Raw genomic sequence first — 57,671 nt, 5'->3', positions numbered from 1 at the left:
CTTGCCGGTACTGTATAGGTAACGGAAGAACCCGTACCGCCGGGGCTGCACTGTTTGGTAAAAGTGCCTGATTTGGCCACATTGTAAAAAGCACAGGTGCCGTTGTTGTTGGCGAAGGTCTGACCATAGCTGTTCACCTGCGCCTGCGCCTGGTTATCCGCGTTTGCCTGGCTGCTGTACGATACATAGGTACCCGCAGCAACCGTATAGGTAACATAAGAACCCGTACCACCCGGATCGCACTGTTTCTGGAAGGTCCCCGATTTGGCAACATTATAAAAAGTACAGGAGCCGTTGTTGTTTGCATAGGTCTGGCCGTAACTGTTCACCTGTGCCTGCGCCTGGTTATCGGCATCGGCCTGGCTGCTGTTAGAGGCATAGGTGCCTGCCGCAACGATGTATGTTACAGAAGAACCCGTACCGCCCGGATCGCATTGTTTGGTAAATGTTCCCGATTTGACCACATTATAAAAGGTACAGGTACCGTTGTTGTTTGCATAGGTCTGGCCGTAACTGTTTACCTGTGCCTGCGCCTGGTTGTCGGCATCGGCCTGGCTGCTGTTAGAGGCATAAGTGCCTGCCGCAACGGTGTACGTTACAGAAGAACCCGTACCGCCCGGATCGCATTGTTTGGTAAAGGTTCCCGATTTAACCGCATTATAAAAGGTACAAGTACCGTTGTTGTTTGCATAGGTTTGGCCGTAACTGTTTACCTGTGCCTGCGCCTGGTTGTCGGCATCGGCCTGGCTGCTGTTAGAGGCATAAGTGCCTGCCGCAACGGTGTACGTTACAGAAGAACCCGTACCTCCCGGATCACATTGTTTGGTAAAAATTCCCGATTTAGCAACATTATAGAAGGTACAGGTACCATGGCTGTTTGCATAACCCTGACCATTGGCGTTGACGTCAGCCTGAGCCTGGTTGTCCGCGTCAGCCTGGCTGATCAATGAAGTATATGCACCTGCACCCACCGTATAGGTTACGGACGAGCCCGTACCACCCGTGGAACATTGTTTGGTAAAGGTTCCCGATTTAACAACATTGTAGAAAGTACAGGTACCATGGCTGTTCGCATAACCCTGACCATTGGCGTTGACGTCAGCCTGAGCCTGGTTGTCCGCGTCAGCCTGGCTGATCAATGAAGTATATGCACCTGCACCCACCGTATAGGTTACAGACGAGCCCGTACCACCCGGGGCACATTGTTTGGTGAATGTGCCCGATTTGGCAATGCTGGAGAAAGTACAGGTGCCATTGCTGTTTGCATAACTCTGACCGTTGGCATTCACGGCGGCCTGCGCCTGGTTGTCGGCGTCTGCCTGGCTGGTCTGCGAGGTATATACACCTGCATTTACCGTATACGTAACAGAAGACCCCGTACCGCCTGCAGCACACTGCCGGGTAAACGTACCTGCTTTCTGTACGCTCAGGTAAGTATGGATAACAGTTCTGACGCAAAGAGAGAGCGCATTGACATAGCCCTGCCCGTTGACCGAAATATCGGCTGCTGCCAGACTATCCGCCTGTGCCTGCGAAACCAGTGAGGTATACCTACCCGCCGGCACCTGGTAAACAACTGTTGTTGCCGTGTATCCTGTAACACAGGTCTGGCAACTGAAGGAGGCGCTTGCGCCTGCGTTGCGGTAGAGCGGCATAGCCGTTGGGCTTCCGGGGCCGGCGAGACTGTATTCGATTTTTTTTACCAGGTTGCTGTCGTTATCCCGTATATGTTCCAGGCGGTTGAATGCATCGTATTCAAAACCTGTTTTGACCTGGTTGGCATCCACCATGGCCGTAATACCTGTTAATGGCTGATGGGTATAGGTTGTAACCGGCAACCCGGGAAATGCGCTGCGTATATGGCCGAGTTCGGTCTGAAGCGCAGCGCCATCCATGTTCTGCAACTGCGCTGGCGTTACCGTCAATGCACCCGTAACCTGGGCATAGGTTGCGCCCGGCACTTTGGCAACGGGATAGGTATTCTTATAACCCCATACCACGGCATTGGGTATGCCATCCCTGCCGGTGAACTGGAGCAGGTTACCTGCGCTGTCGTAACTATCCATCACCATCTCCGTGCGCAGCGTGTTTGCGTTGAACGATTTCTGTATGGAAGACGGCGCTATGTTCCCGTTCCCCCAGTCTGCAAAATGTATCCGCTGGCGGCTGATCTCGGCATTGTTGTTATAATTCACCGCGCCAACGGGTGTGAGCATATTCCTGCTGATCATGCTGTCGTATACAGCCTGTCCTCCGAAATCTGCCGGGTACTGGAACAGGGTCTTCAGCCATTCGTTCCTGCTGTTACGGATTTCGGTGCGCGTAACCAGCGTATGCGCACTGGTATCGTAATAAAAATGTCTGGTATCGGCCAGGGGGTTCTGACCGTTCTCATCGTACAGTATTTCCGTTGTGGAATCGATATAGGTCCAGTCGCACAATACTTTGTACCTGAGAATATCGAGAGGTTTGAGAAATACCTGGTACAAGGGTGTACCGCCTTCAAACGGAGGATTGTAATTCGTAGTATCAATAACCAGGAGATCGCTGTTTGCGGGGTAAAGACCATAGCGCCCGTTGATCGAATATCCGTATACTTCTTTTGCGCCTCTTAGATCGAGTTTATACGCATGTGTTGTTCTTTTTGCAGGGATCAGGCCCGAACCGGTCTGCTTCCATAAGATCTCCTCTTTCACCTTGCCGTTGAATGCATTGCTGTAATTGGTCTTGCCCGCATTGAGAAAATCGTACCCGAACAGCACTTCACCGGGTCCGTCCTTTTCTGTCATGAACCTGGTTTCGGTAGCGCCGCCTTCAAAATGATCGCCAAGTCCCTCCACCACGCTGCTGTAGCTCACAAGGGAGCCCTGGTAATCGTTCAGCGTATTGATCGAGTTGGCGAACAGGTAAAAAGTTTCGCAGGAGGTATAGTCGCCGTCGCCGCAGGTGCTTTCCGAACGCGACTGCGAAAAATACTGCGGGAACAACCGCAGATTCATAGAAGATGCGTGCAGCGAGTCCGTGGATGCATAATAATATTTCCTGTGAACCGGTCTTTCCGATCTGTTACCTGTGAATACCGAACTTACGCGGATACCGCCCGTGGGCAGGTTCTTTGTTGCAAGCGTATACAATGGCTTATACTCCAGTACCGCGTTGGTGGTTACATTGGCGCCATTGGCGGAAAGTACCATCCGGTAAGTTCCGGGCGTAAGCAAAGGGTATACATGGCTGATGGTACCGGGTGTTACCAGCAGTGTATATACGGTTCCGTCTGCAGCATTGATGAACGATACATTTCCCTTGTTGTGAACGGGATCGAAACTGCCGTTGCCGGTATTGTCTGCACAGTTGATAAGCAGGTCCAGTTCCTGTGTCTGTTCGATGGAAAAAGTAGTGGTATCGGTAAGCGTTGCCTGCATTCCGGTTCCGGTAATGCCAGACATAAGCCTGTGCAGGGTACCCACATCCACCGCCTGCCTTATTTCATTCCCCTCATACAAAATGCTGTCGTACCCGCCTGTGGGGTAGTCGATCCTGGTAAGCATGCCCAGCTTTGCATAGGCGGCATCGGGTTCGCGGTTACCTGAGGCTGCGGGAAAACGTGAGGCGTTGGTATAACCTCCTCCCGGTATTTTATTATCGGGTTTCGGTACGAACGACTGGTTGCTCCTGCCATTATAAAATCCCCAGTGATCCTGCGAAAAAGACAAACGCGGCGCGCGTGATGCGGCATCGAGATAGCTGAACCGGTGTCTTTTATCGAGCGCAAGATCAGCGGATCTTTCTCTCAGGCTGTTGAGAAAGGGCGTATGATCGGAACCGTACCCGCTTTCGTTTGCAGGGCCGGTAGCCACCACATCATCGTATTCCATTTCAAAAGATCCTGCCGGCCGGTTTTTGACCAGGTCGGTGAGTTCGATACTGCTTACCAGCGAATCGGAGCAATCGTAACGGTTGCGGTAGCTGATCACGGCTTTTACGCGACCGGTGGCTTCTACAGATTTCAGCAACACACCCTGTGTTTGTACAGTGTTGACGCAGGTGGCGGTTGGCGGCGTGGAACAGGTGGTCACGGTTGGACAGGAATGCACGGGCTGCGGGCTCACCCAGTACATGGTCTGCGATACGCCTGTCTGGTAACTGTACGTATGCGGTTCATAACCGAAACGGATCTGCTCGCCGTTGGGGTGTTCGATCTTTACGAGGTACCAGGCGTTATTGACATACAGCTCGAAATTCTTGCCGCAGGTAGAGGTCCTTTTGGTTTTTTCGGTAGCATTGCTTCCACCGAAATAATACCGTATACCATCGGGAGTGGTCATCAAAAAATTCCATTCGGTGCCGTTAAAATCTTTGGCGATGCGTATATCCGAACGCGATATCATTACAGGATTCATGTCGGGATCAAAAACAAATGAACCCGAATAGCCATTGAAGTTGAAAGTGAACAGGTCGGGTTCGCCATCGTTTCCCTGGGCATTGTTGGCCTTGATGATCGAACTGGCGAAGTTGTAGGTTGACCAGTTCATGCCGATAGGCGCCCATGGTATGGCGCGCGGTCTCTGTTCGTCGGGAACACCTCTTACCGTACGCGAGATCACGCCGCCCATATTCAGCGCCCAGCCCATACCTGCCCGCGAAGCGATCTCATCTACTTTGATACCGGTGCTGGAATAAGACAAGGCTATTCCTGTTGCGAGCTTATTGCCTTTTACCGTGAATAAAGGAATGGATATATTTGGTGCGCCCGTGTTTTTATTCAGGCTGATCGATCCGTATTTCGCGATCGCCGCAGCATTTGGCGGCGCCGGCAGAAAATCGGTGTACCTGGATAGATCATCCACCACCTGCGCAAATAACAACTGCGCCGGGATGATCAGCAGCAATAACCAGGATGAACGGAGTACATGCCCTTTCTTCATGTGCATAGATTTATAAATAACAAACACTTTATAACTGGTACCCAACCCTGAATTTCAATGGCTGCGTTTTTGGTACCTGGTCATAACTGATAAAGTCCCATAACAACTGCAGTTTTCCCTGCTTTTTACCGATGCGGTATTTTTTTGTTATCCCGAGCAAAGCGCTTTTCTGCCAGCGCGACAGATCCTGCAGTTCGGCTATACCGGAAAAACTTTGCTGGTAATTGTATTCGAAACCGCCGCTTGCCCAGAAGCCGCCTTTGACTTTGATATCGAGAAAACTCCGCAGGGAAAACCCTTCGCTGGTAAACCTGATATGACTGAAATTCTGTCCCCAGCCCAGTTTATACCCCGCGCCTATCCCGATGGTGCTGTTGTCGTTAAGCCTGTACCCGAGACTGAGTGCGATATCGCTTGTTACCGGCAGCAGTTGGTTGGGTCGCTGCGACTGGATATCCATCCCCGCTTCGAGTCTTTTCCAGAATGATTTTGTACGCTGGTTGTTGGGCCGGAAAGAGGGCATGGACAATTCGCTGCTGCCACCGCCCAACTGGTTGATCCTGTTCTTCAGTTTATCGAGTTCGGCCTGTGCGGCGGCCAGCTGGCCCTGCAGGTACTGCTGCGGATCGGCGTTAGCGGGGATGGCTGCATTGACCATACCCTGCACCTGGGCCCGCGTCTGCAACCCTGCCAGCGCCGCAGGATCGGGTGTACCGCCCGGCAGCCTGAACAGGCTCGAGAGCGAACTGTTCTTCAGGAAGAAATCGCGGAAGGCAGGCATTTGCCTGGCATAGTCTACCAGCCGCCGCGCCAGTTTATCTGGATCGGCGAGCATGGATTTATATTCAGCCAGTTGCCGGCGATAGTAATAGATCTCTTTATCGATCGACCGCAGGTATTTTCCTGCTGCGGGGATATTGATCATTTTACACAATACCTCATACCGCTGGCCGAGCGACTGGCCGATACCGGCGGCACCTGTATAGCGCTGTTGTACGGCGGAAAGATTGTCTGTAATATCAGACCGGACACCCAGGAAGCGCAATGAGGTTTGCAGGCTGTCTATAGAAGGGATATAAGAAGAAAAATTGAATAAATTCCGTGATGCACTGTCCGCAGCCGTCTCCAGTTTCTGATAATACGAGGCGGTCGAGGAATCGGACAAGCCTGCTAACCGGCTGATTTTCCTCTCTATTCGGCGGATCTTTCTGATCGTTTTTTGGGAGCTATGATGTATCGCCTGCTCCATTCCGGCACCGGAGCGTGCAAGACGGTCAAGCGCCTTCTCAGGGAAGGTTGTCTGGATATTGGATGTATCTGCTTTGCCCTGTGCGTGTACTGCCTGTTGGTATCCAAGACAGATCATACACAAAGCCGGCAGTAGCAGGCTTTTTCTCACATCATTAACTTTGGCACAACAATAATGCTCCAAAGCGCGAACTGAAAAAGGGTGTTTTCACCGAATTTTCTATAGTGATTAGGATGACAGGGGCTGCGTAGTACTACGTAAATGTGAGTTAATGGTTAAATTGTTAAATGGCTGAATTGCTATATAACCAGCACCGCCCTAAACAGTTTACCAATACCGCCATTCAACCGTGCAACACAGAAACCTGTTGCAATTGCAGTCAGTTTGCTGTATTTTACTGCAAACTGACTGCATGAACACGGTTGCCCTCCCTTCCAAAAAACGCATCGACTCCATCGACCGGCTGCGTGGCATTATCATGGTCATCATGGCGCTTGACCATGTGCGCGATTTCTTTCATATTGATGCCATGACCGGCGATCCCACCAACCCGGAAACCACAACACCCATCCTGTTCCTTACACGATGGATCACGCATTTCTGCGCGCCGCTGTTTGTATTCCTGGCAGGCACATCTGTTTTTCTCACCGGACAAAAACGCTCCAAAAAAGATCTTTCAATTTTCCTGCTTAAACGCGGTATCTGGCTGGTCGCGCTCGAGATCGTGGTATTCAATTTCCTGTTCAGCTTCGATCCCAGCTATTCCTTTATCGGTCTGCAGGTAATCTGGGTAACCGGCTTATCCATGATGCTGATGGCCGCATTGGTTTACCTGCCGGTTCCGGTGTTGTTTGCACTGGGACTGCTGCTGGTGGCAGGACATAATTTCCTCGATCGCTTCAACGATGCACCCAATGCCACGGATCGATCGATGATCTGGGCCCTGCTGCACCAGCAATATTTTGCGCCCGGCGGCGGCAGGCTGCTAGGTGTGCTGTACCCGCTGATTCCCTGGCCCGGCATCATGCTGCTGGGGTACTGCCTGGGCAGCTGGTTCAGCAAGGACTACGACCCGGCCATGAGGAGAAAACAGCTTGTGCAAACAGGGTTGCTTACCGTAACCGCCTTCTTTATCCTGCGCTGGCTGAATGTTTACGGCGATCTTTTTCCATGGAGTGAGCAGAAAAACACGACGGCAACGATCATTTCGTTTTTCAACGTCACCAAGTACCCGCCCTCGCTGCTCTATTGCTGCATGACCATCGGACCGGGTTTGCTGCTGCTGGCATGGCTTGAAAAAACCAGGGCGCGCTGGGCCGATATCGTGGTCATATACGGAAGGGTTCCGCTTTTCTATTACATGCTGCATTTCCTGGTTATCCACCTGCTTTGCATGATCGCCTTCTTTGCCACCGGACATACCATGGCGCAGGCAACCGGCGGTCTGATGGTTTTCAGACCAAACGATTTCGGATTTTCACTGGGTGTGGTTTACCTGATATGGATAGCCGTGGTGGCAGGTCTGTACCCTGTATGCAAAAAATACAGCGAATACAAGGCAGCACATACCCAATGGTGGCTGAGTTATTTCTAAGAGAGCGGCGGTAATAGGTACGGCGGTCACCACTAAAAGCGTTTAAAAACCGCGGCTCATTCGTTTACCGGCAGGTACACATCAAATCTTGCGCCTTCACCCGGTTCGCCGGAAGCGGTGATCACACCATTGTGGTTCTGTACGATCTTTTTGCAGATGGCAAGACCTATGCCCGTGCCCGAGTATTCCATGCGGCCGTGCAAACGCTGGAACAATTCGAATATCTTGCCTGCATACTGCTGTTCGAACCCGATGCCATTGTCCTGGAAGCAAAAGCGCCAGTACCGGTTGTTGCGGGACAAGCCCGCGTGCGCACTGTCTGCACCCGTCACTTTTTCTGCAGTGATAGCAATATGCGGCGCCACATCGGGCTTACTGTACTTGAGCGAGTTGGCGATGATATTGCTTAAGAGCTGCTGAAACTGGTGGGGTATCACTTTAATCTTTGGCAGCGGCCCTGCCTCCACAACGGCTTTCTTTTCCTCGATCAGTATGGATAAATTACTCCTGGCGTCTCTCAGCAGCGATGCAATATCCGTTTCCACCAATGTTCTGTCTGATGTATTCGTCCGGGAATAATCCAGCAGGGCTTCTATCAGCAGGTGCATCCTTTTGGCCGCCGCGATCATCCGGTTAAAATAGTCTTTACCCGTATCGGACAGTTTGTCTTTCTCCAGGTCCTGTATGCGGTTGCTGAATGTCTGTATTTTACGAAGCGGCTCCTGCAGGTCATGGCTTGCCACATAACTGAAAGAAGCCAGTTCCTCGTTCTGTCTTTCCAGTTCCGCATTTTTTGTCTCGAGTATTTCATTGGCCTGGTTCAGCTGTTCCGCGCGTTCGTACACTTTTGCTTCCAGCGCCCTGGCAAATGATTTCTGTTCGTTGATATCGGTGGCAGTGCCAAACCATTTCGTCACGGTGCCCTGCGCATCCTTCTGCGCATAGCCCCTGCTGAGGAACCAGTGATAGCTGCCGTCTTTCAACTGCATCCGGTGCTCCCGCTGGTAAGGCTGTCCTGATGCGAGCGACCTGCCCCAGACAGCGAATGTCTCTGCTTTGTCGTCGGGATGAATCACCGGATCCCAGCGCCAGGAACCGTCTGCCAATTTTTCTGCGTTGGCAAAAGCCGAGGCACGCTCATTCAGGTACAGCGGCGCTCCCGCTGCATCGGTGATCCATACCAGTTGCGGCATGGCATTGGCCAGCTCATTCAGCTGCCGCTCGCTTTCCTCGGTCTTTTTCCGGTTCACCACCTGCGCAGTAATATTGCTGGCGATGCCGATGATGCCCATCACATTTCCCAGTTCATCAAACCGGGGCTCAAAACCAAATGCTATATACCTTGTTGTTTCCCGGCCATCGCAGTAACGCGTAACGGGGAACTCCTCCGAGCTGAATCGTTTACCGGTGCGGTACACTTCTTCCGCGATGCCGCCGAAGATATCCCTGAATTCGGGTAACAGTTCCCATAACGGCTTGCCCAACGACTGTTCCCTGGTCTTGTTCCAGTAACGCAGCATGGTATCGTTCACCATCTCTATCTCGAGATCCTGTCCGCGGTATACCGCAATACCCATCGGCACCTGGCTGAACAGGTTGCGTACACTTTGTTCGTTGGCGCTGCGCATCCTGCCAAGGTTGATATGCGAGCTTACCCGCGCCAGCAGTTCGCGGGCAGAGAACGGTTTTACCAGGTAATCGTCGGCGCCCATTTCCCAGCCCTCTATCTTTGATTCCTCTCCTGCCCGCGCGGTAAGCAATACAACGGGAATATGCTCTGAAAGTTTGTTTTTCTTGACCTCTTGCAGCAACCCGATACCATCGAGAACAGGCATCATGATATCGCTGATGATCAGATCGGGACTATTGTCTTTCAGTTTCAGCAGGGCATCCATACCATTGTTCGCGGTAAGCGTATCAAAACGGCCCGACAAAACAGAAACGATATGTTCCCGCATATCGGCATTGTCATCCACCACCATCACCAGCGCCCTGTTCTTTTCGGATACGGGTGCTGACGCCGCATGCTGTGTGTTATTATTCAAATCGTCCGGCAATTCCGCTTCGCTGAGATATATCTTGTCTTTTACATACGCTGCGGAGGCTTCGGTAACGATGGATGTGTCATCGGCCACCGCTTTTTTTGTCAGCGGGATTTTTACGGTGAATACGGTTCCCTGCTCCAATTCGCTCTCAACACCGATCTCGCCGTTTTGCAATTGCACCAGTTCCTTTACAAACGATAACCCGATCCCCGTTCCCTCATAACTCCTGCCGCCTGTATTCTCCACGCGGTGAAACCGGTCGAACATGTGCGGCAGTTCTGATGCCGGAATGCCTACGCCGGTATCAGCCACTTTCAGCACCGCAAAACCGCCGTCAGGTTGTATACTCACAACAATCTTTCCCTTCAGTGTGTATTTGAATGCGTTTGACAAAAGATTGAATACGATCTTCTCCCACATATCCGGATCAACATATACCGGCCCGGGAAAATCTTCTTCCTGTATTTCCAGTTGCAAACCTGCTTTCTCTGTAACCGAGCGGAAATAGGACGCCAGATTCCGCGTCAGCGCCGCGATATCCGTTGGCTTAAAAACGGTTTTCTGTTTGCCCGCTTCTATTTTACTGAAATCAAGCAGGGAGTTCACCAGCTTCAGCAAACGCAGTGCATTCCGGTGTGTTGTTTCGATATGTTGTTTTTCCCAGGGGCCAAGCTGCGACTGCGGTTTGCGCAGCAGCTCTTCCAGCGGCCCGAGTATCAGTGTAAGCGGCGTGCGGAATTCGTGACTGATATTGGAGAAGAAAACCGTTTTTGCCTTATCGATCGCGGCCAGCGCTTCGGCCCGCCTGCGTTCTTCCTCGTAAGCCATTGCATTATTCAGCTCCAGCGATACCTGGTCGCAGATCAGCCGGATAAAATGCCGGTAGGTATCGTCAAATTTCCGGAACGGGTTCAATGCCAGGGTCAGCACCGCAAACGGTGTTTTGCGGTTGCCTGCCGAAATGGGCACATGCACAAATTCTTTGGGCGCCAGCTTCCAGGGGCCTGTTGGCAATGTATGGGGGTCTCCGAAATCTTCAAAGAGAACGGTCTCGTTCTCTGTCACCGCTTTTTGCAGCGACCTGCATTTTTCGGATGGTTGCGTCAGGTCTATTTTATCGGGCATCTCAGGGTGCCGCGCATCTATCCCTGCAAAAGCAACCGGGCAGGCCATACTGCCTTCTTCGCTGATACGGCAGATGATGGAAAACGGGAAATCCCTGTTGTTGTCGGCAAGCACTGCCACTGTTGACCGTAGCACCGCATCGGTGTTTTCCCTGCGGATATCGGCGCCGAGTTTGCGCAGCGTATTCAGCGATCGCTCGTTGATGATCCGCGCTGTTTCGGCCGTATTGTAACAGAGCATACCGGCCGTGCGTCCGTCTGCACCCGGCACCGGGCTGTAGGAAAAAGTATAATAGGTTTCTTCGGGATAACCGTAACGCTCCATGATCAGCAACTGCGATTCTGCATAGATACCTTCGTTCCGTTCCATTACCCTGGCGAGCAGGGGGGATATGTCTTTCCAGATATCCTTCCAAACCACCGAGGCGGGCTGGCCAAGCGCTGCAGGATGTTTGCCTCCCGCTATGGCCTTATACGGGTCGTTGTACAGTTTGATCAGCTCCTTACCCCAGCCGATCCATATCGGCTGCTGCGAGGTGAGCATGATGCGAACACAGGTCTTTAAACTCTGGTCCCAGTTCTCTGGCGCACCCAACGGAGAATCCTTCCAGGGATAGTTACGGATACGTTCACCCATTTCTCCGCCACCGGAAAGAAAATCGAGCTCATTAGCAGCGGGTAAGGGATGCGTCATAGATTTCTGGAACAATAAACTTTTCTAAAAATAACACGCGAAATGCATACAGGCCGCAAAATGGGCTGGTATGATTTTTTAGTGCCAGTCTGATTTTTTTCTACGAATGCAGCATATGTTATCGAGCCCGCAGATCAGCACAGCGCAAAAGGCAGGTGTGCTGTCAGCGAATGCCTGTCGGAAATTTTTGTGGTTAGGCCGATCGCTTCTGCCATCAGCTGGTATACCGCTGCGCTGTTTTTTTGCCGCTGACGCAGATAACGTATGGCTGTGGCACCGGCCGATTTGGACAGTTTAACCCCATGCTGTTCTATCAGCGGGTGATGACAAAAAACTGCCTGCGTAAACGAGGAAGCATCGAGGTAACGGGCCAGGAACAGCTGCGCGATGGTGGAATCGAACAGATCCTGTCCGCGTACAATCAGATCTACATTCCAGTAAATATCATCACATACCGAAGCCAGCTGGTACGAGGGATAGCCGTCTTTTTTTCTGACGATACAGTGCTGCATTGACTCGGGCATCTTCTTTTCAATTCGTTCGCCCGCAGCTGTGTAAAATGATACAGGGGAACTGTCTGTCCTGATTCGCCAGCTGGTACCCGGTGTATCCAGCGACAAAGATCTCTGTGCACAGCAACAGGGCTGCTGCACGAGCAGGGTTCTGGAGCAATCGCAGGCAAACAGCCGGTCCGCATCGCGCAAACGCTGCAGCGCCTGGTTGTATAGCGGCATTCTTTTTTCCTGCGTATACTTTTCTTTGAAATCCGCCACTGAAACCGGCCCCTGCTGCCAGGGGATATCGAGGAAATGAAGGGTATCAAAAATATCCTGCAGGTATTCCGGTCTGGCACGCGCCTGGTCCAGGTCATCGATCCGCAATAAAACCGCCGCACCCGTTTTCTCCGCAAGGGCGCTGGTGACCGCAAACGACAATGCATTGCCGATATGTAAAAAACCGCTGGGGGTGGGCGCAATTCTTGTGAGGCTGCCTTGTTTCATAACCGGTAGTAACCTTCCGGCTAAAGTACCATTTCCTTCCACATAAAACACGTGACTGCGGTACCGGCTTTCTGTCGCCCCGGCCGGGAAATCTGTTACCATAAAAGGATGAGCGGTTAGGGAACCAAACAGAAAATGGTAACTTCGGTACCCTGATCATCATCATTTCACCTTAAATTTTTTCTATGAAAAACGCATTTTTATTGGTTCTTGCCGCCATCTGCCTGTCTACAACAGCTATGGCACAGCCGGCAAGTCCGGCCGCCACTGCCACCGGCAGGATCGGCGAGGCTAATGTAACCGTTAAGTACAGCAGCCCAAGGGTAAAAGGCAGGCAGGTCTGGGGAGCGCTGGTGCCTTACGATAAAGTATGGAGGGCGGGCGCCAACGCCGCCACTGTTATCGAAACAGACAAAGACCTGACCGTTGAAGGCAAAAAATTACCTGCCGGCAAATACAGTGTGTATGCCATTCCGGGTCAGAACGAATGGACCATCATCTTTAATTCACAAACCGGTCAGTGGGGCATTACCAGGCAGGGCGAAACCACGCTCGATCCATCAAAGGATGTGCTGCGTGTTAACGTAAAGCCTGTTAAGTCGGCCACACTGCAGGAGGAACTGAAGTATGACGTAAATGCCAGCAATATTTCTCTTTCCTGGGAAAACCTGGTGGTACCCATCTCTGTAAAATAATTTTTTTGCAGCAAATAAAAAAGCCTGTCCTCAAACGACAGGCTTTTTTATTTGCGGTAAAACCGGTTGCCTGCGTTGACGTATCTTCCGTCTTCAATCTATTATATGGAACAGGCAGGCATCGGTTCAAAAGTGCATCACCCCCATTATGGCAGGGGCGTTATCGTGGAAACGGGTTCTGAATTTTATACCATCTGGTTCAAAACACCGAATACCGCCAAGAGCATCGCGAAAGATTATACGGAACTGGAACTGCTCGAAAGAACGGAGGTTGCTGCTGAGCAGGCAGGCGCTGTATCGCTGGCCGATATTGAACAGGCGCTCGATCATGTGCTGACACAAAGACTGCACGAGTTTCAGCTGGTGCCGATGGCCACCAAATGGAACGACGGGACGCTGGTACTTCAACCCAAAGACGGTTCCCTGCAAGCAAAGGAGGTGCCGGTTGATGTATTCTTTCACAAGATCGTGATGGTACGCGACCGCCTGCGGCTGATCGAGCAAAAGATCAATGCGCACAAAGTGCTGACTGATGCCGAAAAAGTGGAGCTGCAGCAATACATCACCGCCAGTTACGGATCGCTTACCACATTCAACGTGCTGTTCAGGGAAACCAGCCACCAGTTTAAAGGAAGCGGCAGGGAGTAGGCGCCGCAACACCGATGGATACACTTGGTGTTACCGTTGTTGTTTACCCGAATAACTGGTTCAGCAGTGCGCCCAGCCGCACGCCGCCTTTGAGCAACTGGTTATCGAGGGTTTTGAGGTGATCGAAATTGTAGCGGTAGCTTAGTTTGTTGCCCGGCGCCGATTCGATCTCTTTGTACAGGCTTTCGGTGATACGGTAAGAATCCACGATCCAGTCTGCGATCGATTCTTTCTGCCATTTGGTTTTATCCGCCGCAGTTGGGTGGTTGATCACTTTAGCGTACTCGGTATACGAAAGCTGCTGGAATTCGATCAGCTGTTCATCCCACATGCTGTGCAGGTTGGTGGCTTTTCCAAACCAGTCTATTTTAATCGCATTGCCACCCTGGTCATCGGGACGTGCGGTATGCATGGGTTGCTGAAGATCTCCTGCAATATGTATGAGCATGCGCAGGTAAAATAATTTCTTGTCGGCAGGAAGGGTTTTGTTTTTAAGTTCCTTTACCAAAAAGTTCATTCTTGTGTAGGCATCGGTTGCGGTATCGGACCGGAGATAGTTGCGCATGTCTTTTTCACTGATACCCGATTTGAAATTGATGTAATGCCAGTTACCCAGGTAACGGTAGGACGGATCCGACTTAATGAAATCGGCCCAGTTGGTGGCCATGGCAAGCGATTCATCGCCCAGTATCTGCTGCACGGTTTTTTTTGCCTGCGGCGTCATATAGCCCCAGGCAATCTCTCCAACAACCCTGTGCCCGATCAAACCCCAGGCCATGGAAGACAAAGGCAATGCCAACAACAAGCCAAACACGGTAACACGACTGATCAGTTTCATATTGTTGCTTATAACGGGCGCTAAGATAGGATATGCCTTCTGTTTTCAATCGGTTGCATTCCGTATTCACCGATTAAACAAAAAGAAAGCCGGCGATCGGCCGGCTTCCGCAAATGGGGGTACTATTTATTTGGCTTTTCTGATATAGATATTGCCGTTCATGGTCTTCAGCATCATTTCGGGGCCGCCGCCGTTGATCCTGCCAAGAATCCAGTCTTCGATATTGAGTTTGTACATGCCTTTTTCCGAACTGCGGTTCACTTTTGCGGGCGCTTTATCCACGTCCACATCAAAATCGCTGTACACTTCACCGCGGTCCGATTTGGCTTTGATATTCGCTTTTACCAATGCAGGGAAAGTGATGTCCACCCGGCCGTTGAGTGTGGAAAATGCCATCGGTGATTTTCCGTCAACGCTTTTGAACACACCGGTCAGGTTGCCGTTCACGGTGTTGGCAATGGCCGTGCCCGATACATTGTTAAAAGAAATGGAGCCGTTCGTATTCGACACTTCCATCTCGCCATTGATATTGCTGATCACGATATCACCGTTGTTGGTGGCATTTATCCTGAATGTACCACCCGAGGCCGGAACCTTGATAACAAGGTCTACCGCGCGTTTCCAGGAATCGGTATTGATCGTAACACGGTTGTTTCTTTCCTGCGCGCTTACATCGAGGCCGTTATTGGCTGCGCTCAGTTTGCGCATACCGGAACCCGACTCCCTGTCCCTGCCACCGCTTATGTTCACATTGGTATTCACATTCACCTCCACGCTGTTCCCGCCCGAAGTCCTGTCTTTCTTTTTCCGGTCGCTGCCCGACTGTGCTTCGACCACAATATCTTTTCCCTCGTACCCGATCAGGGTAATGCCACCGTTTACCAGTCCCACTTCCAGTTTATAGGGTTTGCCGGGTTCGCTTAAGGGCACCGTTAATGATTCTGACTGCGCTGTCACACCCGCTCCAACAAGCAGCATGCCCATCAGCATAGGTAACATTTTCTTCGTTTTCATGATAGTTATATTTACAGGTATTAAGATTGCTTTTTGATATAGATATTCCCGTTCAGTGTTTCAAATATATAGGTCTTGCCACCGGTGCCCACCCGCACATCCGACATTTTATTCAGTTTGTAGATAACGCCGCTGGCTTTCTTTTCTTCCGTTTTGGTCACCCTGGCCGGCAATACCTGCACTTCAGGAAAATCGGTGTAAAAACTGCCGTTCATGCTTTTGAAACGGATATCGGCTGAGAGACTGGCGGGGTAAGTCACTTCCAGTCTTCCGTTCAGCGTGTAATACGATGATTCCGTTGGCGGTATTCCGAGATGATTCACGGTAACGTTTCCGTTTACCGTGCGGATATCCATCAGCGCATCTTTTGCATTCTGCACCAGTATGCCGCCATTTACATTGTGAACCCGCAACGAACCCGCAACGTCTTTGACGGTGATCTCTCCGTTATTTACCGTCGAAATATTCAGGTTCATGTTGAACGGAACCTTAACAGTAAATTCCAGATTGTATACGTATTCGATGCGTCTTCGGTCCTCCCAGTAATCCCGGTAGCGGCGCGGACGCGAATCGTAAGGTTCGGCTATATAGGCGATAACCGTATCACCATACTGGTCGAACCCAAGTTTACATTCCTGTTTTGCCTGCTCCAGCACTTCGGCGCGTTTGGCGGTAAGTTTTTCATCTATTTCCAGCAATACCTTATCGCCCGGATAGCCTTCCACTTTGATCGATCTGAAAATATTATAGATAGACAACACGCTCGAAGCCGCTGCATTCTTCAATACAAATTCTTTGCTCACATGTGTTTTGTATTCCTGTGCCGAAACCGGTTGGGGATGGGCGCAGCCGTACAGGCACCCTGCCAGCAGCAGGCGTGAAAGGATAGGTTTCATAATGTTTGGTTTAGATGAGTTCTGTAATGGTTTGTTCCAGTTTGACCCTAATCTGTCCGTTCAGGTCTTTCTGCTGTAATAATTTCCTGAAGGATTGCACCGATCGTTTTTCCTGCAGTTTCAGCATCACGTCTGCCAGCGCCGACTGCACCAGCGGCGATTCCTGCTCTACGATCGAGCGCACCAGTCCTTCTCTCACGGAGGGGTTCTTTGCGGCTATCGGCGCAAGCGCTTCCAGCGTCATCAGCCGCACGTTCACATTCGGATCGTTATTGAGGGTGGTCAGCAAGGCATCCACTACCTGTGGGTTGGCCTGTTTGATCTCACTGGTATAACTTACCCCGCGTATCCTCTCCGAAGCTGAAGGGTTTTCCAGCAGCGAGAGCATCATCATCTCTTTCATTTCGTTTACCTGTGTAGAAAGGGATGCTATCCGGTCTTTGTTGTCTTTTGTTCCTGTATGGTTGATCAGGTACCCCAGTCCAAGTCCTGCCACCACCAGCACCAGGCTGTATGCCAGGCGAAATCCCGGCTGTACGCTCCAGAACTGCCGGAACATATGACGGATATCGGCAAATGCGTTGCGGGTGGGTTCTTCCGATGCCTTATAAGTATCCAGCATGGCATAAAAACGCGGGCGCAGCGAGGCAGAGGGTTCCGGGGTTACCATCTCTCCCATCCTATCCCATACCTGCTGATCGGTTTCGAGTTCCAGCCGGCAGGCAGGGCAGGCAGCCAAATGCAGTTCAAATGCAGCGCGTTCTGTTTCGTTCATCTCGTTGTTGATCCAGCGTGCGAGGTCTTTCTTATCGTTTTCACATTTCATTCGATTCAAGTTTTAGGTAATGGTTCTTTAATTGCTGCAAGGCGCGGTGCACCCGCACTTTTACAGCCCCTTCCGATAGGTTCATAATACCCGCTATCTCCGCATATTTCAATTCCTGGTAACGGCTAAGCACCAGCACTTCTCGGCTTTCCTCGGGCAATTCGTTCAGCGCCTGGCGCAGCGATTGCAGCTCCTGTCTTTTCTGGATACCTGCATCGGCCCTATCGGTTCCGCTGATCCGTTCGGTATGCGCTTCCAGCTCCTGGGCACGGATGGTTCTTTTCTGCCCGCGTCCTTCATCGTGGATCACATTGCGTGCAACATGGTACATCCACGACCTGAATTCGCCATCGCCGCGAAACGTATGTCGGTATTTCAGCATGCGGTAAAAAACATTCTGCACCAGGTCCTCACTCAGTTCCCGCTGCCCCGTCATATGGTATAAAAAGCCGAGTAACTGCCGGTGGTGACGCTCAAAAAGCAGTCCCATCCTGTCCAGGTCGCCATTTTTTACCTTGATCATCAATGCGTTATCTGTAATCTGATCCAAGCAGCCGTTTTTTCGTGTGGTTTGTCTGAATAAGGTAACCGTGGTTGGAGGAAAAGGTTACAAAAGATAACAGAATTTATGGGGATTGCGGATTCGCGGATGGCGAATTCGCGGATATTTCCGGCAACGGACCGACCTGCCCGACTGCGGCCTTTGGTATAGTTTTTTAGTCCCTTGGGTAAACGATCCGTATGCGATACTGTATTCTTTTGTGTTTTGCGGCGCTGGGGCTTTCTATGTGCTCTCCCAGGCCACAGACAGATGAAAAGACCTGTCTTACCGGCAAACTGGTAAAACGCGGCATCTGCGGACAGCGCGTAATACAACTCAGCGGCGAAGTAACGGGTGGTATGGCTGTTGCGCAGAGCTGGACGGATTCGCTGGCACATAAATCTTACCAGAATGTATTCACCGTTTCCAACCCCTGCAGCTTTCCTTCGGAGATAAAGGAGGGCGAAGAGTTCAGTTTTACCATAACGACAAAGCCGGATACCACCTGCATTCAATGTATGGCGTATACACCGGTGCCTGAACAAAAAAACAGCATACTGGTAGGATGTCCGCAATAATTATGCATCACCACGAACTGATATGGTTGTTTGTACTGGCGATACCCATCGCCTGTATTGCCTGGACGGTAACGCATGAAGAGATTTTTGCGGCGCCGCGGAACTATTGCATCAGGCAAAGCAGGGAGCACCGCAGTGCCTTTGTCAGGAAATGTTTTTATGTGTTTACCTGTGAGTATTGTTTCAGCCATTATGTAACCGCTTTTTTCCTGGCGGCTACGGGGTATACGCTGCTGCTTCCCGGCTGGCGGGGTTATCTTATCGGCGGATTTTCGCTGGTATGGGTGGCCAATATCTATATGGGGCTCTTCGGTCTGCTGCGCCAGGCGATCAAGGCGGAAAAAACAAAGATCACACTCGACGAGAAGATCATCGAAAACAACGGGTATGATGCCAGCCCCGTAAACGGCAAAAAGAACAGCGCTGCAAAAAAAGTTTCTCCCGAGCACTGGAAGGATATCTGACCGTAAACCGCCGTTTTACTGCCGTTGCTCTTTTCTTAACACCGCTTTAATAATCGTTTGGCAGCATTTTTGGTCTTACCCGGTTCATATAATAACCGAAACCAATTACTATGCAACCAGCCATAAGCAGTCTGCAGAGACTATTACGCGAGAAACTGAACATTTACAGCGCTGTCATCACCCTTAAAACCGACTTAAAAAAAGACCTCGATCTGGCCGATTGGGAGCTGCTCTACCTGCTGAACGCCGTGGAGCAGGCATGGGATATCTCCATCCCCGCCACTGACTCTGAAAAGATTATACGCATCGAACATTTACTGGATGTGGCCAAACGGCAGAAAAGCCGCAGCGCAGCCTGAACCACCGGCAGCAAGCGCTTATCCTTTAATTAACCCTTTTGATCGATTTGGGCCGGGTTTTGCTGTAAAAAATGCTAATTTTCCTCTTTAAACACCTCCTTATTATGAAAAAAATTCTGTTTACATTGATAGCGGTGATTGGTATGGCTGCTGCTACACAGGCGCAGAGTGCACCCGGTACCGGCGCGGTTTCTTCTGTTATGAAGTTCAGCACGGAAAAACACGATTTTGGTGTGATCCCGCAAAACATCCCCGCCAGTTACACATTCTCTTTTACCAACACGGGTAAAGAACCGTTGGTGATCAAAAGCGCGGTTGGCTCATGCGGTTGCACGGTTCCTGAATATACCCAGGAAGCCATTCCCGCAGGCGGCAAAGGCTCTATCAAAGTAACCTATAATGCGGCGGCCCTTGGACCGATCAACAAAACGGTTACCGTTACCACGAATTCTGCCACCACGCCGGTGATCGTATTGTCTATCGGCGGTGAGGTAAAAACAGAAACCAAACCCGCTTCCGGCGCATCAGCAGGTTCTGCCGCACCGGTGAAGAACTAAGTATCTTTCTTCCCAAGTGTATAGGAATAACCCATCGAAACCGGTGGGTTATTTTTTGTGTACACCTGATCCCCGCATTGTTTTTGCGTTTTCCCGGTTGTACAATTATCGCTACAGATAGATCCCGTTCTTATTTGTGCCCGTAGAAAAAACTGGGCATTCTCCCCGTCAAAAAGGCTCCGCATACGGGGTATGTTTTTTTTGCCGGTAAGCCCACAGCATTTTTTCAATCAAAAAACACATGTATGCAACGTCAGAAACATCCGGAGAGGTATACCCGTGAGAGAAACGGGTTCTCCACAGATAGTCATCGAAACGATCGTCAGCGTAATGCCAGCGATTCCGGGCAATACCGCGAATCATACAGGGGAAGCAGCGGACGAAACCGGAACGAAGCGTACGGCAATACCGGCCGGTTTGGCAACGAAGGTTACGGCAGCAACCGTCGCTATTCCGACAACAGGAACGAATGGGACCGCTCAGCCCGCAACGATTACCGTGGCGGGAGCGGTTTTCGCAACGAAGAGAGCGACTACGAAGACGTAACGGAAGGATACGGCCGCATGGGCAATGGCAGTTACAATGAACCCTACGGACAGTATGGCGACAGGAGAAACGGAAGCAATGGCCGTGGTTACAACGAATGGTCAGGCGGACGCGGCGACCAGTTTGACCGCGATGATTACAACCGGGACAGGGATTACGACCGCAGGCAGGAAGACAGACACGAGAACAACAGCTACAACAATTTTGACCGGTATGCCGACCGCGGCAATTACCCTACCACAGGACGCAGCGGTGATGGATACGGTTCTACAAGCAACCGCTATTCCAACGACGGCATGCTATCAGAAGACAGGATGAACGAGGACCGGATGCGCAACGGTTCCGACAATTACCGGAGGAATACCTATGCGGCCTTCAACGATGGCAGCCCCGACTGGCAGGGCGGCAATACCCAGCGTTATTCAAAGCAAGGCTTCGGCGCCATGAGCCGGGAAAAAAGAAAGTCGATGGCTTCACAGGGTAACAGGACCTCTCATAACTGAGCATAGTATTTAACGATTGATCTTACACTTAAAAAACACAGGCATGAAAAAAGAAACAATGAGCGGGCAGACAAACACCCGCAACAATACAACGGATAACCACCCTATGCAGGAATCTTTGCTGGACAAACTGTTCAATGACCTGCTGAAAGACATGTACTGGGCGGAAAAGCACCTGCTGCAGGCGCTGCCGCTGATGCAAAAAGCGGCCACTACCAATGAGCTGCACGATGCATTCGAGGATCATTTATTGCAGACGCAGAAACATGTGATAAGGCTCGAAAGGGTGTTTAAACTTCTGGGAAAACCCGCCGAAACAAAAAAATGCGAAGCGATGGCGGGCCTGACGGAGGAAGCGAAATCGCTGATGAGGGAAACAAAGGAAGGAACCATGACAAGGGACGTGGCATTGATCGTGGCCGCACAGAAAGTGGAGCATTACGAGATCGCCACCTACGGCAGCCTGGTACAGCTGGCGCGAACCATGGACTGCGATGAAGTGGCCACCATTCTGGAAGAAACATTATGGGAGGAGGAAGATGCCGACCACCACCTGACCCATATCGCTGAAACCTATGTTAACCCGTTATCGGACCAGGAAGACGAGAGCACCGCGAAAAAAGAGGCAAGGGAACCGGCGTATGAACCGGCAGAAGAAGTGAATGCCTGAAGGGCAACAGGTAACGGCAACAAAAAAGCGCTTTGATAAGCGCTTTTTTGTTGGGTATCATTAGCCCCGGGTTCACCGGAACTTTTTTTATCGCATACAAATAAACTGCGTGTGCTGTTTTTTCACCGAACTACATTTTTGCTTTTATCGCTTTGATATGATCAAAATGCTTCTGCAATACCGGAAGGGTTTGGGATGCAAAATTTTTCAGATCCATATCGGTTACATCCTTGGCAGCATCTTCAAACAGTTTCACGGCTTTCCTGTGGTCATCCACCATCTCGTTTACATACGCTTTATCGACCTCTTTGCCCTGTTTTTTGGTTTTCATCTTATCCATGTTTTCCCGCTCGCTGTCGGGAACCAGGTTGGGCAGTGTAAGGCTTTTTGTTGAGGCAATTCTTTTCAGCTCATTGGCCGCATTGGTATGATCGGTGATCATCATACCCGCAAAATCCTTTGCATCCTGCCGGGTGCCGTATTCCTGCTCCCATTTTGCCAGCTCTATCTCTTTCATACCGGCATTTGCTGCCGCAATCGCAAAATCAGCAGTCTTCTGGTCAACAGCAACGGTGGCTGTTTTCAGCGTCGTATCCGGCTGTGTTACCATTGCCTGGCCTTCCTTATTGGAAACACTGTCTTCCGTCTTGGTTCCGTTATTACCATTACCACAGGATGCCATGAAGCTGACACCTGCCAATACAATCAAACTGGAGGTTTTCATAATTTGTCTTTTTTGGTGAGTATGGTCACAAAGACAAATGTGGTACCAGCCAAAACCATCCGGTTTGTATGGCGGGTTGCAAGCCCGAGTAGAAATATTTCCCCAATCAATTCAGGATATAGGAAGCCACGGCGCCCGGGCCCAGCCTGGCGGCAAACCTGCGTCCTTTGCATGCAACGGTGAACACCCGCTCATCCTTTGCGGTATTAAGCGCTATCAGGATGGTTTTACCAGTGACAGTCTGAAAAGCCACATTGGGCAATTCCTCCGGCATATTGGACCAGACACGCACCGACCCGGGCCTTACCCATTTGGCTGCATGCGCAATGATATAGTATGCCGGGTTTCGGGTAATGCTGTCCTTATCGATCGTAACCGCACCAAGACAGCCGGTGCAACCGCCCCGGTCTGTATGCGGCTGTTGCTGCGGATCGGCCGCGAGGTTCCACTCGATCACCGTCCTGCTCCAGTTGCGGCTGGCGCCGATGATCAGTTTATCGATATGCTCGCGGATATCCCTCGTAAAATTGCCCGGCGCACCTACCCACTGCTCGGTGAAATACAAATGCCTGTCGGGATGCGCATCATGCACTTTTGACAATGCCTCGATCCTGCCCCCGTACAAATGAAATGCCGACCCGTCGATGTATTTTCTTGCTTCCGGATCATCGAGAATGGAAATAGGGTATTCCGGTTTGTCTGCGTTGTGATCGTAAATAATGATCCGGGTACTGATCGCCGCTGCGGCAAAAGCAGGTCCCAGGTATTTTTTGACGAACAATGCCTGCTCCCCGGCCGGCATATACAGGCTGGGGTTATTACCGGGGTGCAGGGGTTCGTTCTGCACAGTGATGGCATCTATGTCGATGCCGTGTTTTTTCATCGCCTGTATGTACTTCACAAAATACCTGGCGTATACACCGTAATATTGGGGCTTCAGGCTGCCCCCTTTTGTATCGTCGTTGGTTTTCATCCAGGCCGGCGGCGACCAGGGCGAGCCCATGATCCGGATACGCGGATTTACTTTTCGTATTTCCTGTAACACCGGTATCACATCGCGCTTATCAGGACCGAGGTCAAAATGCACCAGGCCGGTATCGGTTTGTCCTGCGGGAAGATCGTCGTACGAGAATACATATTCGTTCAGATCAGAGGCGCCAATGCTAACCCGCAGGTAACTGGTACCGATATGGCTGCCATCCGTGGCAAACAGTTCCCTGATCAGCGCGGCCCGCGCCGTAGGACTCATTTTCATCATATGCATGGCGCTGCCGCCGGTGAGGGCAAATCCGAAACCCTGAACCGACTGGAATTTTTTTGCCGGGTCGATGGTGATGGTGGCGGTATCCCGGCTTTTCTGCAGGGTAACCGGCGCCTGCTTTACAAAAAAAACGGCAGCGGCGGGATCGGTCAGCCAGCTTTCCACTTTCGCGGTTTGGGCGGGTAAACGGGCCATACCGCAGCCCAGCCACAGGGCGGATGCCGCGGCAATACGCGCCGGCGGAAAACAGATGCCGCGTAACAGGTAAATAAGACGATGCAGGGATGATATCGGTTTCATGGCAGGATCGATGGTAACCAAACTAAGTTACAGTTCTGCGGCGGAAACAGGAAGATTTTGGGACGGGGTTTTTCCATTCGGCGTATTTTTGTTCATTCTGAAGCCATGTCTCTATTTATCGCATCATTGAACTCGGGGAGTAACGGAAATTGCTATTATATCGGCAACGAAGCGGATGCCGTGCTGATAGACGCGGGCCTCTCGTGCCGCGAGACGGAAAAACGCATGAAAAGACTGAACCTGGCCATGGAGAATGTCAGGGCTGTGTTTATTTCACATGAGCATGCAGACCATATCGGCGGCGTTACCAATCTGTCTAAAAAATTCGGACTGCCTGTTTATATCACCGAGCCCACACTCAGCGGCGGCAGGCTGGTTATCGACAGGCAGCAGGTAAAAACATTTACCCCGCACGAGCCGGTGACCGTTGGCGGGCTGTCGGTTACCGCATTCCCGAAATACCACGACGCCAGTGACCCCTATAGTTTTATCATCTCCCACCAGGCCGTGAACGTGGGCGTATTTACCGATCTGGGCGTTGCCTGCGACCAGTTGATCCGCTATTTCAAACAATGCCATGCCGCATTTCTGGAAGCCAATTACGACGAAGCCATGCTGGAGAATGGCGGCTATCCCTATCACCTTAAAAAAAGGATCCGCGGGGGACTGGGGCATTTATCCAACACACAGGCGCTGGATGTATTCACAAAACACCGCCCGGGTTTTATGAGCCACCTGCTGCTCTCGCACCTGTCGCGGAACAACAACGATCCGCAACTGGTACAATCACTTTTTGATGCGCATGCAGGCAATACAAAAATAGTCGTAGCATCCCGCTACCGGGAAAGCGAGGTATATCATATCACACACAGTGGCGAGATCAATCCGCCTGTACCGCTGCCCTTACTGAAAAAGAAAATGACAAAGGATACCAGATCGCAATTGTCTTTGTTTTAGCATCTGCTCAGAATAACCGCAAAGTAGTCGAATGGCTAAATGGCTGCATTGTTAAATAGCCATATAAATGCAGCCATTCAGCCGTGCATCTCTCTTACGGAGAACTAAAAGTCACTGTGTTGCGCCACTCAATTTCGGATAACGCCCGGGATATCGTCGATCCCGACATGCGTGTTTTGTTCGCTCAGGGCCGCTGGGCCTCGTGCCTGCTTAGATTTTCATTGATAAAATGGCGACTTCTCTTAGCCAATAGCACCCAAAATTGAAATCCTTTGAGCAGCGCAATAGCACAACACGTTAAAAATTAAACAACCTCTCCCCGCCTACTTTTTTCTTCGCCCCGCCGATAGCGCGGATATTATAGGTGAATGTGGCCATAAAATACTGGCTCAGCACATTCGTACGGAAAATATTCACGGTATTTCGGTTGGCGTACATGCTTACGCCTGCATTCTGATTGAGGATATCAAATACACTTAGCTTAAGCACACCTTTCTCATCTTTCAACATCGTAATATTAACCGCAGCATTCCACCTCACGATTCCTTTTGGGAGACCGGCAGGAATATTGCCGTTATAGTTATAGTTCAGGCTGCTTTCCAGTATCACATGTTTGATATGCCTGGATATCATTTCCGTATTGGCATAATGACTTACCACTTTCAATGTTTTGAATGCCTGGCTTGTGTACTCTGTAAAATTATACCCGATGCTGTAGCTGTTATTCCACTCGAATTTATCGTTGAGATTGAAATTCAGCGAAGACCACTGGTTCAGGTTAAAAGTACTCTGCCAGCCTGTTTCTCCATTATACAGCAGTTTACTCTTATTGAACCCATACCAGGCGCCTGCATTCCAGGAAACAATGAATTTCGGGTTGCTCTTGTATTGCTTGTTGATATTGTAATTGATACCAAAATTGCTGCTGCCATCCGCATTCACAGGCATATTGGTCTGTATCCCTGTCTGGTTGATATGGATACTCTGAACCACATCGTTCTTTACAAAACCTCCGTTTGCATACAACCCGATGTTCAGGTTCCGTTTGGTATCGTTAAAATAATAGTTGACCGAGAAATTATGTCGCTCCGAAGGTAAAAGATCCGGATTGCCCCTGCTGATATTATAGGGATTGGTATTATCGGCAACCGGCAGCAGGTAGGCATACGCCGGCAACGAAATATCCTCGGAGTAATTCAGGTTGAGTTGTTTGTACACCACTGTCAATGCCGGAAGAAGGTTGCGCTGGCTTTGTCTGATGGCCTGCGGCAGAGAAGCCAGTGCATTGTTCACCTCCTGTACCAGTCCACGCACCGAAGGCGTAATGGTCAGGTCTTTCGCCGCCTTGTATTCAAAACCGGCGGCCGCGAAGAAGCGGTGGTTTTCCCTGAAGAAATTGCTGCTCAGCTGCCGGTTGATCACATCGTATTTTTTATCGGTGCTGTTGGGATTGAATGTGGCAATCGCATTGACCAGCTTGCCGTATTCATACCTTCCGCCGACGCGCAGTGTCCATTTTTTACCAAGCGGATCGCTGTAGTTGAAGGCGGCAGACAGATCGGTTCTCGGTACATCTTCTCTCCGTAACTGATCAAGCAGGCTGTCATAAGCGGTGGGCCTGATATAATGCAGACTGGAATTGGTATAGTAATTATTGAACCGGTTATTGATATCCAGGTTGTGCACCAAATTAAAACGCCTGCCTTTTTTGGTGGGCGACAGTCTGGTATACATAAACCCGTGCCGGTAATAATAGGTATTCGATTTATTGGTCTGGTTGATCATACCCGTACTCAGCGGCCCCCTGAGGTTGTTATCCGCCCTGATATCGCTGAATCTGTATTCGTCCTGCAGACCGATGGTGTAATTCATGCTTACCTGTATCGTGGTCAGCGTATCCGGTTTGAATTTACCGCCGATACCGATATTATGTGCATTGGTGATCACATCGCCTGTAAGTTGTGTCCGGTTAGTGACTACCGTATCGGCATTGTATTGCCGGATCTCGGATTCCTGGCGCCTGTCTGCCACTGCATTGCCAAAGAAGTATTGTCCAAAGATCGATTGCCTGGCATTTGGTGCGTGGTTAAGGTTAAAACCGCCCCCTTTACTGGTTACAACACCCCCCGACCCCGTCATTCCGCCAAAACTGATCCCATTGATCATGATACCACTGCCACCCGATCCGTTTGACCAGATGCTGGTACTGCGGCTATTGAGGTTACTGTTGCTTCTGTCGAGACCACCTGTCTGCATCAGGTCGCTGTAGCCAAAACCGGGTTTGTTAAGGTTATTGACATAGCCAAGCACACTCAGTTGCATGGTGTCCCGGAATATGTTTGCTATCGCGCCTGCTTCATAACGATCAGCAGATCCCTTGCCGGCATATACTTTGCCAAACCATCCCTTCTTAACACCTTTCTTCAAAGTGATATTGACCACCTTGCCCACATTGTTCAGATTATCATCGCCATTACGGAGTAATTCCTCTTTATCATCCGTTACCTGCACTTTATCGATGATATTGGCCGGCAGGTTACGGGTGGCCATTTTGGGATCGCTGCCGAAAAATGTTTTCCCATCAACCAATATCCTGTTCACTGCCTTGCCGTTAACCGTGATATTTCCATCGGCATCCACCTGAACGCCCGGCAGTTTTTTCAGCAGGTCTTCCACCAGGGCATTGGGAAGCGTTTTGAATGCCGTTGCGTTGAATTCAATCGTATCGTTTTTTATACTGACGGGCGGGCGCTCGGCGATAACGATCACTTCGTCGAGTTGCTGCGTCGTTGCAGTCATTTTCACCGTGTCCATGTTCCTGTTCGGATGCTCCGCTGTAAGCAAAAATTCCTTTCGCAAAGGCTGATAGCCTGAAAAGGTAATGATCATACGCAGCGGCAGGTTCAGGGGAAGTCCGCCTACCTTAAATTCACCCTCGGGATTACTCAACCGGTAGGTAACAATAGATGTATCTTTTGCCTTAAATATGGTGACGGTTGCAAGACCCAGTGTTTTTGCCGAACCGGAGTCTTTAACAAAGCCTGTAATGGTGCCCGTTTGTGCCGCAGCGAATCCTGCTGCAAACAATAAACACAAACAGAAATAGTAATGTTTCATAAACGGTTGCCTGGTTATCTTTTATGGATGATGGCTATAAGAGTGCCGGCACGGCATAAGGTTGGAATACCGGATGAAATTATTTTCATCCGGGCATGCTACCGCCAACCCTGCCGGGAAGACCTGTTTGATAATGAATCAGCGGATTATTTTGCGGATACTTCCCTGTTGGAGAGGAAAATGCCTTTGCCGGGTACGGTTACATTGCCATAATAAAAACCCACTCCGTCCGCAACCAGGTATTTTGCGCGAAACCTGTTTTGCTGCTCCCTGCTCATTTCCTTTCCATCCACCAGAAACTGTTTTTTATCGAGTGCAAACCAGCCCGTTCGCGGATCAACGATAATGTTTTCGTTCGCCAGATCGGAAATGATGTTGCGCATGACCGCAGCAGAAGCTTCCCTGCGCGTTTCATCCCCGGCACGCAACAGGCGCAGCGCCTCGCGTTTAGACAGCGGCATATTATCACCACCTTGTTTTGACCGGGGTTTTGTTTTTGCGGTATCGGCCGGCAATTTCTCCCGTATAATCCGCACGGGTTTGGTTCCGGCATCGTATTCCGGGTTCCTGTACTGCTGTCCGTTTTTCAGTTTGAGGTTTACCTGATTAAGTCTCGCTTCTTTTGGTAACCGCAGTTCGCTCCGTCCGTGGTTCAGCTGCGCCAACACGGCAGACTTGCTATTCATCTCGATATTCACATGCCTGATGGAATCTTTGCGTCTTTCTTTCAGGTGCTCACTCTCTTTTTCGAGATACAGTCTCTTCAGTTCAAGCTGCCGCTCCTGTTTACGAAGATGAATGCTGTCGCTCTGCAGGTGTTTTTGCAGTTCGAGTGTTTGTCGTTCCCGGATCTCATGCAGTTTATGCTCCCGCACCGCACGCTGCTCCTCAACAACCATCTGTCGTTTGCTGATTTCCGCCAGGCGTCTGTCCTGCAGCACCTCCCTTTTCCTGTTCATGGCTTCTACACGGAGTTTCTCCGATTCCATTCTCCGGGCGCCCGCCTCTTCCCGTTTTTTCCTGGCTTCTTCGCGCGCATGTTCAAAGCGTTGTTCTATACTGCGGATTTCATCCATATGCTGGCCGAACTCCGATTCAGGGATCTGCTTTCCGTTCAGGTACAATTCTTTCACCGTATCATTTACTTTTTTTAAGCGGTATTCCCTGCCGTCTTTTGTTTTTGCGGTGAATTCGAGTATACGATCCTTCCCGTCATCGACCAGGGTGGTCGACATGCTTTTAAATTGATCGGGCAGGGTGTCTGACAGCGGCGACAATGGCTTCAGGCCTGTCAGCGATGCGTCAGGCGGGCGCAGCGCAGTCGTACCCGTCGCAGCCTGCTCTTCGACGACTGTTTTTTCTGTCTCATTGGGGGCGGCTGCTTTTTTCTCCCTGATAACCGTATCGGTCACCGGTATACGGGAGGTTGTATTTCGGGGGAAAGGAACCGGCGCGTGGATTTTATCTGCGATATTGGATTTTGTCTCGCCGGATGTATGGATCGGGGTATTGACAGGCGCTTTCCTTGCATTCACAAAGGAGAACAGGAGAAAGGCCGCTATCGCAAGGGTCAGGATGCTTTTTTCCATGGTGTTCAGGGTTTTGTTCTTGTTGTGAACAATGCGTTTGACCCGGTTGAGCAACTGGTTCCTGCTTCCCGGAAAAGCCATCCCGCAGCGCTGGTCGGCAAAATGGTATTCCTGGAAAGAAATCAACGCATTGATAAAATTGGTTTTGTTGTTGGTGACGGATATGGCCAACTCGTCGCAGCAGTTCTCCCGCTCCTCCCTGATCATAGAAGAAAGCCAGAGCAATGCCGGGTTGAAAAAGAAAACGGTCTCAGCAAAACTTTGCAGAAGGTTCACAAAATAGTCGCGGCGTTTGATGTGTGCGAGTTCGTGCAACAGTATCGCTTCTATCTCATCGGGTGGCAGGTGCGATAATAACCCCATGGGCAAAAGGATCACGGGTTTCAGCATGCCGATCGTCACCGGCACTTTCAGGATACCTGATTCCAGCAGGCGCACCGTACGGTCGATTGCCAGTTGTTGCATCAGTCGCTGCAGTACCTCTCTCCACTGCCCGCCGGGCGCCGTGGTCCGATACGACCGCAGCCGCTGTACGTATACCAGGTTTGCACCGAGCCGGATAAGTTTTGCCAGGAAAATAAGGAACCATACCAGCACAACCATGGCGGCATGTTCATTAAAATAGCTGACAAACCGCTGTAACGGGGTGGCTGTTACCGTACCTGTCGCTGCAGCCTGCAGCAGCGGTTCCGTTGCCCGCGACTGGTAAACACCCTGTTCCGCCCGATAGTGCCCGCCGGTACGGGGGTTTATACGGTTCAGCTCGGAAACAAAAGTCACCACCGCGGTTACCACAAAAAACAGGAACAGTCCAACCAGCATCAGGTATCTTTTCTGCGGACGTGCGCTGCGCGTAAAAAGCATCACCAGGCCGGTGGCCATCGCCAGCAGCACACCCTGCCAAACGGAATGCAGGAGCGTCCAGCAAATGGCCCGTACCAATTCGGTCGAAAAAAGATTGACTTGCATAGGTCTGGTTGTATTAACTGGTTAGGTTATTTCACATACCGCATCATCTCCTATATAGCTAACTCACTTTTTATTCAAATGTTTCAACATTTCCCGGATGGCTTCCAATTCTTTTTTTGAGGTCTTCCTATTACCCAGCAACTGCATCATCAGGCTGCTGGCAGAGCCCTTGTACATGGTTTCCACAAACCTGTCCAGCAACACCCCCTTTGTCTGCTGTTCACCCACCGCGGGTATATAGATATGCTTCATCTGCGACTCGTCGCGGGTAAGCAGTTCTTTCTCCACCATGATCTGCATCAGCTTCAAGGTGGATGTGTACTGCACCGCCCTTTTCTCCTCGTTAAGCCTGTCGTTGACAAAACGAACGGTGGAAGGACCGTATTCCCAAAGCACCTGGAGTATCTCCAGTTCCGACCGGGTGGGTTCAATAGCGCTGTTTTCCTGTTTCATGACCCCAAGGTAGGAATTTTTTCGTACGAACAAAATATTAGGTTCGTTTTTTTTGCTAAGATTTTGTGAATACCGGCCCATAAAAAACCCGCGACCTTGGGGGTCGCGGGTGCGGAAATCCGACTGTTGAACAGGTATACTTCCTTATTTCATTATTCGATATTCCTTGTTCTGTATTCCTTATTCCATATTATACCCCGCTAATTTGCCGGCGCAACCGGTCCTTTTCGGATCGCTTTTACCTGTGCGGGCCATACAGCCGGCCTGCCCGTTCTGTCGTTGCCAAGTGTGGCCCTGTCGCGGGGAAAGAACGCCGGGTCTTCCGAGGCCATGTACACCATGATGGCCGTAAGCACGGCATTGTTGCGGAGGTCATCGAACACGATCTTGTCGTACGTATCGCGGTTGGTATGCCAGGTATAGTTAAAATAAGACCAGCTCAGCGAGCTGAGTGAAAACCCCGGTGCACCCACGGCAACAAAAGAGGCAAAATCAGAACCGCCGCCGCCGGGTGAACCCGGGAAGCTCGTCCTGATCGAATCACGCAGCTGCGCAGGAACCGCCGCCAGCCAGCGTTTGATAAAATCGCCCGCATGCTGAAAGCCCTGCCCTGATATATTCACCACGCGGCCCGTGCCGTTATCCTGGTTAAACAGCGCCTGCAATTTGTTCACGATCTCGGGATGGTCTTCCACAAATGCACGCGAGCCGTTCAGTCCCTGCTCTTCGCTGGCCCAGTGGCCAACCAGTATGGTGCGTTTGGGATTAGGATATACCGCTTTGAGAATACGCATCGCCTCCATCATGGTAAGTGTGCCCGTGCCGTTATCGGTGGCGCCGGTGCCGCCGTCCCATGAATCGAAATGCGCAGACAGCATCACATACTCATCGGGTTTCTGCGTGCCTTTTATTTCGGCCAGGGTATTGAATACCGGAACGGTTCCCTGGTCTTTTGAATCCGCCCGCACCGCGATCCGGGGGTTGGCGCCTGATTCAACCAGGCGGTACAAAAGACCATAGTCTTCCAGCGCAATATCAACGGTAGGTATTTTGTGGGTATAGGCGTTAAAGATCTTGTCTACGCCAAAACCCTGCGACCAGTTATTGCCTACGATACCGATGGCGCCTGCTTTTTCAAGCACCACCTGCAGCATGCGCACACTGTATCCTGTTTTGCGTATGCGCTGCGTCCATTGCTGGCTTTGCTCGGCACGTTCTTTTTTCAGTTTATCGAACGACTCTTTCGTGGCAAATTCCTGCCAGTTATAATCCGGCCGACCGGTTGGCTGGTTCATCGATACCATGACGAATTTGCCTTTTACATTCGGCAGCCATTGCTGGAAAGCGATGGAATCCGCCAGGTCGGGAATGATCACCAACTCGCCGGTAACGGTTTTACCCCTGGTAGACGGGCTCCAGGCCAGTTGTGTGCCTTCCAGCGATTTGATACGGGGAGAGACCATATCGATATGCGTAACACCGCGCTCCCAACCCTTCCATTCGCCCCACTGCTCGTTGCGCGCAGGAACACCCCATTCTGTGTATTTCGCCACGGCCCAGTCATTGGCCTGTTTCAGCTGCGGTGTGCCCGTAAGACGCGGACCGATCTTATCCAGCAGTTCATGCGCCAGTTTTTCCAGCTGGGAATTACCCGTACCTTCTTTAACGATCCTGTCTACCACAGCATCCTGTGCGGTAAGCGATCCGGCCAGCAAAACAGCCGCGACCGGTAACAGCTTTGCCATATGCCTGATATGGTCAAAGCGGAAGTTAGTTGGTTTCATAACGCTAAATATAGCCGCGATGACCGAAATGCAAAGGGGAAAAAGGTGAAGGGCGGGTGGGTAGGGTAAGAGAATCGGCTGATGGGGCAAAACGCCCAAAAAACGGTGGGATAAGAGGATAAAGTGAATGGCTGTATGGTTACATTGCTTAATGGTTAGGCAACCTGCCAGTCAGCCATTAAACAATATAGCCATACAGCCATGTATCAATCATCGCTACTCTCCCCCTCTGGCAACACCCTTGAAGAAACCGATGGATTCGGCGATACCGGGTAAGGGATCGGTCATGTCTTTTTCGAATTCGATGCTGCAGACGCCGTTGAATTTGATCTTACGCAATGATTTGATCACTGCGGGGAAATCGATCACACCACGGCCTATCTCGATGGCTTTGCCTTCTTTTACTGCCTGGCTGACGTCCTTGATATGCAGATCAAACAACCTGTCTTTGAAATCGCGTATCGCTTTTTCAGGAGGAGAACCGGCACGCATGGCATGGCCGATATCGATGCAGAGACCAACCCTTGGGTCACGGTCTTTGATGCGGTCATACACATCTTTCGGGCCGGGATACAATTTATCTTCCGGTCCATGGTTATGGATGGCGAGCCTGATATCATAGGCTTTTACCTGGGCCTCTGCGTAATCGAGAACATCGTAACTGGGAACACCCACGATCATGTTCACCCCTACTTTACGCGCATACTGGAAGGCCTGGTCTACCGCTTCTTTCGTTCGCATATAGATTACGCCCACCGTATACACATTGATTCCCGCGCCACGCAGTTTGCCGATAACGGCATTGATCTTTTCATCGCTGCTGTTCAGCGGCAGGTGTATGTCTTTTACGGAAAGATTGGTTACGCCAATGCGTTTCATCATTGCGATCGACTGGTCTACATCAAATTTTGCAAACGTAAAACCCGCAATGCCAACCGTAATGGGGAGCGCCGCACTGGCTTCGGGTGCAACGGCTGCAGCCGATTTACCCAGTAGGGGAAGTACAGCGGAACCCGCAAGTCCCATCGCTGTTTTCTGGATGAAATTTCTTCTTGATGACATGAATCGTTGTTTAAATAAGTTAGCGATCACCGGCTTTGTTTTTCAAAACGGGCCGGCGCCATTTTGGTTTGTGAATTTTGTTCTTTTTTCCGGTTTCCGGTTATCTTCAGAGAGGAAATTTACGAAAACGATGTAGTTGGCCGGCACCGGAACCACTGTTCAACCGGCCGGTTTGCGAAGAAGGCAAAACAACTAAAAGCAGTACATTGAGACGGAAAAGAAAGACAGGGGATGATGGTTGCCTGGTATCGTGTATACAATATAGCCATCTAACCATGCAACCATAAAACATTTCTTTATATTTTAACCTTTTTCAAAACCAACCAATCAACCAGCATTGTATGTCACAAACCAATCAGATCAACTGGGGTATTATCGGGTGCGGGAACGTGACAGAACTGAAGAGCGGACCGGCATTTAACAAAGTGCCGGATTCGGCGCTGGTGGCCGTTATGCGGCGCGATGCGGAAAAAGCCGCCGACTATGCACAGCGACACGGTGTGCCCAAATGGTACAGCGATGCAGATGCACTGATCAACGACCCCGATATCAACGCGATCTATGTGGCTACCCCACCCCATCGGCACGAAGCCTACGCGGTTGCCGCCATGCAAGCCGGCAAACCGGTATATGTGGAGAAGCCCATGTCTGTGGACCTGGCATCCTGTATGCGCATGCGGGAAGCGGCAGAAAAAACAGGCACCAAACTTTGTATAGCCCATTACCGGAGGGCCTTACCGATGTTTTTGCACATCAGACAAATGATCGCAGAGAAAAAGATCGGCGAGGTAAGAACCGTTCGCATCAGTTTATTACAGCCGGATAAATCTTCGGTAATCACACAGACCGCCAACAACTGGCGCGTTGATCCCGCGGTGGCGGGGGCAGGACTGTTCTACGACCTGGCGCCGCACCAGCTTGACCTGGTACAGTATTTTTTTGGCGAACCGCTGAAAGTTTTGGGACTGAGCGCCAACCAGGCCGGTCTGTACAAAGCGGAGGATGTGGTATCCGGCATGATGCATTTACCGGGCAACATACTTTTTACAGGGCAGTGGTGTTATACCGTTGACCCGCTGCTGCAGGAAGATATTTTTGAGATCAACGGTTCAAAAGGAAGGATCCGTTTTTCTGTTTTCCATACCGAAGTGTATGTGCTTGCCGACGGAAAAGAAGAAACACTCTCCTTTCTGCCGCCCGCACATATACAGCAGCCAATGATCACCAAAGTGGTGCGTTATTTCCTGGGAGAAGGCGGCAACCCCTGCGCTGCGCAGGATGCGATCGGATCGATGCGCGTGATGGAGCGGTTTGCTTACGGGTAATCGACGGCACATTCATCAAAACCAGCAATATGCCATTGCAAAGAAGACATTTCATCCGCTCGGCGGCTACGGCTTCTGCCGCCGCCGCGTTCGGCAACCTCGTATTTGCCCGCGATGCGGCCGGCAGCACCCTGCCCAACGATGCAAACCGCTTTAAGATCAGCCTCAACGCCTATTCCTTTAACGAGCTGCTGCGCTCGGGGAAAACCGACCTGGAAAAACTGATCGCATTCTGCGCACGCGAAGGATTTGATGCAATCGATCTTACGGGGTATTATTTTCCCGGTTATCCCGAGCCGCCCGGTGATGAATACATTTATCGGTTGAAAAAACTGGCCCACCGGCAGGGCATTGCCATCAGCGGCACCGGCATCCGCAACGAATTTGCAGACCCCGATCCGGCAAAACGGGAAGCGGAGATCGTTTTTGTAAAAAAATGGATCGAAGTGGCCGCCAAACTCGGCGCGCCCGTGATCCGGATATTCACGGGCAAAACCCTTCCCGAAGGATATACCCGCACTGTCGTGGAGCAATGGATCGTGGATGCCATCAAACCCTGCGCAGCGTATGGCCGGCAGCACGGCGTAATCGTGGCGATGCAAAACCATAACGACTTTGTCAAAACCGCCGATGAAGCCATCAGCCTGCTCAACCGGGTAAACAGCGAGTGGTTTGGCCTGGTGCTCGATACCGGGAGCTTTGTTACCCATGAGCCTTATTCGGAAATCCGCAAAACAACTGCGTATGCCGTAAACTGGCAGGTGAAAGAGCAACTGAAATACCTGGGAAAAACAGAACAGATGGATCTGCAGAAACTGTTCACCATCGTTAAAGAATCAACTTACCGCGGCTACCTGCCGATTGAAACGCTGAATCCGGGAGATCCTTTTATCATCATTCCGGCATTTCTTACACAGGTAAAAGCCGCGCTTGCTTCGGTGATGCGCTCTTAACAAAATCTTAGGGAACAGGTTTTCTCCGATAACCGGCAGCTAAAAACAGTTTGTGGAAACTATGCCCCATTCTGTTGCCTGTCCGCAAAATCCTGCTGCGAGAAAGGCTTTCTCTGCAATGACTCCAGCTCCACCTGTATCGCTTCCAGCTGCATTTTTACCTGCATGGAATTGGGGTCGATTCGGCGCCCGGCAGAGAGCGTGGCCGCCAGTTCTGCCAATTTATCGAGAAGATCCTGTTTTTTGAGTTGGTATTTTTTTTCCATTTCACACGGTTCCTGCGGTCTTATGCAAAAAAACCGTTCCACACCCGGCTGAAATCTGCTGAAAAACACCTGATATCCCAGGAAAGTAGTGCTTTTTCTACAGCCCTGCCGCTAAAACCTACCGATAATTAACAAGTTGTTCCATAGGCTGTTCGGCGGGATGGTCGTTACTTTGTTCCGGCACATGCAGATGTGCTCTATCCAATCCACGAAAAACCATTGGCCTTATCCGGCCCCAATCCATGAAAACCGGTAGCGTTAGCTACAGAGCTTTGTAGGCATCCAATTCCTACAAAGCTTTTTCTTTTTTTGGGGGGGTGATAGAAGGAAAGTTGAATGGTTGCATGGCTATATGGCTGAATTGCTTATCGGCTGTCGATTAAAAGCATGGCAGCCATTTAACAATTAAACAGTATATCCATTCCAACATCCTTACTGAAAGAACTGCTTTATCGCATCGTTCATTTTCAGTTCCTCGAGGTTTTCGATACTGAGGGGTTTGCTGATGAATTCCACTACAACAGGATACTGCTTGGCCAGTGCAAAATCTTCGGGGTCGATAGTAGAGGACAGGATCACGATCCTGGTGCTGGTCAGTTTGTCTGCATACTGCGGAACATACACTTCCAGGAACTCCCACCCGTTCATGACCGGCATATTGATATCAAGCAGGATCAGTTCGGGCGCATTGGCCACAGGGTCGGCACTGGTGGCAAAAAGATTTTCGAAATAGGACAGTGCATCGCTTCCATCGATTGCTGTAACCACATCTTCCGCAAAACCTGTCCTTTTCAGCAGCAACTGAGAAATAGTAAGTGATATACTATCGTCGTCAACGCAAAGTACTTTACGGATCATCAGGGTTGATTTAAGGCTTGGTGGCTATATACAGGTTCAGGTTTTGCTAATTGCTATGAAAATACTAATTTATTCTTTCTGATCGCCATAGTAATTGCGTGCCAAAGTAAAACCATATTGATATTCACGCCTTAAAAAATCTATTTTTTTTATCGCCGGTAAATAATCGCCCGCCGGTTCGGGTACAGGCGTTTGTTTTGCGGGGGATCAGCGGATATCCACAGACCGCCAAGAAAAGATGCAGCCTGATTGAATAATTCTATATTTACCGTTCGTAAAGTCTTTATATGCTGAAAGTAGGCGTCTTTGGTGTTGGCCATCTGGGAAAATTCCATCTCAATAACTGGAAGGAGATTGAGGGTGTGAAGCTCGTGGGGTTCTACGACCCGGACAACGAAACCGCCAGGATGGTAACCGAGCAATACGGTCTGAAACGTTTCAGCGACGAAAAAAAACTGATGGATGCCTGCGATATCGTGGATGTGATCGCTCCCACCACCTATCATTTTGACCTCTGTATGCAGGCCGTCAGAAAAGGCAAACATGTATTCGTGGAAAAGCCGCTGGCCCATACCATTCAGGAAGGCCGCGACCTGGTGAATATGGTGCGGGAGGCCAATGTAAAGATGCAGGTGGGCCATGTGGAGCGTTTCAATCCCGCCTATCTGGCCATACGCGATATGAGCCTGAACCCGATGTTCATAGAAGTGCACAGACTGGCACAGTTTAACCCGAGGGGCACCGAAGTGAGCGTGATACTGGATCTGATGATACACGATATCGATATCATCCTGAGCCTGGTAAAAAGCGATGTGAAACATATTTCCGCCAGCGGCGTGGCGGTGATGACCGATACACCCGATATTGCCAATGTGCGCATCGAGTTCAACAACGGCTGTGTGGCCAATCTTACCAGCAGCCGTATCAGCATGAAGAAAATGCGTAAGATCCGCCTGTTTCAGAAAGATGCGTATATAGGCATCGATTTCCTGGAGAAAAAAACGGAGATCATCAAACTCAAAGGCGCCGACGACAGGAATGTGTTTTCCTTTGATATAGAAACACCCAATGGCAAGAAGACCATCGCCATCGCCAACCCCGCCGTGCAGCCGCTGAACGCCATCAAGCTGGAGCTGGAAGCATTCGTCGATTCCATCGTTAGCAACAAGCCCACCGTGGTAAGCGAGATAGACGGATTTCTTGCGATGGAAGTGGCACACCAGATACTCGACAAGATCAATAACACCAGCATTCTTGTGTAAAACCCGTCATGCGTGAGCGGAAGAAGCATATAAGCCGGTACCTTATCAGCGACTACCTGCTCTCCGTGGTTGCCTGGCTGGTGTATATGCAACTGTTTGCTGAAACGCCGCTCTCCGCGGCCCTCGTGCGCAACACCTTTTTATATGCAGTCGGCTGGACGGTACTCTGGGCCTTCACCGGAAGCTACCACAGGTCGCTGTATGAAAAGGCAAGACTGAACGAACTCACTTCCACGATCATGTACAGCTTTCTTGGCTGCCTGGGTATCTGCCTGCTGCCGCTGCCCTATGGCATAGATTCGGTAAGCCGGTTCGCTGTTTTTTTTGCCCTGCAATGTTTGCTGGTATATTCGGGCAGGAGCCTGTGGCTGTACCTGGTAAAACGATCTTTTGCCCGCGGCGATGTTTTCTTCAATACCCTGATCGTTGGCAATAACCAGCATTCCGTGAGGTTGTACCGGGAACTGATCAGGAACAATGCCTGGCTCGGCTATAAACCGGTTGGTTTTGTTACCGTGGAAGAAACCGCGAAGAACGGATTAAGCAGGTGGCTGCCCCACCTGGGATCTTTGTCTGTCATAGAAAAAGTGATCGATGAACTGCAGGTGGAAAAACTGGTGCTGACGCTTACCAAAACGCAGGCCGCCCTCACCGAATCACTGGTGGCGAGACTGGCGGAAAAAGATGTGGACATCAAACTTGTTCCCGACACACTCGATATCCTTTCGGGATCGGTAAAAACAAACAATGTGCTGGGCGCTACGCTGATCGATATACAAAGCGGCAATCTCTCGCCAAGACAGCAGAACGCAAAAAGACTGATCGACCTGTTCTTATCGGCAGCGGCGCTGGTGCTGTTATCGCCGCTGATGGTATTCGTGATGATCAGGACCTGGATCTCCTCGGAAGGAAGCATCATCTACCGGCAGGAACGCATCGGATACAAGGGCAAGCCATTTATGATCTATAAATTCAGGAGTATGGTGGCCGACGCGGAAAAGAACGGCCCGGCATTGTCGAGCGATCACGACCCGCGCATCACCCGCTGGGGCAGGGTAATGCGCAAATGGCGGCTGGACGAACTGCCGCAGTTATGGAATATCATCCGGGGCGATATGAGCCTGGTGGGACCAAGACCCGAGCGAAAAGTGTATATCGACCAGATCGTACAGCAAACCCCGTACTACCGCTACCTGCTGCGCGCCAAACCAGGCCTCAGTTCCTGGGGCATGGTGCAGTTTGGATATGCTTCCACAACAGACGAAATGATCGAACGCATGGGATACGATCTTGTGTACATTGAGAATATGTCGCTGCTGCTTGACTTCAAGATCATGATGCATACTTTGCGGATCATTTTTTCGGGCAAAGGAAAATAATGAACCAGCGCGCATTGATATTACCCGCTTCGCATATCAACACATCCCGATGGGATGACTGTGTTGCCCGTAATGCAAACGGGCTGATCTATGCAAGCAGCACTTACCTGAACGCTATGGCCGACCAATGGCATGGCCTGGTGATCGGCGAATACGATGCGGTGATGCCGATACCCTGGCGGATGAAATGGGGGTTCCGGTATGCGTATATCCCCGCGTTCACACAGCAGATGGGTTTGATCGGGAAATACGAACCGCAGGACCTGGATGCCCTGCTCAGGACCCTGCCCGATTTTGTATCGCTCGCAGATATCCATTTCAATTTTTCCAATACCATCCCCGCCGGCAAAGAAGGGTTCCGGCAAAAAAACAACCTGGTGCTTGACCTGAACCCTGAGGCAGGGACTATCGCAGCCGGATATAAAAAAAACCTGCAGGAGAGCCTTCAAAAAGCTATTTCTGCGGGTTTGTATTGCGATGCCTCGGAAGAGGTGGAAATACCGGTGCTGCTGTTCCGGGCTTTGTATGGGCGGGTGCTCAAAAAACCGATCGGCACCGAGGCAGGCAGGCTGGTATCACTCGCAAAAACATTACAGGCAAAAGACCAGTGTTTTGTGAGGAATGTCTATGCCGCTTCGGGGGAACTGCTCGCCGCTGCGCTTTTTCTGAAAGACAGCAGGCGTATTTATAACCTGGTCAATGCCATTCTTCCGCAGGGCCGTGAACGCTGCGCCAACCACTACCTGCTGCATTCGGTGATCAGCGGGTTTGCGGGTCGGGAACTGTTGTTCGATTTTGAAGGATCGGAGATACCGGGTGTAAGACAATTCTTTGCTTCCTTCGGCGCTGTACCCCAGCCCTATCCTTATTACCGGTACAACGGCCTGCCCTGGCCTTTACACCTGCTCAGGAAATAACAGTTGCGTTCTATTTTCTGGAACCGAGTATCTGCTCCGCCACCAGCATATCCACCGGGCGCGTGATCTTGATGTTGTCAAATTCACCTTCGATCAGGTAAACGGGTTTGCCGTAAGCTTCCACCACGGTTGCCTCATCGGTAAAAGCCGGCTGCCAGGACTGGCCAAATGCGGGTACCAGCAGCTCGCTCAGAAATGTCTGCGGTGTTTGTATGATCTTGATATGTTCCCTGTCTGCGGCAGTATGTGTTTCCTCACCCGTTACGATACGGATGCTGTCTGAAACGGATACCGCGGGAACGGCGCTTCCTTTCCGGACGGCCTGCGTATAACAGCGCCGGATCAGTTCGGGTGTAACCAGGCAGCGTACGGCATCGTGTACAAAAACAACGGAGGGCTCTGTAACAAGCTGCAGACCGGCTTTTACCGAGTCAAACCGGGTGGCGCCGCCTGTTGTCAACACTATTTCCCGGCTGGCCGGAAAAGATGCCGTAATGGTTTTTGCCTGGTCCAGGTACTGTTCGGGCAGAACGATGATGAGGGTCATGTCGTCGAATGCCGCAAGAAAGCTGCTGAGGGTATGCCAGAGCACCGGTTTACCCTGCAGCGGCAGGAACTGCTTGGGTGTGCCGCCACCCATTCTCTGCCCGCTTCCGCCGGCAACTATGACCGCTGTTTTCTTCATGTAGGCATGCAAAATAGCCAATAAAAAAGAGCTACCGCAGCAGCTCTTTCAACTTTCTCATGTGCGCATACAGAATGCTATCCAAATATAAGGTTTTAACAGTAAAAACCCTGCCCGGCAAAAGTTTTATTCGCCCAGTAAGAGCTCGCATTCATCCAGGAATTTCTGCCGGTTGATGGCCGCGGTGCCTACCTCCTCGCAAACCAGTCCGCCCGCAATATTGGCCATCTCGGCGGCCAGGTGCATGTCTTTGGACAGGGTGTATACAAGCGCCGCCACGGCAATCACCGTATCACCTGCCCCGCTGACGTCGGCAATACTGCGGATATGCGTGGGAATGATCCTGGCCTGTTCGTCCTGCTTATAAAATACGCCTTTTTCGGAGAGTGTGATAAAAGATATCTCGTGTTTTAGCTGCTGCTGCAGTGCCTGGTGCATCTCCTGCAGCGAGGAAAGATCCACCTGATCGGTGTGCAGGTTCAGCCCTTCCCTCACTTCCTTCAGGTTGGGTTTGAAAATCGTCACTTCCCTGTAAGCGAGAAAATTCTTCTTTTTGGGATCCACCGCGGTTACCACATTTTCTTTCCGGCAGAAACGGATCAGTTCCTCTATCAGCCGGGTGGTAAGCACGCCTTTGTTGTAATCTTCAAATATGACCACATCGGGTTTACGCGCCGCAAAAAAAGCTTTTACCTTTCCGATCACCGCCTCTTCCAGTTCGCTGTCGATATCCGCGGTGATCTCCGCATCGAGGCGCATCATCTGCTGGTTGCGGCTCATCACCCTGGTTTTATTGGTGGTGATCCGCTTTGAAGAGCGGATGATCCAGGAGGTATCGATATGGCTTTGCACCAGCAGTTGATCCAGGTCGCTGGCGTCCATATCGTCGCCTGTTACTGATATGATCGAAGTATGCGCGCCGAGCGCCGCCGTGTTCAGGGCAACATTGGCTGCCCCTCCCACCCTCAGTTCTTTCTTTTTCAGCGCAACCACCGGCACAGGCGCTTCGGGCGAAATGCGCTCCACGTTTCCCCAGAGATAGGTATCCAGCATGATATCGCCAATGATCAATACCCTCAGGGAACCCAGCCGGGTGAAAAACGATTCAAAATCCATTTATTTGTTTTTAGAGCCCAGTGCGATAAAATACAAAGGTATGCCTGCCAGGGTTATGGCCAATCCCCAGAGCGAATAAGTGGGTGATGCCCATACCAGCCCGCTGCAGAACAGCAGCGCCAGCACGATGTATACCGCAGGCAGTACCGGGTAACCAAATGCCTTGTACGGCCTTTCTGCATCGGGGCGCTTTTTACGGAGGATAAAGATACCGATAATGGTGAGGATATAGAAGATCACCACGATGAACGATACCATGGTAAGCAGGTCTCCGTATTTACCGCTGAGGCAGAGAATGGAAGCCACCGCAGCCTGTATCCACAGGGCATAGGCAGGTACCGCGTTTTTATTCAGTTCCCCCGTTTTTTTAAAGAACAGACCGTCTTTCGCCATGGTATAATACACACGGGCGCCGGCCAGTATCAGTCCGTTGTTGCATCCGAATGTGGAGATCATGATCATCACCGCAATAACGATGGTGCCGGCATTGCCGAAGATGGCATTGGCAGCGGTGATCGCCACCCGGTCGTTCTTGGCAAATGCAATCTCGTTCAGCGGCAGCACATGCAGGTACATGAGATTGGCGGTGATATAAATGATGGTTACGATGGTGGTTCCCAGGAAAAGACTGAGGCCGATATTGCGCCTGGGGTTCTTGATCTCACCCGCAATAAAGGTTACGTTGTTCCAGGAATCGCTGCTGAAGATGGAGCCTACCATGGCAGCTGCCACCGCCCCTATCAGCACCCCGCCCGATATAGGCTGCCAGCCCGTGGGGATCAGTGCGCCCGTTGCATCTTTTGTTCCAAGATCCTGCGCAGCGGCCAGACCTGTTTGCCAGTTCTCCGACCAGAAGCTCTGCTTGGCCAGGAGAAATCCGAATACGATGAGTCCGAATAAAGACAGCAGTTTGGTTACCGTAAAGGTGCTTTGTATGATCTTACCTCCTTTTACGCCGCGCGTATTGGTATAGGTAAGGAACAGGATCATACCGATGGCCAGCACCTGCGCGGCGGATATCTTGATGAATCCCAGGTCGGCCAGTGTATTGGTTTCACTTACCGCGGGTATCAGGTAGGCGGTAAAACGGCTGAACGCCACGCCTACCGCCGCTATGGTGGCGGTTTGTATCACAGAGAAAAAACTCCATCCGAACAGAAAAGCCGTAAGCGGGTTATACGCCTCTTTCAGGTATACATATTGCCCGCCGGCCTTTGGGTACATACCGCTCAGTTCGCCGTAGCTGACGGCCGCGGTGATGGTCATAAAACCGGTGATCAGCCATACCAGCACCAGCCAGCCGGCACTGCCCACGTTGCGGGTGATATCAGAACTGACGATAAAAATACCCGAGCCGATCATACCGCCCGCCACGATCATGGTGGCGTCGAAAAGGCTGAGTGTGGGTTTGAACTGGGGAGTGGCAGCAGTGTTGGTTGTATGGCTCATAAAAAATCCCGCTGTTTTGCAGCGGGACTGAAGATAATAGAATTCTCTGTATTGCTTTTATTTTTTGGATGGATAAAGTGCGTTGAGCCCTTTGATCACATCGCCGGTGATATCGTAGTTGCCGTCTTTCAGGTACATCAGGTCCGGTGAATTGGAGAAGATATAGGCATATCCCTTATCGCTGTTGTACTGTTTCAGAAAGTCTTCGATCTTCTTTTTCACATCCATCATCTTGCGGAAGGTTTCTTCCTGCATCTCATCGCTCATCATTTTCTCTTTTCCCTGGAAAGCTTTTTCCATCTGCATCAGTTCCTGCTGTTTATTGGCGAGCTCTGCCTGCGACAGCTGGGAGGCGATTTTCTGCGTTTCCTGGTATTTGCTGGCAAAAGTGCTTTTCAGGTCGCCCAGTACCCGGCTGTTGGCCTGGCCTTTGGCTTCCAGTTCCGAACGAACCGTTTTGAAGTAATCAAAATGCTCCTGTACAGAATCGATCTCGAAATAAGCGATCTTGAAATTACCGCTGGGCACCGATTTGGAACCCTCTGTTGCAAATGGTTTTTTAGCGGAAGAAAAATGCAGGTAAAAAAGCACCGCTACGGCCAGCACCAATGCGATATTCAATCCAAGGGTAAAATTTTTCATCGTGGTAAAGGGGTTATAGTTAGTTGGTTTCGGTTATGACAAGCTTCCGCAATATAGCGGAGTTTTTCAGCAGGAATGTGTTAAAAAAAGCAGGGAGCTTTCACACTCCCCACTTTCTAATTCCATGCAGAATATGTATGTTCTGTTGGCTTATTCTTCCTCGTCAAAGCTCATTGCCTCGCGGGTGGTGGCCAGTACTTCGTATTCTTCCTTGCTGCCCACGATCATGTTCTCGAAGTCTTTCTGGCCTGTGCCGGCTGGTATCAGGTGACCGGTGATCACGTTCTCTTTCAGACCCAGCATTGCATCGGCCTTGCCATTGATAGCGGCCTGGCTCAACACTTTGGTGGTTTCCTGGAACGATGCAGCGGAGATCCAGCTCTGAACACCCAGTGAAGCCTTGGTGATACCGAGCAGTACCGGTGTTGCGGTAGCCGGTTTGGCATCCCTTACTTCCACCAGTTTTTTATCAGACCTGCGGAGGATGGAATTTTCTTCCCTCAGCTCACGCAGCGTGATGATCTGGCCAGCACGCATCTTGGCGCTCTCACCTGCTTCTGTTACCACTTTCTTATCAAAGATCCTGTCGTTCTCTTCGATAAAGTCAAACCTGTCTTCCAGGTCCTCCTCGAGGAATTTGGTATCACCGGCGTCAACGATCTCCACTTTCTTCATCATCTGGCGCACGATCACCTCAATGTGTTTGTCGTTGATACGCACACCCTGTAAACGGTAAACTTCCTGGATCTCGTTCACAACATACTCCTGTACGGCAAACGGTCCTTTGATGGCGAGGATATCGGCCGGTGCAATCTGTCCGTCAGACATTGGCGTACCCGCTTTCACAAAGTCGCCATCCTGTACCAGGATCTGTCTTGTCAGCGGCACCAGGTATTTCTTCACCATACCATCCCTTGATTCAACGATGATCTCGCGGTTACCGCGTTTTACGTTACCGAAGGATACCACACCATCGATCTCGCAAACGATGGCCGGGTTACCCGGGTTACGTGCTTCGAACAGCTCGGTTACACGCGGCAGACCACCGGTGATATCACGGAGCTTACCCAGTACACGCGGTATTTTCACGAGTACCTGTCCGGCTTTCACCTGCTCTCCTTCTTCGATCACGATATGCGAACCTACGGGCAGGTTGTATTGTTTGGTTTCCTTACCGGCCACAATGATGGTAGGTATCTTGGTCTTGTCTTTTGTTTCGATCACCACTTTCTCACGGTGTCCTGTCTGCTCGTCAGATTCATCGCGGTAAGTGATGCCTTCGATTACGTTCTCGAATTTCACCTCACCGTTCAGTTCTGCCACGATCACGTTGTTGAACGGATCCCATGTACAGATCAGGTCGCCTTTCTTCACCTGTGTGCCATCCTTGATATTCAGTGTGGCACCATAAGGAATATTGTTGGTGATCAGCAGGCGGTCGTTCTTCAGGTCCATGATCCTTACCTCACCGGTACGGCCGATAACGATCTTGGTTTTTGCACCTTCGTTGTTCAGCGCATCCACGGTACGCAGACCGTCGAACTGAACGGTACCGTCGAATTTCGCAGCCAGGCCTGATTCCACCGATGCAGAGCCCGCAACACCACCCACGTGGAACGTACGCAGGGTAAGCTGTGTACCAGGCTCACCGATGGACTGTGCGGCGATGATGCCCACTGCATCACCACGCTGTGCCAGGTAACCTGTTGCCAGGTTCTTGCCATAACATTTCACACACACACCGCGTTTGCTTTCGCAGGTAAGCACGGAACGGATCTCAACCGTTTCGATACCGGCTTCCTCGATGGCTTTTGCATGATCGGAGCCGATCTCTTCGCCTGCCAGTATGATCAGCTCATCCGTTACGGGATGATAGATATTGTGCAGTGAAGTGCGTCCCTCGATCCTGTCTGCCAGCGGTTCAATGATGTCTTCATTATCTTTCAGTGCAGTCGTTGCATTGCCACGCAGCGTGCCGCAGTCTTCTTCGGAGATCACCACATCCTGTGAAACGTCTACCAGACGACGGGTAAGATAACCCGCATCGGCTGTTTTCAGGGCCGTATCCGCCAGACCTTTACGCGCACCGTGTGTTGAGATAAAGTAATCCAGTACGTTCAGACCGCCTTTAAAGTTCGAAAGGATGGGGTTTTCGATTACTTCCGAGCCTGTGCTGCCGCTCTTACGGGGTTTAGCCATCAGACCCCTGATACCCACCAGCTGTTTTACCTGTGTTTTGGAACCACGGGCACCGGAGTCGAGCATCATGAACACAGAGTTAAAGCCCTGTTTGTCTGTTGCCATCTCGCGGATCAGCGTTTCGGTGATCTTCATATCCACACGTCCCCAGATATCGATCACCTGGTTGTAACGTTCGTTGTTGGTGATCAGACCCATGTTGTAGCTTTCCCAAACCTCTTCCACTTCTGCTTTCGCATTCTCGAGCATTTCGTTTCTCACTTCGGGAACGATCAGGTCGTTTACGCTGAACGACAGACCACCGCGGAATGCCATACGGAAACCGAGGGTTTTGATATCGTCCAGGAACTTCGCTGTCTTCGGAACATTGGTGATCTTGATGATATCGCCGATGATCTCACGAAGGCTTTTCTTGGTCAGCAGGGCGTTGATATAACCCACTTCCACCGGTACATGCTGGTTGAACATGACGCGGCCAACGGTTGTATCGATGATCTTTTTCACCAGCTGGCCGTTCTCGCGCACATTGGTTTTCACCTTGATGTTTGCATGCAGGTCAACACGTCCTTCGTTATAGGCGATCATCACCTCATCCATGTTGTAGAACGTCATCCCCTGGCCTTTCACCACTTCTGTATCGGTGGTTTTCTTGCCTTTGGAGATGTAGTACAGACCGAGTACCATGTCCTGCGAAGGCAGGGTGATCGGCGTACCGTTCTGCGGGTTAAGGATGTTGTGTGAAGCCAGCATCAGCAGCTGTGCTTCCAGTATGGCGGCATTGCTCAAAGGCACGTGCACCGCCATCTGGTCACCGTCGAAGTCGGCGTTGAACGCAGAAGTCACCAGCGGGTGCAGCTGTATCGCTTTACCTTCCACCAGTTTGGGCTGGAAAGCCTGGATAGACAAACGGTGCAGCGTAGGGGCCCTGTTCAGCAGAACGGGGTGACCTTTCAGTATGTTTTCGAGGATATCCCAGATCACAGCTTCTTTTCTGTCCACCAGTTTCTTGGCGGATTTCACTGTTTTCACGATACCTCTTTCGATCAGTTTACGGATCACGAACGGCTTGAACAGCTCGGCAGCCATGTCTTTCGGCAAACCGCATTCGTGTATCTTCAGTTCAGGACCCACCACGATCACCGAACGGCCGGAGTAGTCAACGCGTTTACCAAGCAGGTTCTGGCGGAAACGGCCCTGTTTACCTTTCAGTACATCAGAGAGCGATTTCAGCGCACGGCCGCCTTCGGCTTTCACCGCATTGGATTTACGGCTGTTATCAAACAGTGAGTCGATCGCTTCCTGCAGCATACGTTTTTCGTTACGCAGGATCACTTCCGGCGCCTTGATCTCCAGCAAACGTTTCAGACGGTTGTTACGGATGATCACACGACGGTAGAGGTCGTTCAGGTCGGAGCTCGCAAAACGGCCGCCATCCAATGGAACCAGCGGACGCAGTTCGGGTGGAATAACGGGAATATATTGCATCACCATCCATTCCGGACGGTTGGTGATACGTGAACTGGCATCGCGGAAAGATTCCACAACGCTCAGACGTTTCAGCGCATCGGCCTTACGCTGCTGCGAAGTTTCGGTGGCAGCGGCGTTACGCAGTGAGAAGCTCAGTTCATCCAGATCGATCCTTTCCAGCAGCGCATGAACGGCTTCGGCACCCATTTTGGCAACAAATTTCTGCGGATCATCCTCCGGCAGGTACTGGTTGTCCTTGGGCAAATTATCGAGGATATCGAGGTACTCCTCTTCCGTCAGCAGATCACCCATGTTCAGGTTCTCTTTAATGCCGCCCTGGATCACCACATACCTTTCATAGTATACGATGGTCTCGAGCTTCTTGGAACTCATACCCAGCAGGTAACCGATCTTGTTGGGCAGGCTCTTGAAATACCAGATATGCACCACAGGCACCACCAGTTTGATATGGCCCATGCGTTCGCGGCGCACTTTTTTCTCTGTCACTTCCACACCGCAGCGGTCGCACACGATGCCTTTGTAACGGATGCGTTTGTATTTACCACAGGCACATTCGTAATCTTTTACCGGTCCGAAGATCCTCTCGCAAAACAGACCATCCCGCTCGGGTTTGTAGGTACGGTAGTTGATGGTTTCAGGCTTCAGCACCTCTCCGAAGCTTCTTTCAAGAATGCTGTCAGGAGACGCCAGGCTGATGGTGATCTGTGAGAAAGTAGATCTTGGTTTGTTCTCTCTTTTGATTGCCATATCGTTGTTACGATTAGTAGTTTTTTATTCTTGTTGCCAGCAGTGAACCCCGTCCCGTCTGCCGTTGCGTCGCACACTTGTACAGCGGTAACGCCTCCCGGCTTCGCGAATCGTGAAACGTTGATCGTGCGTAATGTTCACGCACGGTCAACGCCTCAGGTATCACCTTATTCAAATTTCAGATCCAGACCCAGTCCCCTCAGTTCATGCACGAGTACATTGAACGATTCAGGGATGCCCGGACGCGGTATGTTATCGCCTTTCACGATGGCTTCATAAGTCTTCGCGCGGCCGATGATATCATCCGATTTCAGTGTAAGCAGTTCCTGCAGGATGTTGGCTGCACCGTATGCTTCAAGTGCCCATACCTCCATCTCACCGAAACGCTGACCACCGAACTGGGCTTTACCACCCAGCGGCTGTTGCGTAATAAGACTGTATGGTCCGATGGAACGCGCGTGCATCTTATCATCCACCATGTGGTGCAGTTTGATCACATAGATCACACCCACGGTTGCCTTCTGGTGGAAGCGCTCCCCTGTTTCACCGTCATACAGGTGTGTATGACCGTTCAAAGGAATGCTTGCCTGCTGGCAGTATTCCTCGATCTGCATGGTAGACGCACCGTCGAAGATCGGTGTAGCGAACTTCATTCCCAGTTTCTTACCGGTCCAGCCTAGAATGGTCTCGTAGATCTGGCCCAGGTTCATACGGGAAGGCACACCCAGCGGGTTCAGCACAATATCAACAGGCGTACCGTCTTCCATGAACGGCATGTCTTCTGCGCGCACGATCTTGGCAACGATACCCTTGTTACCGTGGCGGCCGGCCATCTTATCACCCACTTTCAGCTTACGCTTCACAGCCAGGTAAACCTTCGCCAGCTTCAGTACACCGGCAGGTAATTCGTCACCGATGGAGATATTGAATTTCTCCCGCTTGTAACGACCCAGCTCCTCGTTGAATTTGATGCTGTAGTTGTGCAGCAGGATATTGATCTGGTCATCCGTTTTTGCGTCACCTGTCCAGCCCAGCGGGTTTACGTTCTGGTAATCGATGGTAGACAGGTTCTTCTGGTTGAACTTGGCGCCCTTGCCGATCAGCATTTCACCGAAGTTGTTGCTTACGCCTGTGGATGCCTTGTCTTTCAACAGTATCTGCAGTTTTTCGAGCAGCAGGTCTTTCAGCGAGTCGGTGTTCTGCTGGTGAACTTTCTCCACTTTTTCCAGCAGCGCTTTCTCACGGATCTTGCCGTTCTTGTCTTTCTTGGCACGCTGGAAGAGTTTTTTATCGATCACCACACCCTCTGTTCCGTTCGGCGCTTTCAGCGAAGCGTCTTTTGCATCGCCGGCTTTGTCGCCGAAGATCGCACGCAGCAGTTTTTCTTCAGGGGTGGGATCCGATTCGCCTTTCGGGGTGATCTTACCGATCAGGATATCGCCTTCCTTGATCGTTGCGCCGATACGGATGATACCGTTCTCGTCAAGATCTTTGGTCGCTTCCTCAGAAACGTTGGGGATATCCGGTGTCAGTTCTTCCTCACCCAGTTTGGTATCGCGCACCTCGAGTTCATATTCTTCAATGTGCACAGAGGTGAACAGGTCTTCACGCACCACTTTTTCACTGATCACGATGGCATCCTCGAAGTTGTAACCTTTCCAGGGCATGAATGCCACCTGCAGGTTACGGCCGAGCGCCAGCTCTCCGTCCTTGGTTGCGTATCCTTCCGTAAGGAAGTCGCCTTTTTTCACTTTCTGTCCTTTCTTCACCGCAGGACGCAGGTTGATACAGGTTGCCTGGTTGGTTTTGATGAACTTGGTGAGCCGGTACACCTGCAGGTCATCGTTAAAGCTTACCAGACGGTCGGCATCGTTGCGGTCGTACCGTACATGTATCTCGTTCGCATCCACGAACTCGATCACGCCGTTGCCTTCAGAGTGGATCTGGATACGCGCATCGCGTGCAGCCTTGCCCTCCAGACCGGTACCCACGATGGGCACTTCCGGACGGATCAGCGGCACAGCCTGGCGTTGCATGTTTGATCCCATCAGCGCACGGTTGGCATCATCATGCTCGAGGAAGGGGATCAGCGAGGCACTCAGACCAACGATCTGGTTCGGTGCCACGTCCATGTATTCCACTTCGCCCTTGTCAAGGATCGGGAAATCGCCTGTCTGGCGGGACACTACCCTCTCCTCCACGAAATTGCCTTTCTCATCCAGCGGAGAATTGCTCTGCGCAATCTTCGCAGTATCTTCTTCTTCCGCACTGAGGAAGCTCAGTTCTTTCATGTTCACTTTACCGTCCTGCACCTTGCGGTACGGGGTCTCGATAAAGCCCATATCGTTGATGGACGCGTGTACGCAAAGCGTGGAGATCAGACCGATGTTCGGTCCTTCCGGCGTTTCGATCGTACAGAGACGGCCATAGTGTGAATAGTGTACGTCACGAACCTCGAAGCCCGCACGCTCACGGCTCAGACCGCCTGGTCCGAGTGCGGAGATACGACGCTTGTGCGTGATCTCACTCAACGGGTTGGTCTGGTCAAGGAACTGTGATAACTGTGATGTACCGAAGAAAGAGTTGATCACGGAAGACAGTGTCCTCGCATTGATCAGATCAACCGGCGTAAACACCTCGTTATCGCGAACGTTCATACGCTCACGGATGGTACGCGCCATACGCGCCAGGCCTACGCCGAATTGTGCATAGAGCTGCTCGCCCACGGTACGTACGCGACGGTTGCTCAGGTGATCGATATCATCTATCTCCGCTTTCGCATTGGTAAGGCGAACCAGGTATTTGATGATCTCGATGATATCCTGCTTGGTCAGCACTTTTTTGGTCAGCGGGTAATCCAGGTTCAGTTTGCGGTTGATCTTGTAACGGCCAACTTCGCCCAGGTCGTAGCGTTTGTCGCTGAAGAACAGTTTGTCGATGATACCGCGCGCTGTTTCGTTATCGGGGGCATCGGCACCGCGCAGCTGGCGGTAGATATGCTGAACCGCTTCCAGTTCACTGTTCGAGGTATCCTTGTTCAGTGTGTTGTAGATGATCGCGTAATCGCCGCCCACATCTTCTTTCTGGATGAATACGCTCTTCACATCCATCTCGATGATGGTGCTGATCGCTTCTTCATCAAGAACGGTGTCACGCTCCATGACGATCTCGTTACGCTCGATGCTCACTACCTCGCCGGTATCCTCATCCACGAAATCTTCCACCCAGGTACGCAGTACGCGGGCAGCGAGTTTCTTGCCAACATGATTGGCGAGCGTTTTCTTATCGGCTTTCACCTCGTCGGCCATGCCAAACAGTTCGAGGATATCCTTATCTGTTTCAAACCCGATGGAACGCAGCAGCGTGGTAACCGGGAATTTCTTCTTACGGTCGATATACGCATACATCACGTTATTGATATCGGTGGCAAACTCCATCCATGCGCCTTTGAAAGGGATCACACGGGCAGAGTAAATTTTAGTACCGTTGGGGTGGATGGACTGGCCAAAGAACACACCGGGTGAACGGTGCAGCTGGGAAACCACCACGCGCTCGGCGCCGTTGATCACGAAGGTACCGCGGGGGGTCATGTAGGGGATATTACCCAGGAACACATCCTGAACGATGGTCTGGAAATCCACGTGCTCTTCATCATTACAGCTGAGGCGGAGTTTCGCTTTCAGCGGAACCGCGTACGTAAGGCCGCGCTCCATACACTCTTCAATGGTGTAGCGGGGCGGGTCAATAAAATAATCCAGGAACTCCAGCATGAAAATGTTACGCGTATCCGTAATCGGAAAGTTCTCTTTGAACACGCGGAACAGGCCCTCAACATTACGTTTGTCGGGTGTTGTTTCCAACTGGAAAAATTCTCTGAAAGATTCTAACTGGATGTCGAGAAGATCAGGCGCTTCAGCCAAATGTTTGGTTTTTCCAAAGCCTACCCTGTTGTTCGTTGTAGTAGTTGACATATTTGTATAAAACCGGTTTTGTACACGAAAAATTTTGGGGAGAACAGACTTCTCTTAGCGTACAATCGGCGCATCTACCATTCAAACAAACGATAAAAATGTCCACCCGCTAAAAAAGACCCAAAAATAAGGATCGCAAAGTTAAGGATTGGGAAGGAAATTAGAAAACAAATTTTGGACCAAACAGATGTTAAAATCAAAACTTTTCCGCCGTTCTGCCATATCGGCGGAAGGGAACAGATGAACAGATGAACAAGGAACAAGGAATTTTGAATAGGAAGCGGGTCATTAATTAATTATTATACTGATAATTAATTAAAAACGTATTTAGAATATATTTATTGCAAATTGTTAGACAGTCTCTCTATGGTATACCTCTTTTTCGCAATTTAACCCATGTTTCAAATGATGGGCAACATTCATCTTAAGACCAACGTATTTCCCCTGGGAGAGGCGAATTTTTACGTTATCGGGTAAAATGCTTGCATAATTTGAACCGGGGTATTAGGTTTTGGCCCCTTTTTTAACCATCCGCTGATACCCAAAGAACTATTGCCCTATAACCCGTTGGAAAAGCATGAGGACAAGTATGCATTTTTGAAAGAGATAGGGTAATAACTTTAATCCTAACCAAATCTAAAAAAGCATATTACCACTCAGGAAGATTTAACTTTTGGAAAGTTTGAAACTTTCCAAAAGTTCCCCTTTACCTACCCTGCAGAGCCTGAGAACGAAGATTGACGATATCGTACTGAACGGCGATGCTTTGGGAACAAAAACAGAATCCATTTGCGATGACATTTTCCAAACCGATGGCTTTGTAAAGCATGAGGCCAAACTGCCAGGTAATAACGGATTCGATGGCGTGTACATTAAACAGGATGCGGCGGGTAATGTGGAGGAAATTATTATTAATGAAGCAAAGCAGGTTGGGAATGCGGGGAATATTAAATTGAATGCAGGAAATCCACAAACGCCATTAGCGCCGCAAATGAGCGATAGATGGGTTGAAGATGTAATTCGCAAAATGAAAGCACAAGGAGGAAATTTGGATGCTTTAGCGAATGTTTTGTCTGCGAATGAAGATAAAATAGTTAAAACGGTTACCGCGGTGGACAAGAGTACCCAAGAAATAGTAGTTTTAAAATTAGCCAAATATTAAAAGATGCTTTCACTCCGTGAGATTTACACAGATAGTATAAGAGGAGAAAATGAAGCGGTAAATAGAATTTTATCGCCCCAAACCAGCTCAGTGCAATACAAGGGTGATATTACCAGATTATGGTATATTAATGAAGAACAGGCACTGGGAAATTTATTCCTAAACAAGAACATCGGGGAATGTAAGCAATGTTTTTACAGATGCGGGCGTATAGATGAATACGAAATCAAAAAATATGATGCCAGGATACTTGATTGGGGAACTAACCATTTGTTACACGCTACTCTTAGTGACAATATTCCTTTAATGCAGCGGTATGCCAGTTTAAGCCATACTCATTATGCCTGGATGGTGGAACGTGGGCATAGTACATTGACATATGCCATTCAACAGGTGATAAAGGAAGACTGGGAGAAACTTAGGTGGTGTCTTGACATTATGTCTGCTAAAAAACCAGCGACTAACAAGGGTATATTACCAGACAGAAAATTTTTTGAAGGCATGATTGCAAGGGACAGAGTAATGATCACAGAAGCAATACTGGAACTGTTAGAAGCAAAAACGCACAAAAGACGCAACAAGAACGCAGGTATTGCACAGGAATATATCTCCACTCCAGCCCTGGGTTACACAAAACTGGCATGGCTGAAGGGAATCGAAATAGAGATAGACCATCCGCTGATACCCAAAGAACTATTGCCCTATAACCCGTTGGAAAAGTATGAGGACAAGTATGCATTTTTGAAAGAGATAGGGTAATATGAAATTCCCTGAATTATAGTATTCACTGCCCCATCCTGAGAGTGTAAAATAACCCGTACCAAAGAACAATCGCATAGCTGATGTTGGTCGCCTCGACCAGCATCCATTCTCTGCAGAAAGCATTGCCCATAGCTGATATGCTCAAAAAAGGTGTTTTCACCCCCCTTCCGCCCGGCCGGTGGTGTTGTTTTCACGGAATCTTTACAACGAGTTACCGGAACGCTTGCACAATTTGATTTCAGGTGATAGGTTGGCGTCAAATTCGGCTGTTATGGCAAAAATCAATGAAAAGCTTTTCCGGGATCTTGTTTTAGGGATATTCCTGGGCGCTTCCCTTTTTTCCTGTCGGAAAACCGATATCCCACAACAAACAAAAGCGGTAACGGATATGGAAACCCGCTTTTTCGCGGATCATCGAAGCGGCGATGTTGACGAAAAGGCCATTGTGGACTTTGTCAGGAGGGCTAATGACAAGAATTCGCTCCTGGCAAAAACCGTGGAAAGGATTGGCTATCCAAGATGGGATAAGACCATGAAAACGCAGAAGAATCTGGCATCGCAATCGATCTCGAAAGCAATGGGAACGTCAGGGCCATCCGCAGCTGGCAATACCGGGTACTATGATATCTATTATGTACCATTTGTTCGTGATTCGCAGAATTATGTAAATGCGGCAATGGTAATAAAAGCTTCAGCAAAGGATACTTCCATCAGCTATTTATGCGACTGGCAGTATAAACGGATGGCTAACAGCAGCAACAGAATTAATGATAAAGCAGAATACATGGCTGTGTTCTTTATGGTCTTAGACAATAAAGTTTTCGGACATACCCGGTTCAAAATAACCGATCAATCGCTTTTTGCCGCCAATAATAACCGGCCCACAGAAGTAACCTTAGGTCTCAGTAAATCAGAGGTGGATGATAAGCCCTCTTATATGTATTATGCGCAAACATGCTTAGATGTTACAGTATGGTATGTACCCAATACATGTACATATAACGGGGGAGTTTGTTATGGACCCGGTGGAAGCTGTGACCATTGCGGCATTCCACAATGTCCAGCTCTCAGTTCAGTTACATTTAGTTACTGCTGGGGTGAATGGATATATACTGATGGCGGCGGGGGTGGAGGCGGGACCGGTGGAAGTGGCGACACCGGAGGCGGAGGTGGTGGAGGCGGACCTGTGCCCCCCGATCCCTGTGGTGGAGATAATAATCCTGTCGTACCTGCAAACGTCGGCAATCACGCATCCGGCAATGTCAAATCATTCAGCGAGCCCTGTAATCCAAATCCGGGATGGACACCTTCAGGATATGACCGGCCCATAGATCCTTCATCCGAGATATACAGTAATGACCTTGGCAGAATGATTACGTACGGTGAAATTACCCAGGCTTTTGAGAACAATCCGGGTATGATCGACGCTGTGGAACAGGAGCTGGATTTTAGCGAACACGGATATCTCTTACTTCCCGGAGATATGGCAGCCGATGTGGCGGTAGAATATTTCACCTTAAAACTCCTTCACCCGGATTGGAGTAAGGTCAGGCTTATAAGCACTGCCTACTGGAACGTATTGCGCGAAACAGTTCACTTTTACCTGGATGTAGCAGGTATTGTGCCGGTTATTGGCGATGCGGTGGATCTGGTGAATGGAGCGATATATTTTGTGGAAGGCGACCAATTGAATGCAGCAATAAGTGCAGGCGCTGCAATACCCGTCTGGGGCTGGACCGCGACCGCCGGTAAATGGGTGAAGAATGCAACAAAAACCCTCTCAAGGCCATTAACGGATGCTGCCGGGAAATTGGCTTTCAGAGCTGTCAAAACATCGAAAGGCGTTTTTCGCTTTATTAAGGTTGCTGCAGAAACTTTTTCCCACTCAGCTGTTAAGGCATTAAAAGCCGTACAACCGGCAGACCAATCCCTTACTAATCTGAGCCGTCAACTGGTAGACGAGGCAGGCCACCGGGTTGCCCCTACCCTGCAGAGCCTGAGAACCAAGATTGACGATATCGTACTGAACGGCGATGCTTTGGGAACAAAAACAGAATCCATTTGCGACGACATCTTCCAAACCGACGGTTTTGTAAAACACGAGGCCAAACTGCCGGGTAATAACGGATTCGATGGCGTGTATATTAAACAGGATGCGGCAGGCAACGTGGAGGAAATTATTATTAATGAAGCAAAGCAGATTGGGAATGTGGGGAATATTAAATTGAATCCGGAAAATTTTACAACAGGTTTAAAACCGCAAATGAGCGATGAGTGGATTGAGGGTATAATTCGTAAAATGCGACAGCAAGGGGGAAACTTAGCCGCTTTATCGGACGTTTTATCTCTGAATAAAAATAAAATAGTCAAAACGGTTACGGGAGTGGACAAGAGTACACAGGAAATAGTAATTTTAAAATTAGCTAAATATTAAAAAAAGATGCTGCCACTTGGTGAGATTTATATCGGTAGTATAAGGAGGGAAAATGAGGCAATAACTAGAATCC

General features: G+C 50.4%; 42 protein-coding genes (1 of these 42 running past the window's edge). 18 read left to right on the top strand and 24 right to left on the bottom strand.

The window, feature by feature from the left end:
* On the bottom strand, positions 1-4,925 hold the 5' portion of the coding sequence (locus GWC94_RS03285) for a DUF5977 domain-containing protein (protein WP_161833597.1). The gene continues 1,648 nt to the left of window position 1, outside the view; only the first 4,925 of its 6,573 coding nucleotides appear in the window; it begins with the start codon at positions 4,923-4,925; its stop codon lies off the left edge, out of view.
* A gap of 28 nt (positions 4,926-4,953) precedes the next feature.
* On the bottom strand, positions 4,954-6,324 hold the full coding sequence (locus GWC94_RS03280) for a hypothetical protein (protein ID WP_161833596.1): 1,371 nt from the start codon (positions 6,322-6,324) through the stop codon (positions 4,954-4,956).
* A 262-nt stretch (positions 6,325-6,586) separates the two neighbouring features.
* Between GWC94_RS03280 and GWC94_RS03275 the strand changes: the two genes are divergently transcribed.
* On the top strand, positions 6,587-7,768 hold the full coding sequence (locus GWC94_RS03275; protein ID WP_161833595.1) for a DUF1624 domain-containing protein: 1,182 nt from the start codon (positions 6,587-6,589) through the stop codon (positions 7,766-7,768).
* A gap of 56 nt (positions 7,769-7,824) precedes the next feature.
* Here the strand turns inward: GWC94_RS03275 and GWC94_RS03270 are convergent, their stop codons facing one another.
* Positions 7,825-11,631 (bottom strand): ATP-binding protein, encoded by a 3,807-nt coding sequence (locus tag GWC94_RS03270; RefSeq protein WP_161833594.1) that lies wholly within the window; start codon positions 11,629-11,631, stop codon positions 7,825-7,827.
* Between the two features lie 134 nt (positions 11,632-11,765).
* Complete coding sequence (locus tag GWC94_RS03265; RefSeq protein ID WP_161833593.1) at positions 11,766-12,632, bottom strand: glutamate--tRNA ligase family protein; 867 nt, start codon at positions 12,630-12,632, stop codon at positions 11,766-11,768.
* Positions 12,633-12,817: 185 nt separating this feature from the next.
* Here GWC94_RS03265 and GWC94_RS03260 point away from each other — a divergent pair, with 185 nt between their 5' ends.
* Together GWC94_RS03260 and GWC94_RS03255 are read left to right on the top strand one after the other, a co-directional pair.
* Positions 12,818-13,327 (top strand): DUF2911 domain-containing protein, encoded by a 510-nt coding sequence (locus GWC94_RS03260; RefSeq protein ID WP_161833592.1) that lies wholly within the window; start codon positions 12,818-12,820, stop codon positions 13,325-13,327.
* A 105-nt stretch (positions 13,328-13,432) separates the two neighbouring features.
* Positions 13,433-13,975 carry a hypothetical protein gene (locus GWC94_RS03255; protein WP_161833591.1) on the top strand — a complete coding sequence of 181 codons (543 nt, stop codon included), beginning with the start codon at positions 13,433-13,435 and terminating at the stop codon, positions 13,973-13,975.
* Between the two features lie 43 nt (positions 13,976-14,018).
* Here the strand turns inward: GWC94_RS03255 and GWC94_RS03250 are convergent, their stop codons facing one another.
* The 5 genes from GWC94_RS03250 to GWC94_RS03230 all read right to left on the bottom strand — a co-directional run bounded on the left by GWC94_RS03250 (position 14,019) and on the right by GWC94_RS03230 (position 18,099).
* Entirely contained in the window at positions 14,019-14,813 is a 795-nt protein-coding gene (locus tag GWC94_RS03250; RefSeq protein WP_161833590.1) for a S1/P1 nuclease, read from the bottom strand.
* Positions 14,814-14,939: 126 nt separating this feature from the next.
* A complete protein-coding gene (locus GWC94_RS03245) occupies positions 14,940-15,827 on the bottom strand; it encodes a DUF4097 domain-containing protein (RefSeq protein ID WP_161833589.1) in 888 nt (295 codons plus the stop codon).
* A gap of 20 nt (positions 15,828-15,847) precedes the next feature.
* Complete coding sequence (locus tag GWC94_RS03240) at positions 15,848-16,723, bottom strand: DUF4097 domain-containing protein (protein ID WP_161833588.1); 876 nt, start codon at positions 16,721-16,723, stop codon at positions 15,848-15,850.
* 10 nt (positions 16,724-16,733) lie between these two features.
* Positions 16,734-17,549, bottom strand: a complete 816-nt coding sequence (locus GWC94_RS03235; protein ID WP_161833587.1) for a zf-HC2 domain-containing protein — start codon at positions 17,547-17,549, stop codon at positions 16,734-16,736.
* Positions 17,539-18,099, bottom strand: a complete 561-nt coding sequence (locus tag GWC94_RS03230; protein WP_202628631.1) for an RNA polymerase sigma factor — start codon at positions 18,097-18,099, stop codon at positions 17,539-17,541. The genes GWC94_RS03235 and GWC94_RS03230 overlap by 11 nt, the downstream gene beginning before the upstream one ends.
* A gap of 191 nt (positions 18,100-18,290) precedes the next feature.
* Between GWC94_RS03230 and GWC94_RS03225 the strand changes: the two genes are divergently transcribed.
* The 6 genes from GWC94_RS03225 (at position 18,291) to GWC94_RS03200 (ending at position 21,767) form a co-directional block, all read left to right on the top strand.
* Positions 18,291-18,668, top strand: coding sequence for a hypothetical protein (locus tag GWC94_RS03225; RefSeq protein ID WP_161833586.1), 378 nt, complete (start codon positions 18,291-18,293; stop codon positions 18,666-18,668).
* Positions 18,656-19,132, top strand: coding sequence for a hypothetical protein (locus GWC94_RS03220; RefSeq protein WP_202628630.1), 477 nt, complete (start codon positions 18,656-18,658; stop codon positions 19,130-19,132). The genes GWC94_RS03225 and GWC94_RS03220 overlap by 13 nt, the downstream gene beginning before the upstream one ends.
* A 110-nt stretch (positions 19,133-19,242) precedes the next feature.
* Positions 19,243-19,491: an acyl carrier protein gene (locus GWC94_RS03215; RefSeq protein ID WP_161833585.1), complete on the top strand. Its 249-nt coding sequence runs from the start codon at positions 19,243-19,245 to the stop codon at positions 19,489-19,491.
* Between the two features lie 104 nt (positions 19,492-19,595).
* Positions 19,596-20,048 carry a DUF1573 domain-containing protein gene (locus GWC94_RS03210; RefSeq protein ID WP_161833584.1) on the top strand — a complete coding sequence of 151 codons (453 nt, stop codon included), beginning with the start codon at positions 19,596-19,598 and terminating at the stop codon, positions 20,046-20,048.
* A gap of 245 nt (positions 20,049-20,293) precedes the next feature.
* Positions 20,294-21,097: a hypothetical protein gene (locus GWC94_RS03205; protein WP_161833583.1), complete on the top strand. Its 804-nt coding sequence runs from the start codon at positions 20,294-20,296 to the stop codon at positions 21,095-21,097.
* Positions 21,098-21,140: 43 nt separating this feature from the next.
* Positions 21,141-21,767, top strand: a complete 627-nt coding sequence (locus GWC94_RS03200) for a YciE/YciF ferroxidase family protein (protein WP_161833582.1) — start codon at positions 21,141-21,143, stop codon at positions 21,765-21,767.
* A gap of 130 nt (positions 21,768-21,897) precedes the next feature.
* Here the strand turns inward: GWC94_RS03200 and GWC94_RS03195 are convergent, their stop codons facing one another.
* On the bottom strand, positions 21,898-22,491 hold the full coding sequence (locus GWC94_RS03195; protein WP_161833581.1) for a DUF4142 domain-containing protein: 594 nt from the start codon (positions 22,489-22,491) through the stop codon (positions 21,898-21,900).
* 106 nt (positions 22,492-22,597) lie between these two features.
* On the bottom strand, positions 22,598-24,052 hold the full coding sequence (locus GWC94_RS03190) for a glycoside hydrolase family 30 protein (protein WP_161833580.1): 1,455 nt from the start codon (positions 24,050-24,052) through the stop codon (positions 22,598-22,600).
* 105 nt (positions 24,053-24,157) lie between these two features.
* On the opposite strand from GWC94_RS03190, the gene GWC94_RS03185 reads away from it, so the two are divergent.
* On the top strand, positions 24,158-25,009 hold the full coding sequence (locus GWC94_RS03185; RefSeq protein ID WP_161833579.1) for an MBL fold metallo-hydrolase: 852 nt from the start codon (positions 24,158-24,160) through the stop codon (positions 25,007-25,009).
* 297 nt (positions 25,010-25,306) lie between these two features.
* Here the strand turns inward: GWC94_RS03185 and GWC94_RS03180 are convergent, their stop codons facing one another.
* The 5 genes from GWC94_RS03180 to GWC94_RS03160 form a co-directional block, all read right to left on the bottom strand.
* Positions 25,307-28,126, bottom strand: coding sequence for an outer membrane beta-barrel protein (locus tag GWC94_RS03180; protein ID WP_161833578.1), 2,820 nt, complete (start codon positions 28,124-28,126; stop codon positions 25,307-25,309).
* Between the two features lie 146 nt (positions 28,127-28,272).
* Positions 28,273-30,684 carry a M56 family metallopeptidase gene (locus tag GWC94_RS03175; RefSeq protein WP_161833577.1) on the bottom strand — a complete coding sequence of 804 codons (2,412 nt, stop codon included), beginning with the start codon at positions 30,682-30,684 and terminating at the stop codon, positions 28,273-28,275.
* A 63-nt stretch (positions 30,685-30,747) separates the two neighbouring features.
* A complete protein-coding gene (locus GWC94_RS03170; protein WP_161833576.1) occupies positions 30,748-31,137 on the bottom strand; it encodes a BlaI/MecI/CopY family transcriptional regulator in 390 nt (129 codons plus the stop codon).
* Positions 31,138-31,337: 200 nt separating this feature from the next.
* Entirely contained in the window at positions 31,338-32,921 is a 1,584-nt protein-coding gene (locus GWC94_RS03165) for a M20/M25/M40 family metallo-hydrolase (protein ID WP_202628629.1), read from the bottom strand.
* A gap of 216 nt (positions 32,922-33,137) precedes the next feature.
* Complete coding sequence (locus GWC94_RS03160; RefSeq protein ID WP_161833575.1) at positions 33,138-33,983, bottom strand: sugar phosphate isomerase/epimerase family protein; 846 nt, start codon at positions 33,981-33,983, stop codon at positions 33,138-33,140.
* Between the two features lie 341 nt (positions 33,984-34,324).
* Here GWC94_RS03160 and GWC94_RS03155 point away from each other — a divergent pair, with 341 nt between their 5' ends.
* Entirely contained in the window at positions 34,325-35,308 is a 984-nt protein-coding gene (locus GWC94_RS03155; protein WP_161833574.1) for a Gfo/Idh/MocA family protein, read from the top strand.
* A 29-nt stretch (positions 35,309-35,337) separates the two neighbouring features.
* Entirely contained in the window at positions 35,338-36,261 is a 924-nt protein-coding gene (locus tag GWC94_RS03150; RefSeq protein WP_161833573.1) for a sugar phosphate isomerase/epimerase family protein, read from the top strand.
* Positions 36,262-36,320: 59 nt separating this feature from the next.
* Here GWC94_RS03150 and GWC94_RS03145 read toward each other — a convergent pair whose 3' ends face one another.
* Positions 36,321-36,527, bottom strand: a complete 207-nt coding sequence (locus GWC94_RS03145; protein WP_161833572.1) for a hypothetical protein — start codon at positions 36,525-36,527, stop codon at positions 36,321-36,323.
* Between the two features lie 432 nt (positions 36,528-36,959).
* Positions 36,960-37,385 carry a response regulator gene (locus GWC94_RS03140; protein WP_161833571.1) on the bottom strand — a complete coding sequence of 142 codons (426 nt, stop codon included), beginning with the start codon at positions 37,383-37,385 and terminating at the stop codon, positions 36,960-36,962.
* A 287-nt stretch (positions 37,386-37,672) separates the two neighbouring features.
* On the opposite strand from GWC94_RS03140, the gene GWC94_RS03135 reads away from it, so the two are divergent.
* Genes GWC94_RS03135 through GWC94_RS03125 form a run of 3 tightly spaced genes read left to right on the top strand, consistent with a single transcriptional unit; the run spans position 37,673 to position 40,943 of the window.
* Positions 37,673-38,647: a Gfo/Idh/MocA family oxidoreductase gene (locus GWC94_RS03135; protein ID WP_161833570.1), complete on the top strand. Its 975-nt coding sequence runs from the start codon at positions 37,673-37,675 to the stop codon at positions 38,645-38,647.
* Between the two features lie 8 nt (positions 38,648-38,655).
* Entirely contained in the window at positions 38,656-40,026 is a 1,371-nt protein-coding gene (locus GWC94_RS03130) for a sugar transferase (RefSeq protein ID WP_161833569.1), read from the top strand.
* Positions 40,026-40,943, top strand: coding sequence for a hypothetical protein (locus GWC94_RS03125; RefSeq protein WP_161833568.1), 918 nt, complete (start codon positions 40,026-40,028; stop codon positions 40,941-40,943). Before GWC94_RS03130 ends, GWC94_RS03125 begins: the two co-directional genes overlap by 1 nt.
* Before the next feature lie 10 nt (positions 40,944-40,953).
* Here the strand turns inward: GWC94_RS03125 and GWC94_RS03120 are convergent, their stop codons facing one another.
* From GWC94_RS03120 to rpoB, 6 genes are all read right to left on the bottom strand, one after another.
* Positions 40,954-41,628, bottom strand: a complete 675-nt coding sequence (locus tag GWC94_RS03120; RefSeq protein WP_161833567.1) for a 2-C-methyl-D-erythritol 4-phosphate cytidylyltransferase — start codon at positions 41,626-41,628, stop codon at positions 40,954-40,956.
* A 126-nt stretch (positions 41,629-41,754) separates the two neighbouring features.
* Positions 41,755-42,744 (bottom strand): bifunctional heptose 7-phosphate kinase/heptose 1-phosphate adenyltransferase, encoded by a 990-nt coding sequence (locus GWC94_RS03115; protein ID WP_161833566.1) that lies wholly within the window; start codon positions 42,742-42,744, stop codon positions 41,755-41,757.
* Positions 42,745-44,193 (bottom strand): APC family permease, encoded by a 1,449-nt coding sequence (locus GWC94_RS03110; RefSeq protein ID WP_161833565.1) that lies wholly within the window; start codon positions 44,191-44,193, stop codon positions 42,745-42,747. It abuts the gene before it with no gap.
* A gap of 57 nt (positions 44,194-44,250) precedes the next feature.
* Positions 44,251-44,835: an OmpH family outer membrane protein gene (locus GWC94_RS03105; RefSeq protein WP_161833564.1), complete on the bottom strand. Its 585-nt coding sequence runs from the start codon at positions 44,833-44,835 to the stop codon at positions 44,251-44,253.
* Between the two features lie 150 nt (positions 44,836-44,985).
* A complete protein-coding gene (gene rpoC / locus GWC94_RS03100) occupies positions 44,986-49,269 on the bottom strand; it encodes a DNA-directed RNA polymerase subunit beta' (protein WP_161833563.1) in 4,284 nt (1,427 codons plus the stop codon).
* 167 nt (positions 49,270-49,436) lie between these two features.
* Positions 49,437-53,240 carry a DNA-directed RNA polymerase subunit beta gene (gene rpoB, locus GWC94_RS03095; RefSeq protein WP_161833562.1) on the bottom strand — a complete coding sequence of 1,268 codons (3,804 nt, stop codon included), beginning with the start codon at positions 53,238-53,240 and terminating at the stop codon, positions 49,437-49,439.
* 682 nt (positions 53,241-53,922) lie between these two features.
* Here rpoB and GWC94_RS03090 point away from each other — a divergent pair.
* The 3 genes from GWC94_RS03090 (at position 53,923) to GWC94_RS03080 (ending at position 57,598) form a co-directional block, all read left to right on the top strand.
* The gene (locus tag GWC94_RS03090; RefSeq protein WP_161833561.1) at positions 53,923-54,402 is read left to right on the top strand and encodes a hypothetical protein; all 480 of its coding nucleotides are present in this window, start codon (positions 53,923-53,925) and stop codon (positions 54,400-54,402) included.
* Positions 54,403-54,405: 3 nt separating this feature from the next.
* Positions 54,406-55,161, top strand: coding sequence for an Imm49 family immunity protein (locus tag GWC94_RS03085; RefSeq protein WP_161833560.1), 756 nt, complete (start codon positions 54,406-54,408; stop codon positions 55,159-55,161).
* Positions 55,162-55,435: 274 nt separating this feature from the next.
* A complete protein-coding gene (locus tag GWC94_RS03080) occupies positions 55,436-57,598 on the top strand; it encodes a hypothetical protein (RefSeq protein WP_161833559.1) in 2,163 nt (720 codons plus the stop codon).
* Positions 57,599-57,671 lie beyond the last annotated feature (73 nt).

This window comes from Sediminibacterium soli (assembly GCF_009939225.1).
Classification (GTDB): domain Bacteria; phylum Bacteroidota; class Bacteroidia; order Chitinophagales; family Chitinophagaceae; genus Sediminibacterium; species Sediminibacterium soli.
This window is presented reverse-complemented; position numbering and strand designations above follow the sequence as displayed.

Coding starts and splice junctions, on each gene's coding strand:
- GWC94_RS03190 (WP_161833580.1), bottom strand. CDS start 24,052: ATGAAACCGATATCATCCCTGCATCGTCTTATTTACCTGTTACGCGGC.
- GWC94_RS03235 (WP_161833587.1), bottom strand. CDS start 17,549: ATGAAATGTGAAAACGATAAGAAAGACCTCGCACGCTGGATCAACAAC.
- GWC94_RS03140 (WP_161833571.1), bottom strand. CDS start 37,385: ATGATCCGTAAAGTACTTTGCGTTGACGACGATAGTATATCACTTACT.
- GWC94_RS03080 (WP_161833559.1), top strand. CDS start 55,436: ATGGCAAAAATCAATGAAAAGCTTTTCCGGGATCTTGTTTTAGGGATA.
- GWC94_RS03175 (WP_161833577.1), bottom strand. CDS start 30,684: ATGCAAGTCAATCTTTTTTCGACCGAATTGGTACGGGCCATTTGCTGG.
- GWC94_RS03240 (WP_161833588.1), bottom strand. CDS start 16,723: ATGAAACCTATCCTTTCACGCCTGCTGCTGGCAGGGTGCCTGTACGGC.
- GWC94_RS03200 (WP_161833582.1), top strand. CDS start 21,141: ATGAAAAAAGAAACAATGAGCGGGCAGACAAACACCCGCAACAATACA.
- GWC94_RS03225 (WP_161833586.1), top strand. CDS start 18,291: ATGCGATACTGTATTCTTTTGTGTTTTGCGGCGCTGGGGCTTTCTATG.
- GWC94_RS03215 (WP_161833585.1), top strand. CDS start 19,243: ATGCAACCAGCCATAAGCAGTCTGCAGAGACTATTACGCGAGAAACTG.
- GWC94_RS03180 (WP_161833578.1), bottom strand. CDS start 28,126: ATGAAACATTACTATTTCTGTTTGTGTTTATTGTTTGCAGCAGGATTC.
- GWC94_RS03125 (WP_161833568.1), top strand. CDS start 40,026: ATGAACCAGCGCGCATTGATATTACCCGCTTCGCATATCAACACATCC.
- GWC94_RS03105 (WP_161833564.1), bottom strand. CDS start 44,835: ATGAAAAATTTTACCCTTGGATTGAATATCGCATTGGTGCTGGCCGTA.
- GWC94_RS03265 (WP_161833593.1), bottom strand. CDS start 12,632: ATGAAACAAGGCAGCCTCACAAGAATTGCGCCCACCCCCAGCGGTTTT.
- GWC94_RS03110 (WP_161833565.1), bottom strand. CDS start 44,193: ATGAGCCATACAACCAACACTGCTGCCACTCCCCAGTTCAAACCCACA.
- GWC94_RS03220 (WP_202628630.1), top strand. CDS start 18,656: ATGTCCGCAATAATTATGCATCACCACGAACTGATATGGTTGTTTGTA.
- GWC94_RS03250 (WP_161833590.1), bottom strand. CDS start 14,813: ATGAAACTGATCAGTCGTGTTACCGTGTTTGGCTTGTTGTTGGCATTG.
- GWC94_RS03130 (WP_161833569.1), top strand. CDS start 38,656: ATGCGTGAGCGGAAGAAGCATATAAGCCGGTACCTTATCAGCGACTAC.
- GWC94_RS03145 (WP_161833572.1), bottom strand. CDS start 36,527: ATGGAAAAAAAATACCAACTCAAAAAACAGGATCTTCTCGATAAATTG.
- GWC94_RS03085 (WP_161833560.1), top strand. CDS start 54,406: ATGCTTTCACTCCGTGAGATTTACACAGATAGTATAAGAGGAGAAAAT.
- GWC94_RS03260 (WP_161833592.1), top strand. CDS start 12,818: ATGAAAAACGCATTTTTATTGGTTCTTGCCGCCATCTGCCTGTCTACA.
- rpoB (WP_161833562.1), bottom strand. CDS start 53,240: ATGTCAACTACTACAACGAACAACAGGGTAGGCTTTGGAAAAACCAAA.
- rpoC (WP_161833563.1), bottom strand. CDS start 49,269: ATGGCAATCAAAAGAGAGAACAAACCAAGATCTACTTTCTCACAGATC.
- GWC94_RS03195 (WP_161833581.1), bottom strand. CDS start 22,491: ATGAAAACCTCCAGTTTGATTGTATTGGCAGGTGTCAGCTTCATGGCA.
- GWC94_RS03160 (WP_161833575.1), bottom strand. CDS start 33,983: ATGTCATCAAGAAGAAATTTCATCCAGAAAACAGCGATGGGACTTGCG.
- GWC94_RS03165 (WP_202628629.1), bottom strand. CDS start 32,921: ATGAAACCAACTAACTTCCGCTTTGACCATATCAGGCATATGGCAAAG.
- GWC94_RS03275 (WP_161833595.1), top strand. CDS start 6,587: ATGAACACGGTTGCCCTCCCTTCCAAAAAACGCATCGACTCCATCGAC.
- GWC94_RS03255 (WP_161833591.1), top strand. CDS start 13,433: ATGGAACAGGCAGGCATCGGTTCAAAAGTGCATCACCCCCATTATGGC.
- GWC94_RS03115 (WP_161833566.1), bottom strand. CDS start 42,744: ATGGATTTTGAATCGTTTTTCACCCGGCTGGGTTCCCTGAGGGTATTG.
- GWC94_RS03185 (WP_161833579.1), top strand. CDS start 24,158: ATGTCTCTATTTATCGCATCATTGAACTCGGGGAGTAACGGAAATTGC.
- GWC94_RS03210 (WP_161833584.1), top strand. CDS start 19,596: ATGAAAAAAATTCTGTTTACATTGATAGCGGTGATTGGTATGGCTGCT.
- GWC94_RS03170 (WP_161833576.1), bottom strand. CDS start 31,137: ATGAAACAGGAAAACAGCGCTATTGAACCCACCCGGTCGGAACTGGAG.
- GWC94_RS03135 (WP_161833570.1), top strand. CDS start 37,673: ATGCTGAAAGTAGGCGTCTTTGGTGTTGGCCATCTGGGAAAATTCCAT.
- GWC94_RS03120 (WP_161833567.1), bottom strand. CDS start 41,628: ATGAAGAAAACAGCGGTCATAGTTGCCGGCGGAAGCGGGCAGAGAATG.
- GWC94_RS03155 (WP_161833574.1), top strand. CDS start 34,325: ATGTCACAAACCAATCAGATCAACTGGGGTATTATCGGGTGCGGGAAC.
- GWC94_RS03205 (WP_161833583.1), top strand. CDS start 20,294: ATGCAACGTCAGAAACATCCGGAGAGGTATACCCGTGAGAGAAACGGG.
- GWC94_RS03245 (WP_161833589.1), bottom strand. CDS start 15,827: ATGAAAACGAAGAAAATGTTACCTATGCTGATGGGCATGCTGCTTGTT.
- GWC94_RS03270 (WP_161833594.1), bottom strand. CDS start 11,631: ATGACGCATCCCTTACCCGCTGCTAATGAGCTCGATTTTCTTTCCGGT.
- GWC94_RS03150 (WP_161833573.1), top strand. CDS start 35,338: ATGCCATTGCAAAGAAGACATTTCATCCGCTCGGCGGCTACGGCTTCT.